This window comes from Streptomyces sp. NPDC031670, from assembly GCF_055580545.1.
Window position 1 is genome coordinate 1 of sequence record NZ_JBVILC010000005.1, and the last position, 57,671, is coordinate 57,671.

The window sequence follows — 57,671 nt, forward strand, 5'->3', positions numbered from 1 at the left end:
ATCACCGGAATCTGCGACTTCTTCGCGATCACCGCCAACGCGTCCGCGTCATCCTGCGTCGGACACGCCACCCGCACGATCTGACAGCCCGACGCAGTCAGCTCCGCGATCTGCTGCAACGTCGCCCCGACATCCGACGTCCGCGTCGTCGTCATCGACTGCACCGACACAGGAGCATCACCGCCGACCGCCACGGACCCGACCTGGATCTGACGGCTCTTGCGGCGCTCGGCCAGCCTGGTCGGAACGGACGGCATTCCCAGTGAAATCGCAGTCATCTGCTGTGCAACCCCAAGGTGTGGATCAAGGTCCCGAGATCGGCGGGCTCCAGCCTTCGAGGTTACGGCACCTGGGGGCGCACGAGCACACCGTGCCCCCGAGTTCACCGAAAGGGGCGTCCCGGGCACGTTACGCACCCGGGACGCCCCGCACTTCCGTACGGCCGCTAGGAGATCTTGACCGGGTTCACCACGTCCGCGACCAGCACGAGCAGGGTGAAGCAGATGAAGATCCCGGCTACCACATACGCGACCGGCATCAGCTTCGCCACGTCGAACGGGCCCGGGTCGGGGCGCTTGAAGACGCGCGCGACCTTGCGCCGCAGCGACTCCCACAGCGCGCCCGCGATGTGCCCGCCGTCCAGCGGCAGCAGCGGCAGCATGTTGAAGAGGAACAGCGAGAGGTTGAACCCCGCGACCAGGAACAGCATCATCGCGATCTGGTTCTCCGGCGGGATGTCGAGGGTGAACACCTCGCCGCCGACCCGGGCCGCGCCGACCACGCCCATCGGGGAGTCGGCCTTGCGCTCCTCGCCGTTGAAGGCCGCGTTCCACAGGTCCGGGACCTTGGAGGGGATCGCGACCAGTGACTTCACACCCGAGCGCATCATGTCGCCCATGCGGTCCACGGACTGGCCGAAGGACTGCTGGACGATGCCGGTGGCGGGGCTGAAGCCGAGGAAGCCCGCCGAGGTGGTGCCGGAGGTGTAGTTGCCGGAGCCGTCGATCCTGGCGACATCGTTCTTGATCAGGGTGGCGTGCAGATCCACCGGCCGGCCGTCGCGCTGGACGGTGATCGTGGCCGGGCCGATGGTGTCGCGGATGTGCTTCTGCAGCGCCGACCAGTCGCCGACCTTCTCGCCGTTGAACGCGACGATCTTGTCGCCCGCCTTCAGACCCGCCTGCTTGGCCGGGGCCACCGGGTCGGCGGCCCTGCAGGTGTCGCGCTGCTCCTTCTGCGAGATCACACAGTCGGAGACCTTGCCCACCTGGGTGGTCTGGGTGTTGACGCCGAAGGTCATCATCACGCCGAAGAAGATCGCCACGGCGAGGATCAGGTTCATGAACGGCCCGGCGAACATCACGATCACGCGCTTCCACGGCTTGCGCGTGTAGAACAGCCGCGTCTCGTCGCCCGGCTGGAGCTCCTCGAAGGCCGCCGAGCGGGCGTCCTCGATCATGCCGCGCCAGGGCGAGGTGGAGCGCGCGGTGATCCGCCCGTCCTCGCCGGGCGGGAACATGCCGATCATGCGGATGTACCCGCCGAGCGGGACCGCCTTGATGCCGTACTCGGTGTCGCCCTTCTTCCGCGACCAGATCGTCGGGCCGAAGCCGACCATGTACTGCGGCACCCGGATACCGAACATCTTGGCCGTGGACAGGTGGCCGAGCTCGTGCCACGCGATCGAGACGAGCAGGCCCACCACGAAGACGACTATGCCGAGGACCGTCATCAGAATCGTCATGCGCGCGCCTCCGCTGTCGCCTTCACCGCGAGTTCCCGGGCCCGGGCTCGTGCCCAGGTCTCCGCTTCCAGGACGTCCGAGACCGTGAGTGGGGTTCCCGCGGCGGGGATGCCGTGCTCGGCCACGACCTCTGTGACCGTATCCATGATTCCGTTGAAAGGCAGCCGTCCCGCGAGGAAAGCGTCCACGCACTCCTCGTTCGCGGCATTGAACACCGCCGGGGCCGTGCCCCCCAGCTCCCCGACCTGCCGGGCGAGTCCGACCGAGGGGAAGGCCTCGGTGTCCAGCGGGAAGAACTCCCAGCTCGACGCCGTGGTCCAGTCGAAAGCGGGGGCCGCGTCGGGCACCCGCTCGGGCCAGCCGATGCCGATGGCGATCGGGCCGCGCATATCGGGCGGGGTGGCTTGGGCGAGCGTGGAGCCGTCGGTGAACTCCACCATGGAGTGGACGTAGGACTGCGGGTGCACGACGACCTCGATACGGTCGAAGGGGATGTCGTACAGCAGATGCGCCTCGATGACCTCCAGGCCCTTGTTGACCAGGGTCGCCGAGTTCACGGTGATCACCGGGCCCATCGCCCAGGTGGGGTGCGCGAGGGCGTCCTCGGGGGTCACGTCCGCCAGCTGCGCGCGGGTACGGCCGCGGAAGGGACCGCCGGAGGCGGTGACCACCAGCTTGCGTACGTCGGCGCGGGTGCCGGCGGCGAGGGCCTGGAAGAGGGCCGCGTGCTCGGAGTCGACCGGGATGATCTGGCCCGGCTTGGCGAGCGCCTTCACCAGGGGGCCGCCGACGATCAGCGACTCCTTGTTGGCCAGCGCCAGGGTCCGGCCCGCCTCCAGGGCGGCCAGGGTCGGCGCGAGGCCGATGGAGCCGGTGATGCCGTTGAGGACGGTGTGGCACTCGGAGGCGGCGAGCTCGGTGGCCGCGTCGGGCCCGGCGAGGATCTCGGGCAGCGGCTCGGTGCCGTACCCCTCCTTCAGCGCCTCGCGCAGCGCCGGCACCGCGTCCGTCCGGGCGACCGCGACCGCGCGGACCCGCAGCCGGCGCGCCTGCTCGGCCAGGAGCGCGACCCGGCCGCCCGACGCGGCGAGCGCGGTGACGCGGAACCGGTCGGGGTTGCGCAGCACCAGGTCGATGGCCTGGGTGCCGATGGACCCGGTGGAGCCGAGGACGACGATGTCCCGGCGGCCTTCGGTGGGATCGAAGGCGATGTGCGGGTCGGCGAGGGGGGCTGGGCTGTCGCTCATCCCCCCATTCTTGCCGCATCCGCTGTGCGCCGGGACAGGCACTCCCCCGTGCGGGGGCCGCGCGGTGTGTTCCGGGGGCGCCGGGACACCGGGGAGCGGAGCCCTCCGGTGTCCCAACGGCCCGGTGGATTCAGCGGATCGGGCGGTGGACGTTGTCCCGCTTCGCGGGCCCCGGGGTCGCGTCCGCGATCCACGGGCCGTCGCCGGAGGGGTCGACGACGCCCTCCTCCAGCCAGGTGTACGACCCGGCCAGCACCCCGGCGACGACCTTGCGGTCGAGGTCGTCGGTGTTGGCCCACAGCCGGTCGAAGAGCTCGTCCACCCGGATACGGGCCTGCCGGCAGAAGGCGTCGGCCAGCTGGTGGGCCTCGCGGCCGTGGGTGCCGCCGGTCCGCAGCAGCTCCGCCCGTACGCAGGCGGCGCTCATCGCGAAGAGCTCGGCGCCGATGTCCACGATCCGGCCGAGGAAGCCCTGTTTGGTCTCCATCCGGCCCTGCCAGCGCGACATGGCGTAGAACGTGCAGCGGGCCAGCTTGCGGGAGGACCGCTCGACGTACCGCAGGTGCTGCGCCAGACCCTCGAACTCACTGTAGGAGTTGGGCAGTTGGCCGGGCCCGGAGAGCAGTTTGGGCAGCCAGCGGGCGTAGAAGGCGGCGGCGCCCGCACCCGCCTTGGCCTTGTCGGGCAGCTTCTTGTCGGGGTCGATCAGATCGCCCGCGACCGAGAGGTGGGCGTCGACGGCCTCGCGGGCGATCAGCAGATGCATGATCTCGGTGGAGCCCTCGAAGATCCGGTTGATGCGCAGATCGCGCAGGATCTGCTCGGCCGGTACGGCCCGCTCGCCCCGGGCGGCCAGCGAGTCGGCGGTCTCGAAGCCGCGCCCGCCGCGGATCTGGACCAGTTCGTCGGCCATCAGCCAGGCCATCTCGGAGCCGTAGAGCTTGGCGAGGGCGGCCTCGATACGGATGTCGTTGCGGTCCTCGTCGGCCATCTGCGAGGACAGGTCGAGCACCGCCTCCAGGGCGAAGGTGGTGGCCGCGATGAACGAGATCTTGGCTCCGACGGCCTCGTGCTGGGCGATCGGCTTGCCCCACTGCTCACGCGCCGCCGACCATTCACGGGCGATTTTCAGACACCATTTGCCCGCGCCGACGCACATCGCGGGCAGCGAGAGACGGCCGGTGTTCAGCGTGGTCAGGGCGATCTTCAGCCCGGCGCCCTCGGGGCCGATGCGGTGGGAGGCGGGGACGCGGACCTGATGGAAGCGGGTCACCCCGTTCTCGATGCCGCGCAGGCCCATGAAGGCGTTGCGGTTCTCCACGGTGACGCCGGGCGAGTCCGCCTCGACCACGAAGGCCGTGATGCCGCCCTTGTGCCCCTCGGACCTGGGCACCCGCGCCATGACGACCAGCAGGTCCGCGACGACGCCGTTGGTGGTCCACAGCTTCACGCCGTCCAGGACGTAGGCGTCGTCGCCGTCCGGGACCGCCGAGGTGGCCAGCCGTGCCGGGTCCGAGCCGACGTCCGGTTCGGTGAGCAGGAAGGCGGAGATGTCGGTACGGGCGCAGCGCGGCAGGAACGTGTCCTTCTGCTCCTGGGTGCCGAAGAGCTTCAGCGGCTGCGGTACGCCGATCGACTGATGCGCCGAGAGCAGCGCTCCGATCGCGGGGCTCGCGGAACCGGCCAGCGCGAGCGCCTTGTTGTAGTACACCTGGGTGAGGCCGAGGCCGCCGTACTTGGTGTCGATCTTCATCCCGAGGGCGCCGAGCTCCTTGAGCCCGTTGATCACCTCGTCGGGGATCCGCGACTCGCGCTCGATGAGGGCGCCGTCGATCTTCGTCTCGCAGAAGTCCCGCAGTTTGGCGAGGAACGCCTCGCCGCGCTCCGCGTCCTCGCCGGCGGGCAGCGGATGCGGGTGGATGAGGTCGAGCCGGAAACGCCCGAGGAAGAGTTCCTTCGCGAAGCTCGGCTTGCGCCAGTCCTGCTCGCGCGCGGCTTCGGCGACCCGGCGCGCCTCGCGCTCCGAGACCTTGGGTGTGCCGTGTGGTGCGGTCATTGAGGGGTACTCCTCGCCGCGACGTTGTGCGGGGCGCACGCACGCACCCCGTTACCGGACAGTGCTACTCGTCCGTATGTACCCGATTCCCGGCGGGGCAGCCACCCCTGTGACGCGAAACGGCCGGAGCCCCGTGGTGGGGGCTCCGGCCGTTCGCGTACGTACGTCCTAGAGGGCGAGACCGGTCAGGACCAGCACGCGCTCGTAGGTGTAGTCCTCCATCGCGTAGCGCACGCCCTCGCGGCCGACGCCGGAGGCCTTGGCGCCGCCGTACGGCATCTGGTCCGCGCGGTACGAGGGGACGTCGCCGATGATCACGCCGCCCACCTCCAGGGCGCGGTGGGCGCGGAAGGCGGTCTGCACGTTGTGCGTGAAGACGCCCGCCTGGAGGCCGTACTTGGAGGAGTTGACGGCCGCGAAGGCCTCCTCCTCGCCGTCCACCTTCTGCACGGTGAGGACCGGTCCGAAGACCTCCTCGCAGGCGAGGGTGGTGTCGGCCGGGACCTCGGTGAGGACGGTCGGGGCGTAGGAGGCGCCGTCGCGCTTGCCGCCGGCGAGCAGCTTCGCGCCGGCCGAGACGGCCTCGTCGACCCAGGACTCCACGCGCCGGGCCGCGTCCTCGCTGACCAGGGGGCCGACGTCGGTGGACGCGTCGGAGGGGTCACCGGTGACCTGGGCCTCGACGGCCGCGACGATCTTCGGCAGCAGCCGGTCGTAGACGGCCGCGTCGGCGATCACGCGCTGCACGGAGATGCAGGACTGGCCGCCCTGGTAGTTGGAGAAGGTGGCGATACGGGACGCCGCCCAGTCCAGGTCCGCGTCCGAGGCGAAGTCGGCGAGGACGACGGCCGCGCCGTTGCCGCCGAGCTCCAGGGTGCAGTGCTTGCGCGGCACCGAGTCCATGATCGCGTAGCCGACCTTGTCGGAGCCGGTGAAGGAGATGACCGGCAGGCGGTCGTCCTGCACCAGGGCCGGCATCTTGTCGTTGGCGACCGGCAGGACGCTCCACGAGCCGGCGGGCAGCTCGGTCTCGGCGAGCAGCTCACCGAGGACGAGGCCCGAGAGCGGGGTGGCGGGGGCGGGCTTGAGGATGATCGGCGCGCCGACGGCGATGGCCGGGGCCACCTTGTGGGCGCACAGGTTCAGCGGGAAGTTGAACGGCGCGATGCCGAGGACGACGCCCTTGGGGAAGCGGCGGGTCAGCGCGAAGCGGCCCTGGCCGCCGGCGTCGGTGTCGAGGCGCTGGGCCTCGCCGCCGTTGAAGCGCCGGGCCTCCTCCGCGGCGAACCGGAACACCGAGACGGCGCGGCCGACCTCGCCGCGGGCCCACTTGATGGGCTTGCCGTTCTCGGCGGAGATGAGCTGGGCGATCTCCTCGGTGCGCTCGGTGAGGCGCTTGGAGACGTGGTCGAGGGCGGCGGCGCGTACGTGCGCGGGGGTCGCGGCGAACTCGTCGACCACGGCGTGCGCGGCGGCGACGGCCTCCTCGACCTGGGCCTCGGTCGGAACGCTCACCGTGCCGACCAGCCGGCCGTCCCAGGGGGAGGTGACGTCGAAGGTGTCCTCACCGGTGGCCTGGCGGCCGGCGAGCCAGAAGGCGTGGGTGGAAGTCATTGCGAATCCCGGCCCTTCCGAGGTTGGTGGTGGGTGGTGTGGGTCTGTTGCCCTGTGCTTCCCACCGTAGGGGGGTGGGGGCGGGGGTGGGGTTGTCCGGGGTGGAGTGGTGGGGGTGGTGGGCGCGCCCTTTTGGAGGGCCGCTCCCCGGTGGGGGTGGGTGCCGGCTTTCTTCCCGGGGGCTACGGCCCCGGACCCCTCGGGCGGGCGGGACCCTTCGGCCCCTGCACCCCCCGGGTCTCCTTTTGTCCGCAGGTGGGTGGGGGCTGGTCGCGCAGTTCCCCGCGCCCCTTCAGGGCACCCGGGCCCGGCCATTTCAGCCCCTCCGGCCGCTTGAGGCGGGGCCGCGCAGCCACCAGGGCTGGGGGCCGGGGCTGAGCTCCGCAGCGGGTGCAGGACGCCGGGTCCCGACCCGCGGTCCCGGGACGTGGCCCGCCCGGGAGTCTGGGGGCAGAGCCCACGCAGCGGGGTGCAGGGGGCGCAGCCCCGGCTGGGGGGCCGGGGGCGCAGCCCCCGCCAGGGGTGCAGGGGACGCAGCCCCCCTGGGGGTGCAGGGGGCGTAGCCCCCGGGTAAATCCCTCCTCACGGCCCACCCACCCCCGGAGGGTTAAGGGAACGGGCGGGGTGGGGGACACTCACTCGCCGGGCGCCGTCGTCTTCAGCGCCAGCCACAGCTCCATCCGCACATCCGGGTCGTCCAGCGACCGCCCCAGGATCTCCTCCACCCGCCGCATCCGGTACCGCAGCGTGTGCCGGTGGACGCCGAGGTCCGCCGCCGCCGCGTCCCACTGGCCGTGCCGGGACAGCCAGGCGCGCAGCGAGGCCACCAGATCGCCGCGGCCGGTCGCGTCGTGCTCGTACAGCGCGCGCAGCATCCCGTCCGCGAACGCCCGTACCGCGTCGTCCGCCAGCAGCGGCACCAGTGAGCCCGCCACCATCTCCTCGTGCTCGACCAGCGGGCGGCCCCGGCGCCGGGCCACCGACAGGGCCTGCTCGGCCTGCTTGTACGCGGACGCCGCCGCTGTCGGCCCGGCGGGCGCGGACAGGCCGGTGACCAGTTCGGCGCCCTCCTCGGGGGTGAAGGAGACGCACGCGGCCACCGCGTCGCCGCCGTCGGCCGCGAGGACCACCAGGCGGTCGCCCTCGGGGACCACCAGGACGGCCTCCCCGGCGCGCGCCGCCGCCGACTCCATCGCCTCGGTGAGCGCCCCGAGGTCGGCCGACTCCCCCGCCCGCTCGGCGATGACCAGGCGGAAGGGCGCGTCGAGGAGCCCGCCGTACAGGTCGCCCGCCACGGCCCGCGCGTGGTCCTGCTGCCCGGACAGCAGCATCCGCAGCACCGCCGCGCCCAGGCGCTGCTCGGCCAGCTGAAGGGCCCGGGTGCGTTCCGTGGTGAGGGTCAGCAGCGCGACCGCCGAGTGCACGGCGTACCGCTCGGCGGTCCCCAGCGGCGCCCCCGTGCCGACCGCCAGCGCCCCGCGCACCCGGCGTCCCGTACCCAGCGACTGGAGCTCGACGCGGTCGTCCGAGCCGCCGACCACCGCGCTGGCGGGCGCGGCCCGGTCGCGCAGCCGGGCCACGTCCGCGGTGAGCCGGGCCGCCCGCCGCCCCGCCCACTCGGGCTGCACCGCCACCACCGCGCCGGCGGTGTCGTAGAGCGCGGCCCACCCGTCGACGTGCGCCGCGAGCCGGGCCAGCAGTTCGCCGGGGCCGGCCAGCGCCGCCCGGGTCAGTTCGCGCTGGGCCTCGAAGCCCGCGGTCACCGCCCGGTACTGGTCGGCCGCGATCGCCGCCGAGACCGCCTTGGAGATCGCCAGGAACGGGGTGCGGCGCGGCACCTCCAGCAGGGGGAAGTCCTCCGCCCGGGCCGCTTCGAGCAGCGCGTCCGGCACGCTCTCGTAGCTGACGCCCACCGCGAAGCCGAGGCCGACGACCCCGGCGCCCGCGAGCCTGCGCACATAGCGGCGCATGGTCTGCGGGTCCTCGGCGTCCAGCGTCATCGCGGTGATCAGGAGGAGTTCGCCGCCCTCCATGTACGGGACGGGGTCGGCGAGCTCGCTGACGTGCGCCCAGCGCACCGGTGTGTCCAGCCGGTCCTCGCCCGCGCGCACGGTGAGCTTGAGCGCCGAGTGCTGGACGAGGGAGGCGAGGGTGGGCGGCATGGGGGGCTTCGACGACCTTCGGGGAGGGACCGGGGGAATGCGCCGTCCCGTATGAACGGCGCACCCCGATTCTGCCAGGACGGCGGGGTCCCGGCGTCACCTCAGCCGCGCAGGTCCACCAGGAGCGGCGGCGCGTGCTCGCCCGCGACGTCGGTGAGCGAGAGCACCGCGTGCCCGGCGGGCACCTGGTGGGCGAGCTGGGAGGCCGACCAGCGCTCCCGCTCGACCTTGCGCACGGTGACCGCGTCCCGGGTCACCGGCTTGCCGGTGGCCAGTTTGCGCAGCGAGTGCAGCGCCCGGGTGAGCGGCTGGTCGGCGAAGACGGCGTGCTTGGCGACCTCCGTCGTCTCGACCCACTCGGTGCCCCACAGCTGCGACAGGAGCTGCCCGTCCCAGGTGGTGACGCCCCGGAAGGCCATATGGCAGCCGACCGAGGCGAGCAGCGAGGTGTGCAGCCGTTCGGGTACGTCGGCCAGGGCGCGCAGGGTGAGCACCACCCCGGCGTTGGCCTGCCGCAGCCGCTGGAGGGCCCGTACGGACCCGGCGGTGACGGCGTGCGTGGCGTCGTCCAGGACCAGGCAGGCGAAGAGCGAGCGGTCCTGGCGGGCCATGGCGCTGGTGGTGAACTGGACGAGCAGCAACCGGTTCAGCAGCCGGGCCGCCTCCGGGTGCGCCCGCTCGGGCAGGTCGACCCGGACCCGTACGGGGTGCTCCAGGGCGCGCAGCGAGAACGGGCGGCTGTGGCCGGTGGTGTCGAAGAACGCGGCGAAGGCGGGCCGGTCCAGCGGGGCGAGCCGGTCGGCGAGGACCAGGCCCGGGTCGCCGGGGACGCCGGCCTGCCGGGCGCGCGCGTCCAGTTCGCGGTGGAGCGCCGGGTGCGCCTCGCGGTCGAGGCCGGCGCGGAGCTCGTCGAGCGCGTCGCCCGAGCCGTCCAGGAGCTCGCGCAGCCGGGGCACCGAGGGGAAGCAGCCGTACGCCGCCCGGTAGGGGCCCAGGAGCTGGGCGAGCGCGGTCGCGGCGCGCCGGACGTCGGCGTCGGGCAGGTCCCCGGCGCAGGCCTCGGCGAGCAGGGCGGCGGCCTCGTCGGGGTCGAGGGTGCCGCCGTAGAGGTCGAGGTCGTACTCGGAGGCGGGGTCGCCGGGCCGGACGATCACGTCGTACGCCTCGTCCGCGCCGAGCGGGGTGCCCGCGGCGCCGACGGCGACGACGGCGGCCTGTCCGGCCAGGGCCTGCAGTGCCAGCGACTCCACCACGGGCCGCACCAGATGGCGGGTCTTGCCCGCGCCGGAGGGGCCGACGGCGAGCAGTGAGGTGCCGAGCGCCGCCGGGTCGACGGCCGCGCCGGCGCCCCGGCGGGCGGGCGGGTTGTTCTCCAGGTCCGCGTACCGGCCGATGCGCACCTGCGAGGTGAGCAGGTCGTGGGTGGCGGCGCGGGCGGGCAGGTCGCGGTCGCCGGAGGGGTGCAGACAGGCGCGCGCCCCGTCGCGCAGCACCGCGTCGGTGAACGCCGTCAGCCGGGCCGGGTCGGCGACGACCGAGGTCCAGGCGCGGCGGATACGGGCGCAGTCCACGTCGTTCATCCGGCCGCTCCCGGCGTCGGCGGCCAGCCGGTCGGCCGCGGCGTGCTGGCCCGCCTCGCGCAGCTGCGGCCAGTCGGCGGCGCCGGGGCCGGCGGGCGTCGTGGCCGGTGACGCGCTCGGGGCGCGGCCGGTGCGCTCGCGCAGGAGCCCGGCCCAGTCGCCGGCCCGGCCGCACACGAACAGGGCGACCGCGACCACCAGCAGGTGGTAGACGGTGGTCACCGTGTCGGTGGCGTCCTTGGTGGCCACCGGGTCGTCGCTGAAGATCCACGAGTGCGGCACGACGCCGAAGGCGAGGGAGTAGAAGGGGAGCCAGTCGTCGGCCCAGATCACGAACCAGGCCAGCGCGACGGCGACGAGCGCGGTGCGCACCGCGCGCGTGGGCTGCGGGTGGTCCACGGCGTACCGCCGGAAGACCTCGCGCCAGTTGCCGAAGTGTCCGAAGACGTAGATGAGCGCGACCGCGACCAGGCTGTTGTAGGCGGCGAGCGCGGTGAGCGCGGCCGGCGGCCTGCGGTGCAGCCCCCACCAGTCGGACGGTGTGAACAGCTCCAGCGGCACCCTGCGGTGCGGCACGTACCCGTTGCGCCACAGCGACCACGCCAGGACGGCGGCGAGCAGCGCGATCACGGCGCCGCCGAGCAGGGCCCGGTCCGGTACGCGGTGGACGGCCTCGGCGGGGCGCGGCCGGTACCCGTACCGCCACAGTCCCGGTTCGGCGGCGGCGCGCGGGGTGCGCAGCCACTCCCCCAGCGGCGGGCGCCCGGGCGGGGCGGCGGGCTGGGGCGGGAACGCGGGGGGCGGCGCCGGGACGGTCGGCGGCGCGGCAGGGCGCGGCACCGGCCGCGCCTCGGTGCCCCGTGCGTCGTGCGTGCCTTCGGTGTCCATCGACCGCTTGCCCCCTGACCAGCCGGGTCCGTAACCGCGTCCAGCGGCCAATCTAAACGGAACGGGGGGACTACGGGGGGTCAGCACGCGGCTGTCTGGGCCCGGTCTTCGTGACTGTGCCCCCAGGGGCACCCGCCGGATTGCCGCGTAGCGGCATTCGCAGGGGCGCGGGGAACTGCGCGACCAGCCCCCACCGGCCCGCGGACGAAGACCGGGCCCACACCAAAGCGCTCGCTATGTCCGCGAAGGACAACGACACGGCTCCACCACTCCCCAACGGAGCATGCCCGCACCCCGCGCCGGGCCCTAGCCTGCGAAGAAAGCCAAGGAAGCGTCCAAAAACACCCGCGTCCACCCCACCCGCGTCCGCAAAGACCGCCAGATCCTCCAGGAGCCCTCATGACCGCGATCCCGCAGGAGCGCCGCATCGTCACCGCGATCCCCGGCCCCAAGTCGCAGGAGCTGCAGGCCCGCCGCCTCGCCGCGGTCGCGGCCGGGGTGGGCTCCACCCTGCCCGTCTTCACCGCGCGCGCGGGTGGCGGCATCATCGAGGACGTCGACGGCAACCGTCTGATCGACTTCGGCTCCGGCATCGCCGTCACCAGCGTCGGCGCCTCCGCCGAGGCCGTCGTGCGCCGCGCCTCCGCGCAGCTCGCGGACTTCACCCACACCTGCTTCATGGTCACGCCGTACGAGGGGTACGTCGAGGTCGCCGAGGCGCTCGCCGAGCTGACCCCCGGCGACCACGCCAAGAAGTCCGCCCTGTTCAACAGTGGTGCGGAGGCCGTCGAGAACGCGGTGAAGATCGCCCGTGCGTACACCAGGCGCCAGGCCGTCGTCGTCTTCGACCACGGCTACCACGGCCGTACCAACCTGACGATGGCGCTGACCGCCAAGAACATGCCGTACAAGAACGGCTTCGGCCCGTTCGCGCCCGAGGTCTACCGCGTCCCGGTCGCCTACGGCTACCGCTGGCCGACCGGCGCCGAGAACTGCGGCCCCGAGGCCGCCGCACAGGCGATCGACAACATCACCAAGCAGATCGGCGCCGACAACGTCGCCGCGATCATCATCGAGCCGGTGCTCGGCGAGGGCGGCTTCATCGAGCCGGCCAAGGGCTTCCTGCCCGCCATCGCGCAGTTCGCCAAGGACAACGGCATCGTCTTCGTCGCCGACGAGATCCAGTCCGGCTTCTGCCGCACCGGCCAGTGGTTCGCCTGCGAGGACGAGGGCATCGTCCCGGACCTGATCACCACCGCCAAGGGCATCGCGGGCGGTCTGCCGCTCTCCGCCGTGACCGGCCGCGCCGAGATCATGGACGCCGCGCACGCGGGCGGCCTCGGCGGCACCTACGGCGGCAACCCGGTGGCCTGCGCCGGCGCGCTCGGTGCGATCGAGACCATGAAGGAGCTCGACCTCAACGGCAAGGCCCGGCGCATCGAGGAGGTCATGAAGGGCCGCCTGTCCGCCATGGCCGAGAAGTTCGACATCATCGGTGACATCCGTGGCCGCGGCGCCATGATCGCCATCGAGCTGGTCCGGACCCGCGACGGCAAGGAGCCGCACGCCGCCGCCGCGGCGGCGCTCGCCAAGGCCTGCCACGCGGAGGGCCTGCTGGTCCTGACCTGCGGCACCTACGGCAATGTGCTGCGCTTCCTGCCGCCGCTGGTCATCGGTGAGGACCTGCTGAACGAGGGTCTCGACATCATCGAGCAGGCCTTCGCCGCGCTCTGATCACAGGACGGGACCGCGGCCTGTGAAGAACGTGTGGGGGGCCGATGGCGGGATGGGGATCCGGCTGTCGGTCCCCCTCCCACTGCCGTACGGTTTCCGCAGATGAGAGAAACACCTCGCCCGCGGGGAACCGCGGGCGGCTCCAGGGCGGCGCATCCTCAGCCTCGTTCTGGTCGTGCCCTGGCGCACACCGCCGGTGCTTCTGGCTCCGGAACTCCTCACCGATCGGATGGCCGTCCGCCCCACACCCCCCGGGGCGTACGGCACACCGGTCAGACCGGCCGTCTCGGAACCTCCCCCCCCTGTTCCGGGGCGGCCGGCTTTCCTCCTTACCGCCTGCGCCGCTCTCGCGGTGCTCTTCTCGTTGCTGACCTGGCAGGTCGTCACCGACGGCCCGCTGCGCGGGTTGGACGAGCGTGTCGGCGGACGTCTCGCGGGCCGCGGCCCCCAGTCCCTGGCCGAGGTGCTGGCCGATCTGGGCTCCATGCCGGTCGCCCTGCCGGTGCTGGCCCTCGCCCTCGGATACGCGGTGTGGCGCGGTGCGTGGCGGGACGCGCTGGTGGCGGCGGTGACGATGGCGCTGGTCCCCGCCCTCGTCGTCCCGCTGAAGATCTGGACCGACCGGGCGGGCCCGCTCACCTCCGACACCGGCTACTACCCGTCCGGCCACACGGCCACCGCGATGGTGGCGTACGGCGGCGCGGCCCTGCTGCTCACCCGGTGCACCGCCCCGCGCCGCGCATGGGTGATGCCCGCCGGCGCGGGTGTGCTCACCGCGGCGACGGGCACCGGTTTGGTACTGCACGGCTACCACTGGCCCCTGGACGTGCTGGCGAGCGGCTGTCTGTGCGGGCTGCTCCTGCTGCTCAGCTCCATGGGTACGCGTCGAAGTTCCGGGAGAACTCCCCGCCGTTGAACCGGTCCCAGTTCACCGACCAGGTCATCAGCCCGCGCAGCCCCGGCCAGCTGCCATGGGGCTGGTACGTACCGCAGTTCGCCTTCTTTGTCAGGCAGTCCAGCGCCTTGGTGACCTCGGCGGGGGCGGTGTAGCCGTTGCCCGCGTTGGTGGACGCCGGCAGTCCGATCGCGACCTGGTCGGGGCGGAGCGCCGGGAACATCCGGCCACTGTCGGCCGCCACCGTGAAGCCGGTGAGCAGCATGTCGGTCATGGCGACGGGGAAGTCCGCGCCGCCCATCGAGTGGTACTGGTCGTCCAGGCCCATGACGGGGCCCGAGTTGTAGTCCTGGACGTGCAGCAGCGTCAGGTCGTCGCGCAGGGCGTGGATCACCGGCAGATAGGCGCCGCAGCGCGGGTCCTGCCCGCCCCAGGGACCGGCGCCGTAGTACTGGTGGCCGAGCTGCACGAAGAACGTCTCCGGGGCCATCGACAGCACGAACTTCGGCCCGTACTTGCCCTTGAGGGTCTTCAGCGCCGATATGAGGTTCACGACGACGGGTGTCGTGGGGTTGCGGAAGTCGGTGTCGCCGGTGGCGAGCGAGAGCGAGTGGCCCTCGAAGTCGATGTCCAGACCGTCGAGTCCGTACTCGTCGATGATCTTCGAGACGGAGGCGACGAAGGTGTCGCGGGCGGCCGTGGTGGTGAGCTGGACCTGCCCGTTCTGGCCGCCGATGGAGATCAGGACCTTCTTGCCCGCGGCCTGTCGGGCTCTGACGGCCGCCTTGAAGTCGGCCGCCGACTCCACGCCGGGGCACTCGCTCGCCGGACAGAGGGTGAAGCGGATGTCCCCGGAGGTGATGGAGGTCGGCTCGCCGAAGGCCAGGTCGATCACGTCCCAGGAGTCGGGGACGTCGGCCATCCGGGTGTAGCCGGAGCCGTTGGCGAAACTGGCGTGCAGATAGCCCACGAGCGCGTGCGCGGGCAGACCGCCGCCGGGGTCGCCGCCGCCGCTGGTGGTGGAGGCGGTGACGGGGGCGGACTTCGCCGACTCGCCGGCCGCGTTGGTGGCGGTGACCTGGAAGGTGTACGCGGTGGAGGCGGTCAGGCCCGTGACGGTGGCCGAGGTCCCGCCCGCCCTGAGGGCTTCGGCGCCGCCCCGGTAGACGGTGTAGCCGGTGGCGCCGGGGACGGCGGCCCAGCTCAGGGCGATGCTGGAGGAGGTCGCGGAGCCCGCGGTCAGCCCCGTGGGGGCGGCCGGGAGCTGGACGGGCCCGCCGCCGGGGCCCAGCAGGCTGATGTCGTCGGCGTAGTAGGGGCCGGTTCCGTACCAGCCGTGGGTGTGGATGGTCACCGAGGTGGTGTCGGCGCCCGTCTGGAAGGTGGTGCGCAACTGCTGCCAGGACGGGGCGGACTGGGTCCAGGTGCTGACGTCGGTGGTGCCGGTACCGGTGGCGCCCAGGTATACGTAGCTGCCCTGCACCCATGCGCTCAGGGTGTACGTGGAGCGGGGCTGGACCGCGACCGTCTGGGAGCACTGGGCGTTGTCGCTCCCGGCCGGGGTGGCTTGGAGGGCCCTGGCCCCGCCGTGCACGGGCGAGGTGACCGCGGCGCCGCTGCCCGCCGTACAGCTCCAGCCGTCGAGCGCGGCCTCGAAGCCGCCGTTGCGGGCCAGTTCGGTGTCGGCTGCGCGGGCGGCCGGCGCGGCGGCGACCAGGGCACCCGCGGCGAGGACGGCCGCCGTGAGGGCGGCGAGGAGTCGGGCGGGTCCGGCGGTTCTGGCAAGGCGTCCGGTGCGGTCCACAACGTCCTCCGGGCATGGGGGGACCGGATCCGGGGCGGGTGGGAGCGGATCCGGGGATGGCGGGGATCAGGCCGAGCCCGCCACAATGTGGTCCAGACCAATGGGGTTGTCAAGGCCTCCGGCAGGAGTCCGCCGCTTCTGGAGAGCACCCGTTCAGTCCCGCCCGTCCCGCGCGATGTACGCCGCCGCCTCGTGCATCGCGAGTTCCAGCAGGGCGGGATCGGTGAGGGTGCCCGAGCCGTCGGGCGGCACCAGCCAGCGCACCCCGCCGCCGACCCGGCCCGGGTAGGGCACCACGATCCACGTCCCCTGCCCGGCCCCGCGCACCCCCGTGCCGAGCCAGCGGGCGGCGGTGCCCGGCGGGACGAAGAACCCCAGGCGCGCGTCGCCGGAGTCGGCGAGGACGGGCCCGGGCCGGTCGACGAGCCGGAGCAGGACCTCCAGGGCGGCGTGCCCCAGCTCGCCCGGCAGGATCAGTACGTCCCAGCGCCTGCCGGCGGGGAGGAGCGCGACCCCCAGGGGGTTGCGCTCCCACTCCCACCGGCAGGCGTCGGGATCCGGCGCCACCGACGCCAGCCATTCCACCGCTGTCCTGGGCCCGGAGCCATTCATCACCCGTTCTTCCTTCCGTGAGCGCGAAGTTGCGGTCACGGGGAGAGAGCGGGGTGGGGTCCGGCTATGACGCGGGTTTCACTACCTGGCGGTAGTGAACCGGGGCGCTCCATGATCACGGGTTGTGCGCCCCCCGCGCGCGGGGGAGCGAAACGATCCGGCCGGGTAGGCGGTGCTCAGCTGTCGAAACCCAGCCCCGCCCGGTCCATCGCCTTCAGCCACAGGTTTCTGCGACCGCCGTTGGCGTCCGCGCGCGCCAGGGCCCACTTGGTGATGCCGATGCCCGCCCAGGCCACCGGCTCCGGCGGGAACGGGAGCGGCTTCTTGCGGACCATCTCCAGCTCCGTGCGCTCGGTGCGCTCCCCCGCCAGCAGATCGAGCATCACCTCCGCGCCGAAGCGGGTCGCGCCCACGCCGAGGCCGGTGTACCCGGCGGCGTACGCCACCTTCCCGCCGTGCGCCGTCCCGAAGAACGCCGAGAAGCGCGAGCAGGTGTCGATCGCCCCGCCCCAGGCATGGCTGAAACGCAGCCCCTCCAGCTGGGGGAAGCAGCGGAAGAAGTGCTCGGCCAGCTTGAGGTAGGTGGCGGGCCGGTCGTCGTACTCCGCCCGCACCTTCCCGCCGTACTTGTAGATCGCGTCGTAGCCGCCCCACAGGATGCGCTGGTCGGCGGTGATCCGGAAGTAGTGGAACTGGTTGGCCGAGTCGCCGAGCCCCTGGCGGTTCCGCCACCCCACCGAGGCCAGCTGTTCCGCGCTGAGCGGCTCGGTCATCAGCGCGTAGTCGTAGACCGGCACGGTGTACGCGCGCACCCGCTTGACCAGGGACGGGAACACATTGGTGCCGAGCGCGACCCGGCGGGCCCGGATCCGCCCGTACGGGGTGCGCACCGCCATGCCCGGTCCGGCCGCCACCAGATCGAGACCGGGGGTGTGCTCGTAGATACGTACGCCCAGATCCAGACAGGCCCGCTTGAGGCCCCAGGCCAGCTTGGCGGGGTGCAGCATCGCCACCCCGCGCCGGTCCCAGAGGCCGCCGAGGAAGGTCGGCGAGTGGACCTCGGCGCGCATCGCGTCCTGGTCGAGCAGGTCGAGCCCCTCGATGCCGAGCCCGAGGGCCGCCTCGTACATCTCGTGCAGCTCGTCGAGCTGGTGCGGCTCGGTGGCCACGTCGATCTCGCCGGTGCGCTCGAAGTCGCAGTCCAGGGAGTACCGGGCGACGGCCGCCTCGATGGCGTCGAGGTTGGCCGCGCCCAGCTTCTCCAGCCGGGGCAGCTCGTCCGGCCAGCGGGCCAGGCCGTTGCCCAGGCCGTGGGTGAGGGAGGCGGCGCAGAAGCCGCCGTTGCGGCCCGAGGCCGCCCAGCCGGTCTCCTTGCCCTCGATGAGCACCACCTCGCGGTCCGGGTCGCGCTCCTTGGCCAGGAGCGCGGTCCACAGTCCGCTGTAGCCGCCGCCGACGACGAGCAGATCGCACCGCTCGTCGCCCGCGAGGGCGGGGTGGGCGCCGGGCCTGCCCGGGTCCTCCAGCCAGAAGGGGACGGGCTGGGCGTCCGTCAGGGAAAGGGCTGCCGCACTGCGCATGGCTCGGGTGACGGCCATGACTTCCAACTCCCTCGAAGGGTTCGGTCGGTTACTGCCTAGGCTTTCGCACGGTTGCCGCGCCGGTTGGCCACGAGCTGGCCGGCGACGACCACCACGACGGCGATGACGAACATCGCCGTACCGATGACATTGATCTGAACGGGCGTGCCCCGCTGCGCAGATCCCCAGACGAACATGGGGAACGTCACGGTGGAGCCCGCGTTGAAGTTGGTGATGATGAAGTCGTCGAAGGAGAGCGCGAAGGCGAGCAGCGCGCCCGCGACGATTCCGGGGGCCGCGATCGGCAGGGTGACCCGTACGAACGTCTGGAACGGCCCCGCGTACAGATCGCGCGCCGCCTCCTCCAGGCGCGGGTCCATCGACATCACCCGCGCCTTGACCGCCGTGACCACGAAGCTCAGGCAGAACATGATGTGGGCGATGAGGATGGTCCAGAAGCCGAGCTGCGCGCCCAGGTTGAGGAAGAGCGTGAGCAGGGACGCGGCCATGACGACCTCGGGCATCGCCATCGGCAGGAAGATCAGCGAGTTGATCGCGCCGCGCGCCCGGAACCGATAGCGCACCAGCGCGAAGGCGATCATCGTGCCGAGCACGGTCGCGCCGACGGTGGCCCAGGTGGCGATCTGGAGCGAGAGCGAGAGCGAGCCGCACATGTCGGCGACCCCGCACGGGTCCTGCCAGGCGTCGGTGGAGAACCGCTGCCAGGAGTAGTTGAAGCGCCCGTTCGGCTTGTTGAACGAGAACACCATCACGACGACGTTCGGCAGGATCAGGTACGCGAGGGTGGCGAGCCCCGCGATGACGATCACATTGCGTCGGAGCCAGCGCATCAGACCAGGTCCTCCGTCCCGGCTCGGCGGATGTAGACGGAGACCATGACCAGCACGATCGCCATCAGGATGAAGGAGAGGGCGGCGGCCGTCGGATAGTCCAGGACCCGCAGGAACTGCGACTGGATGACGTTGCCGACCATCTTCTGGTCGGTGGAGCCCAGCAGTTCGGCGTTGACGTAGTCACCGCTCGCCGGGATGAAGGTGAGCAGCGTGCCCGAGACGACACCCGGCATGGAGAGCGGGAAGGTCACCTTGCGGAAGGTGGTCGCGGGGGTCGCGTACAGATCGCCGGCGGCCTCGTGCAGCCGGGAGTCGATCCGCTCCAGGGACGTGTAAAGCGGCAGGATCATGAACGGCAGGAAGTTGTACGTGAGGCCGCAGACCACCGCCATCGGCGTGGCCAGCACCCGGTCGCCCTCGGTGAAGCCCAGCCAGTTCGTCACGTCGAGCACGTGCAGCGAGTTGAGCGCGTGCACCACCGGTCCGCCGTCCGCGAGGATCGTCTTCCAGGCGAGGGTGCGGATCAGGAAGCTGGTGAAGAACGGGGCGATGACCAGCACCAGGATCACATTGCGCCAGCGGCCCGCCTTGAAGGCGATCAGATACGCCAGCGGATACCCGAGCAGCAGACACAGCACGGTCGCCGTACCCGCGTACAGCAGCGAGCGCACGAACTGCGGGTAGTACTCCTTGAAGGCGTCCCAGTAGGTCTGGAAGTGCCAGGTGACCTGGAAGCCCTTCTCCAGGGAGCCGGTCTGCACCGAGGTGGAGGCCTGGTAGACCATCGGCAGCGCGAAGAAGACGACCAGCCACAGCAGGCCGGGCACCAGCAGCCAGTAGGGCACCAGACGCCTGCGCACCGACACCTTGCGTACGGGGAGGTCGGCGGCCGGGGGCGCCTCGGTCAGGGCGCTCACGCGGCGTCCTCGACCTTCTCCACGCCCGCGTCGATCGCCTGGGCCGCGTCGAGGCCGAAGGTGTGCGCCGGGTTCCAGTGCAGGACGACCTCGGCGCCGGGAAGGAGTCCCGCGCGCCTCTCGACGTTCTGCTCGTACACCGCGAGACCCCGGCCCGCCGGGGAGTCGATGACGTACTGGGTGGAGACGCCGATGAAGGAGGAGTCGACGATGCGGCCGGGGATCCGGTTACGGCCCGCCGCTATCGAGCCCTCGTCCTCGCGGTGGGCGAGGGAGATCTTCTCCGGGCGCACGCCCACGAGGATCTTGCCGCCGCCGACGGTGGGGGCCTGACATCGGCCGCCGGGCAGCCGCAGCTTGGCGCCGCCCGCCGTCACGACGAGGTCCTCGCCGCTCACCTCGACGACCTCGGCCTCGATGAGGTTGGAGGTGCCGAGGAAGTTCGCCACGAAGGTGGTCTTCGGGTTCTCGTAGAGGTCGGCGGGGGCGCCGAGCTGCTCGACCCGGCCGCCGTTCATCACCGCGACCGTGTCGGCCATGGTCATGGCCTCCTCCTGGTCGTGGGTGACATGGACGAAGGTGATGCCGACCTCGGTCTGGATGCGCTTGAGCTCCAGCTGCATCTGGCGGCGCAGCTTCAGGTCGAGGGCGCCGAGCGGCTCGTCGAGGAGCAGGACCTGCGGATGGTTGATGAGCGCGCGGGCGACCGCCACGCGCTGCTGCTGGCCGCCGGAGAGCTGGTGCGGCTTGCGCCCCGCGAAGTCCCCGAGCTGGACGAGCTCCAGCATGTCGTCGACCTGCTTCTTCACCGACTTGATGCCCCGGCGGCGCAGCCCGAAGGACACGTTCTCGAAGACGTTGAGGTGCGGGAAGAGCGCGTACGACTGGAAGACGGTGTTCACCGGCCGCTTGTACGGCGGCAGACCGGTGACGTCCTTGTCGCCGAGGAAGACGGTCCCGGTGGTGGGCTCCTCCAGTCCGGCGATCATGCGCAGGGTGGTGGTCTTGCCGCACCCGGAGGCACCGAGCAGGGCGAAGAAGGAGCCCTGCGGAACGGTCAGTTCGAGCGGATGGACGGCGGTGAAGGAGCCGTACGTCTTGCTGATCCCGGTGAGGCGGACATCGCCGCCGTCGTTCTTTTCGTCAGTCATGGGTTGCGATCCCAGGGGTGGAGAGGGACGAGGGGAGGGGAACGGAGGGGAGGGCCGGGAAGGGCCCGCCGCCCTAGGCGCCGATGAGCTTGGCGAACTTCTGCTCGTACCTGGTCTCCTCCTCGCTGCTGAGCGAGCGGAAGGAGTGCGCCTTGGCGGCCATCGTCCTGTCGGGGAGGATCAGCGTGTTCTGGGCCAGCTCCGGGTCGATTTTGGTCAGCTCGTCGCGTACGCCGTCGACCGGGCACACGTAGTTGATGTACGCGGCGAGCCTGGCCGCGACCGCCGGCTCGTAGTAGTAGTCGATCAGCCGCTCGGCGTTGGCCCGGTGCCGGGCCTTGGCGGGAACCAGCAGGTTGTCGCTGGAGAGCATGTAGCCGGCCGCCGGGATCGCGTACTTGATGTCCGGGTTGTCGGTCCGCAGCTGGGTGACGTCGCCGCCCCAGGCGACACACGCGGCGAGGTCGCCCTTGTCGAGGTCGCCGGTGTAGTCGTTGCCGGTGAAGCGGCGGATCTGCTTCTTGTCGACGCCCTTCTGGAGCCGCCCGATCGCCGCGTCGTAGTCGGCGTCGGTGAAGTTCGCCGGGTCCTTGCCCATGTCGAGCAGGGTCATCCCGACGGTGTCGCGCATCTCGGTGAGGAAGCCCACCCGGCCCTTGAGGGTGGGGTCGTCGAGCAGCTGGGTGACCGAGTCGACGGTCCGCCCGCCGGTCGCCTTGGCGTTGTACGCGATGACCGTCGGGATGCCGGTCCACGGGTACGAGTAGGCCCGGCCCGGGTCCCAGTCGGGGGTACGGAAGGGCGCGGAGAGGTTGGCGAAGGCGTGCGGCAGCTTCGAGGCGTCGAGCTTCTGCGCCCACCCGAACCGGATGAGCCGCCCGGCCAGCCAGTCGGTGACGACGATGAGGTCGCGGCCGATGTCCTGCCCGGCCGCGAGCTGCGGCTTGATCTTCCCGAAGAACTCGACGTTGTCGTTGATGTCCTCGGTGTACTTGACCTGGATGCCGGTCCGCCTGGTGAAGCCGTCCAGGGTCGGCCGGTGCTTCTTGTCGTCGCTGACGTCCATGTACTCGGTCCAGTTGGAGAAGTTGATCACCTTCTCCGTGGCCGAGTGGTCGTCCGAGGCCGGGGCCTGGCCGCTGTCCTTCCTGGCGGCCGGGATGCCGCAGCCGGCGAGCCCGGCCAGGCCGCCGACGGCGAGCGCGCCGACGCCCGTGGCCCGTATCAGCGAGCGGCGGGTCAGGGCGCCCCGGCCGCTGGTCAGACTGCGCCGCACGGCGGCCAGTTGGGCCCCGGACAGGCGGTCCGGCTCGTAACTCTCCATGCGCTGTGTGCCCTTTCGGGTGGAGGTGGTGGCCGCTGGTCGGACGGCCGCCACGCGGCGGCGCCGCTGATCGGATGCTTTATCGGTCCCCGAAGATCGTGCGGTGCCAGTCCTTCGCGGCGACCGCCGTGTTGTCGTACATCACATGCTTGACCTGCGTGTACTCCTCGAACGAGTAGGCCGACATGTCCTTTCCGTAGCCGCTTGCCTTATAGCCGCCGTGCGGCATCTCGCTGATGATCGGAATGTGGTCGTTGACCCAGACGCAGCCGGCCTTGATCTCGCGGGTGGCGCGGTTCGCCCGGTAGACGTCCCGGCTCCAGGCGGAGGCGGCGAGGCCGTACGGGGTGTCGTTGGCGAGCCGGATGCCCTCGTCGTCGGAGTCGAAGGGCAGCACGGCCAGCACCGGCCCGAAGATCTCGGCCTGGACGACCTCGCTGTCCTGCGGGGCGTCCGCGACGAGGGTGGGCGGATAGAAGGCACCCTCGCTCTTCGGGACCACGCCGCCGGTGACGATCCGGGCGTAGGAGCGGGCGCGCTCGACGAAGCCGGCGACCCGGTCGCGGTGGACGTGGCTGATCAGCGGCCCGAGGTCGGTGGCAGGGTCGAACGGGTCGCCGACGCGGACGCTCGCCATGAGGTCGGCGACACCCGCGACGAACGCGTCGTGGAGGGGACGCTGTACGTACGCGCGCGTGGCGGCGGTGCAGTCCTGCCCGGAGTTGATGAGGGCGGCGGCGACCGCGCCGTGCACGGCGGCCTCCAGGTCGGCGTCGTCGAAGACGACGAAGGGCGCCTTGCCGCCGAGCTCCAGATGGGTGCGCTTGACGGTGGCGGTGGCGATCTCGGCGACGCGCCTGCCGACGGCGGTGGACCCGGTGAAGGAGGTCATGACGACGTCCGGGTGCCCGACGAGGTGCTCCCCGGCGTCCCGCCCGGCGCCGGAGACGATATTGACGACGCCGTCCGGAATCCCGGCAGCGGTGGCGGCCTGGGCGAAGAGCAGCGAGGTCAGGGGGGTGATCTCGGCGGGCTTGAGGACGATGGTGTTGCCGGCGGCGATCGCCGGGAGGATCTTCCAGGCGGCCATCTGGAGCGGATAGTTCCAGGGGGCGATGGAGCCGACGACACCGAGGGCCTCGCGGCGTACGTAGGAGGTGTGGTCACCCGAGTACTCCCCGGCGGACTGGCCCTGGAGGTGGCGGGCGGCCCCGGCGAAGAAGGCGGTGTTGTCGATCGTGCCGGGGACGTCGAACTCCCGGCTGAGCTTGATCGGCTTGCCGCACTGCAGGGACTCGGCCTGCGCGAACTCCTCCGCGCGGTCGGCGAGGACGGCGGCGAAGCGGTGCAGGGCGTCGGAGCGCTCGGCGGGGGTGGCGCCGGACCAGGCCGGGAACGCGTCCTTGGCCGCCGCGACGGCGGCGTCCACGTCGCCGGTCCCGGCCAGCTCGTACGTGTGGACGACCTGTCCCGTGGCGGGGTCGACGACGTCCTGCTTGCGCCCGGAGGTGCCGGGGGTGAGACGCCCGCCGATGTACTGGGCGCCGCCTTCGAAACGGTCCTGCGCCGGGAAGCGACTGCTGTTGCTGTTGCCCATCTCGCTCACGGTCTCCGTAGCTCCAGCTCGATTTGAGTGCCGATCCTGACAGAGCGGCATCTCGCCAACAAGTGATTCCGTTGTTGCCTTTTGGTTACGCGACGGAATCTGTCGACCATGTGTCGGGTCAGGCCGTAAATACCCGTACGGAGTGTCAGTGGCGGATGCCAGACTCGCGTGTATGGAGAAGATCGACAATTTGATCGCGCAGGTCAAGGATGGTGAACGGGTCAAGTTCCTGCACTTCTGGGGTCACACGCCGCGCCGCGACGGGACGCTCGGAGCGAGCTGTCTCAGCCAGTGGTGGCCGTCGCCGTTCACGGTGGACGGGGTCGTCTACGCGACGGCGGAGCACTGGATGATGGCCGCCAAGGCCCGCCTGTTCGCCGACGCGGAGGCGGAACGGGCGGCGCTCACGGCCCGGACCCCGGCGGAGGCGAAGAAGGCGGGCCGGCTGGTGCGGGGCTTCGATGAGGAGGTCTGGCGGCGGGAGCGGTACGGGATCGTGGTGGAGGGCTCGCTCCACAAGTTCGGCCAGTCCCCCGAGCTCCGGTCCTACCTGCTCTCCACGGGCGAACGCGTCCTGGTCGAGGCGAGCCCCCTGGACCGCATCTGGGGAATCGGCCTCCCGGCGGACGCCCCCGAGGCGTCGGATCCGGGGCGGTGGCGGGGGGAGAACTTGCTGGGGTTTGCGTTGATGGAGGTGCGGGGGGTGTTGGGGGGGTAGGGGGCGCTGACCGTGTTTTGGCTGCGGGCCGGTGGGGGCTGGGGGCGGTTTGGGGGGCGGTTTGGGGGGCCGGTGTTCGTCTGCGGGTGGGGGGTGGCTGGTCGCGCAGTTCCCCGCGCCCCTGGGGGGGGATGGGGTGCGGGGCGGTGGGTCCTCGGCGGGGTGCGGGGCCCCGCTGCTCGGGGGGCGCAGGGGGCTGGCTCCCGGCCAGGGGTACATGGGGGCGCAGCCCCCGCCCGGGGTCCGGGGGCGGAGCCCCCGGGGGGCCGGGTTCAGCCTGCCACCCACCCCCGGAGGGTTCAGGGAAGGGGCGGGGTGGGGGACACCACCAGCGACGTCGCGAACGGGTCGTCATACCTCGTCGAGTCCCCCGAATCGTCGTCCTTCGTCACCGCCCAGATCATCAGCCCCAGGAACACCGCGCTCACCACGACCCCCACCGCCCCGAGAATGATCCCGGCCAGCGCCTGCCCCCCGTTCGTGGCCTCGCCCCGCTTCGCCCGTCCCCTTCCCAGGAACCCGAAGATCAGCGCCAGGATGCCGAGCACGATCCCGAGGCCCCAGAGGCAGAACAGCACCACCGACACGATGCCCAGCACCAGCGCGGTCGTGCCGAAGCCGTTGAGAGGCGCGCCCATGCCGGTCCAGCCGGGGTGGCCGTAGCCCGGGTAGCCGGGGTAACCGGGATACGCCGGGTAGCCGTAGCCTCCCGGAACCCCCGGGCCCCCCGGCCCGCCGGGCCCGCCCGGCGCCGTGGGAGGCGGCGGCACCGGCCCGGCGGCGGGCCCCACCGCCGGCCCTTCCCCCGCCGCCGGCATGGACGTCACCGTCGGCTGGTCGTGCACCGGCTTCTCCAGCGGAACCTTCCGCTCCGGCGGCGCCCACGGGTCCACGGGCTCCGCGCCCTGGGACGGCTGATCGCGGTTGTCTGACATGGGCCTCCCCCATCGTGGTTCCGACATGCTAAGGCTCGCGCCCGCTCCCGCCCGCGCCGCGATCCCCCCGGATCCGCGTGACCCCTGGGATCCGGGCGACACCCCCGGCCTAACATGATCCCCGACGAGCGAAGCCGACAGCCGCGGAGGAAGAACCATGACCGATCTGCACCCGTTCATCGCGGGGCTGCCCAAGGCGGAGCTCCATGTGCACCACGTCGGCTCGGCCTCCCCCCGTATCGTCGCCGAACTCGCCGCCCACCACCCGGACTCCAAGGTCCCCACCGACCCCGAGGCGCTCGCGGACTACTTCACGTTCACCGACTTCGCGCACTTCATCGAGGTCTACCTCTCGGTCGTCGACCTGATCCGCACCCCCGAGGATGTGCGGCTTCTCACGTACGAGGTCGCCCGCGACATGGCCCGGCAGAACATCCGGTACGCAGAGCTGACCATCACCCCCTTCTCCTCCACCCGCCGCGGCATCGACGAGCGCGCCTTCATGGACGCGATCGAGGACGCCCGCAAGGCGGCCGAGAAGGAGCTCGGCACGGTCCTGCGCTGGTGCTTCGACATCCCGGGCGAGGCCGGTCTGGAGGCGGCGGCCGAGACGGCCCGGCTCGCCACCGCCGACTCCATCCGTCCCGAGGGCCTGGTCTCCTTCGGCCTCGGCGGCCCCGAGATCGGCGTACCGCGCCCGCAGTTCAAGCCCTACTTCGACCGGGCCATCGCCGCCGGGCTGCACTCGGTACCGCACTCGGGCGAGTCCACCGGCCCCCAGTCCATCTGGGACGCCCTGCGCGACCTGCGCGCCGAGCGCATCGGCCACGGCACCAGCGCCACCCAGGACCGCGACCTCCTCCAGCACCTCGCCGACCACCGGATCGCCCTGGAGGTCTGCCCGACCTCCAACCTGGCGACCCGGGTCGTCACGGACATCGAGCGGCACCCGATAAGGGAGATGGTCCAGGCGGGCGTGCTGGTCACGGTCAACAGCGACGACCCGCCGATGTTCGGCAGCGACCTCAACAACGAGTACGCGGTCGCCGCCCGTCTGCTGGAGCTGGACGAGCGCGGCGTGGCCGGCCTGGCCAGGAACGCCGTCGAGGCGTCCTTCCTGGACGAGGCGGGCAAGGCGCGGCTCACGGCCGAGATCGACGACTACACCACTCGGTGGCTCGCGCGGTAGCGCCCGACCACAATGGGCCCATGCGCACCGTGACTGCCGTGGCCCACCGCGGCGACCCCTACCGCGTCCGCGAGAACACGCTCCCGTCGATCCACTCGGCGCTGGAACGGGGCGCGGACGTGGTCGAGATCGATGTACGGCTCACCCGCGACGGCGTCCCCGTACTGCTCCACGACGCCACCCTGGAGCGGCTGTGGGGCCATGACCGTCCGCTGTCCTCCCTGGTGTACGAGGACGTGCGCGAGCTGACCCACTCCGGTGTGCCCACGCTGCGCGCCGCGCTGGCGGCGGCGGGCGCGCACCGGCTGATGATCGATCTGCCGGGTGCGACCGAGGCGGCGGTGCGCGCGGTGGTCGCGACGGTGCGGGAGTGCGGCGCGGCCGACCGCGTCGCCTACTGCGCGGGCGCGGCCACCATGCTGAAGGTCCGCGCCGCCGACCCGTCCGCCGAGATCTCCCTCACCTGGACGACACTGGCCCCGCCGCGCCCCGAGCTGATCGGCGCGGTCGGACCGCGGTCGCTCAACTACCGCTTCGGGCTGATGAGTGCGGAGCTGGCGGCGCGGATCCACCGGGACGGGATGCTGGTGTCGGTGTGGACGGCGGACACCCGGCGGACGATGCGGCGGCTGATCGGGCAGGGCGTGGACACGATCACCACCAACCGGCTGGACGCGCTGCGCGCGGTCCTGGCCGAGGACGGCTGACGGCACGGCGGCACGGGCGCGGGGGCGCGGGTCACGCCGGTGCCGGCGCCCCCGGGACGGCCGGTGCCATGAGCGCCTCCAGCTCCTTGATCCGGCGGCGTACGACGTAGAGCGGGATCACCCCGAACACCCCGAACGACATGTCGATCACCGACCACCAGAAGGGGATCCCGCGCACGGGTCCGCAGATCAGTGCCAGCGGGATGATCCCGGCGCAGGCGATCATCCCGAACTCGATCACCCAGATGTTGCGCACCGGATCGCGGTAGGGCCCGTAGAAGGCGACGGCGATGACGAGGTGGGCGAAGGCCAGCCAGTCCGTTCCGTAGAGGACGAAGGGGTAGTTCGCGTCGGTCGCGTCGAGCCCTTCGCGCACCCGGTCGATCCAGCCCGCGAGGCCCGGGAACCAGTCCCCGAGCGGTGTGGACCGCAGCAGGTCCTGCGTCCAGCGCAATTCGTGCACCAGCGGGAACGCGGTGAGTCCGCTCAGTACGAGGCCGACGATGAAGACCGCCAGCCACAGGCGTATGCGCCGCACGAGGACAGCTCTTGGCTCGCTCATGATCGCAGCCTACGCCTCGGTTTGAACGCGTTCAAACCTGCCCCGGCCCGCCGGGAGAGGGCCGTCTACAGCCCCACGATCGCGTTCCACCGCTTCGCGAACTCCACCCGCTCCTCCGATGCGATGTCCCGGGCGATCGCCAGCCGTGCGCGCATGCGGGCGTCCGGGAAGACCAGCGGGTCCTCGGCGAGTTCGGCGCGCTCCTTGTCCTTGGAGGCCGCCAGTACCTCGCGGGCGGCCGGGACCGGGCAGACGTAGTTGACCCAGACCGCGAGCTCCGCGGCCACCTCGGGGTCGTAGTAGTGGTCGATCAGCGCTTCGGCGTTGGCCTTGTGGCGGGCCAGGTTGGGGATCATCATCGACTCGGCCCACAGCTCGGCACCCTCCTCGGGCACCACGAACTCGATGTCGGGGTTGTCCGCCTGGAGCTGGATCACGTCGCCCGAGTACGCCTGGCAGGCCAGCACATCGCCGGTGGAGAGGTCCTTGATGTAGTCGTTGCCGGTGAAGCGGCGTATCTGCTTGTTGTGCACCTGCTTCTCGACCCGGTCGCACATCCGGTGGAAGTCGTCCGCCGTCCACCGCGTCACATCGACGCCGTCGCCCTGCATCAGCAGCGCGAACGACTCGTCGAGCCCGGACAGCAACGTCACCCGGCCCGCCAGGCGCGGGTCCCACAGGTCGCCGGTGTGCTTGATCTCGCGGCCGAGCTTCTTCCTGTTGTACGCGATGCCGGTGATCCCGGACTGCCAGGGCACGCTGTGCAGCCGCCCCTTGTCGAAGCCGGGCGCGGTCAGCTGCGGGTCCAGGTACCGGGCGACGTTCGGCTGGCGGGAGCGGTCCATCTGCTGCACCCAGCCGAGCCGGACGAAGCGCGCGGCCATCCAGTCGCTGACGACGACGATGTCCCGGCCGGTCGTCTGATGGTTCATCAGGGCCGGGCTGATCTTCCCGAAGAACTCGTCGTTGTCGTTGATCTCCTCGGTGTACGCGACGGAGATCCCGGTGCGCCGGGTGAAGGCGTCGAGGGTGGGCCGCCTCGCCTTGTCGTGCTCGTCGGTGTCGATGTACAGCGGCCAGTTGGCGAAGGTGAGCCGGTGTTCGGCGGCCGAGCGGTCCGGCGCTCCGCGCTCACCGGGGGCGACGTACGCCGCGGGCACTCCGCAGCCCGCGAGCGCGGTCGCCGCGGCGCCGCCGCCGAGCGCGCGCAGCAGCCGGCGGCGGGACAGGGAGTTCAAGGGGGTCGCTCGCACCCCGGAAGGATGCCGGGGCGCCGGCGCACGGGGCAATGGACGGTGCGTACAGCCGTGCGGGGCGGGGCCGACAACCTGTCGACCGGTAAACGGCCCCCTACGCACCTGTGGTGCGGCGCCCGGTCCGGCGCCGCACCACAAGTGGCTTGTCCACGGGGGGAGATCAGCCCTCGTACGACGTCATCACGTGCTTGATACGGGTGTAGTCCTCGAAGCCGTAGGCCGAGAGGTCCTTGCCGTAGCCGGACTTCTTGAAGCCGCCGTGCGGCATCTCCGCGACCAGCGGGATGTGCGTGTTGATCCAGACGCAGCCGAAGTCGAGGTACTTCGACATGCGCATCGCGCGGCCGTGGTCCTTCGTCCAGACCGAGGAAGCCAGGGCGTACTCGACGCCGTTGGCGTACTCCAGGGCCTGCTTCTCGTCCGTGAAGGACTGGACGGTGATGACCGGGCCGAAGACCTCGTTCTGGATGATCTCGTCGTCCTGCTGAAGGCCGGAGACGACGGTCGGGGCGTAGAAGTAGCCCTTGTCGCCCACGCGGTGGCCGCCCGCCTCCACCTTGGCGTGCGCCGGGAGGCGGTCGATGAAGCCGGTGACCTGCTTCAGCTGGTTGGCGTTGTTGAGCGGGCCGTACAGCACGTCCTCGTCGTCCGGCTGACCGGTCTTCGTGTCGGCGGCGGCCTTGGCGAGGGCGGTCACGAACTCGTCGTGGATGGACTCGTGGACCAGGACGCGGGTGGCGGCGGTGCAGTCCTGGCCGGCGTTGAAGTAGCCCGCGACCGCGATGTCCTCGACGGCCTTGGCGATGTCGGCGTCCTCGAAGACGACGACCGGGGCCTTGCCGCCGAGCTCCAGGTGGACGCGCTTGACGTCCTTGGCCGCCGACTCCGCGACCTGCATGCCGGCCCGTACCGAACCGGTGATGGAGGCCATCGCCGGGGTGGGGTGCTCGACCATCGCGCGGCCGGTGTCGCGGTCGCCGCAGATGACGTTGAAGACGCCCTTGGGGACGATCGCACCGATGATCTCGGCGATCAGGACGGTGGAGGCGGGGGTGGTGTCCGAGGGCTTGAGGACGACCGTGTTGCCCGCGGCGAGCGCCGGGGCGAACTTCCACACGGCCATCATCATCGGGTAGTTCCACGGCGCTACCTGGGCGCAGACGCCCACCGGCTCGCGCCGGACGATCGAGGTCATGCCCTCCATGTACTCGCCGGCCGAGCGGCCCTCCAGCAGCCGCGCGGCGCCCGCGAAGAAGCGGATCTGGTCCACCATCGGCGGGACCTCCTCGCTGGCGGTGAGCGCGAGCGGCTTGCCGGTGTTCTCCGACTCGGCCGCGACGAGCTCATCGGCGCGCTCCTCGAAGGCGTCCGCGATCTTCAGCAGGACCTTCTGGCGCTCGGCCGGGGTGGTGTCGCGCCAGGCCGGGAAGGCCGCGGCGGCGGCGGCCATGGCGGCGTCGACGTCCGCCTGGCCGGAGAGCGGCGAGGTGGCGTACGCCTCGCCCGTGGCCGGGTTGACCACCTCGATGGTCCGCCCGTCGGCGGCGTCCCGGAACTCTCCGTCGATGTAGTTGCGCAGACGACGCAGTTCGGTGGTGGTCACGTAGGTCCTGCCTCCCGGTCCGATGTCCGATGGGTGAGACAACCCACCTTAGTCGGTGAAGTGTCGCTTTCGACAGACCCGCCGCCCGGCAACTTCGGATTCAGTGCTTCCACGGTCACGGAACAACGAATTTCATCGCTTTGGGGTTGCGGGACAGACGAGTCGCGTGCACAGTGGCTTCGTGGCCAGTCGAAGCGCAGACCCCAGGACGGGAAACGGATCGTCCCCGTCGATCGATGCCGTGTCCCTGGCGATCATCGAGCAGCTCCAGGAGGACGGGCGCCGCCCGTACGCCGCGATCGGCAAGGCCGTGGGCCTGTCCGAGGCGGCCGTGCGCCAGCGCGTGCAGAAACTCCTGGACCAGGGCGTGATGCAGATCGTCGCCGTCACCGACCCCCTCACCGTGGGGTTCCGGCGCCAGGCGATGGTCGGCATCAACGTCGAGGGCGACCTCGACCCCGTCGCGGAGGCCCTGACGGCCATGGCCGAGTGCGAGTACGTGGTGATGACCGCGGGCTCCTTCGACCTCATGGTGGAGGTCGTCTGCGAGGACGACGACCACCTGCTGGACGTCATCAACAAGCGGATCCGCGCCCTCCCCGGCGTGCGCTCCACCGAGAGCTTCGTCTACCTCAAGTTGAAGAAGCAGACCTATATGTGGGGAACCCGATAGCCGTGAGCAAGGACCTGAGCCAGACCGCCTACGACCACCTGTGGATGCACTTCACCCGCATGTCGTCGTACGAGAACGCGCCCGTTCCCACCATCGTGCGGGGCGAGGGCACCTACATCTTCGACGACAAGGGCAAGAAGTACCTCGACGGTCTCTCCGGCCTGTTCGTCGTCAACGCCGGCCACGGCCGCCACGAGCTCGCCGAGACCGCCTACAAGCAGGCGCAGGAGCTGGCCTTCTTCCCGGTGTGGTCCTACGCCCACCCCAAGGCCGTCGAGCTCGCCGAGCGCCTGGCGAACTACGCCCCGGGCGACCTCAACAAGGTCTTCTTCACCACCGGCGGCGGCGAGGCCGTCGAGACCGCGTGGAAGCTGGCCAAGCAGTACCACAAGCTCACCGGCAACCACACGAAGTACAAGGTCATCTCGCGTGCGGTCGCCTACCACGGCACCCCGCAGGGCGCGCTGTCCATCACCGGTCTGCCCGCGCTGAAGGCTCCCTTCGAGCCGCTGGTCCCCGGCGCGCACAAGGTGCCGAACACCAACATCTACCGCGCCTCGATACATCAGGACGACCCGGAGGCCTTCGGCCGCTGGGCCGCCGACCAGATCGAGCAGGAGATCCTCTTCGAGGGCCCCGACACGGTCGCCGCGGTCTTCCTGGAGCCCGTGCAGAACGCGGGCGGCTGCTTCCCGCCGCCGCCCGGCTACTTCCAGCGGGTCCGCGAGATCTGCGACAAGTACGACGTGCTGCTCGTCTCCGACGAGGTCATCTGCGCCTTCGGCCGCCTGGGCACGATGTTCGCCTGCGACAAGTTCGACTACGTACCGGACATGATCACCTGCGCCAAGGGCATGACCTCGGGCTACTCCCCGATCGGCGCCTGCATCATCTCCGACAAGCTCGCGGAGCCCTTCTACAAGGGCGACAACACCTTCCTGCACGGCTACACCTTCGGCGGCCACCCGGTCTCCGCGGCCGTGGGCCTGGCCAACCTCGACATCTTCGAGCGCGAGGGCCTCAACCAGCACGTGCTGGACAACGAGGGCGCCTTCTTCGACACCCTCAAGAAGCTCCACGACCTGCCGATAGTCGGCGACGTCCGCGGCAACGGCTTCTTCTACGGCATCGAGCTGGTGAAGGACAAGCACACCAAGGAGTCCTTCAACGACGAGGAGACCGAGCGCGTCCTGTACGGCTTCCTCTCCAAGGCGCTCTTCGAGAACGGCCTGTACTGCCGCGCCGACGACCGGGGCGACCCGGTGGTCCAGCTGGCCCCGCCGCTCATCTCCGACCAGGGGACCTTCGACGAGATCGAGGGCGTCCTGCGGCAGGTCCTCACCGAGGCCTGGACGAAGCTGTAGCCGTCCCCGGAGCGGTCGTGCCCGGACCGCCCCGGCGATTCGTCTGAACGCACCGGCCCGGTGGCCCCCATCCGAGTGAGATGGGCGCCACGGGGCCGCGTGCTGTCGGGACCGGCGCGCCCGAGTCCCTAGCGTGCCCAGTGACCGATCGGCCCTGCCTTCGTTCCCCCGTACGGGGGAGCAGGCAATCTGATCTGAACCGAGGTGTACGCCATGGTGGCCCCGCCGGACAACGATGTGCTCTGGGGACGTTCCCTGCACCACTCCCACGGTGGCTCGCCCGCCCTGACCGGGGTCTCCCTCGGGATCCGCGAGGGAGAGATCCTGGCCGTCCAGGGCCCGCGCGGCAGCGGCAAGACGACCCTGCTGCGCGCCCTGTCCGGCCAGCTCGTGCCCGACCAGGGCGAGGTGTGGTTCAACAGCGCCCCCGTCCACACCATGGGAGCGCTCTCGCGCGAACGGCTGCGGCGGGACCGCTTCGGCTGGATCGACCCGGAACCGACCCTGGTGCCCGAGCTGAACGCCTGGGAGAACGCGGCGCTGCCGCTGCTGCTGCGCGGCATCTCGCACCGCACCGCCAAGAAGGCCGCCATGGAGTGGCTGGAGCGGCTCGACATCGGCGCCTGCGCGCGGCGCCGCCCGCACGCCCTGCCCACCACCCAGCGCCAGCGCGTGGCGATCGCCCGCGCCCTGGTCACCTCCCCCGCCGTGCTCTTCGCGGACGAGCCGACCGCCACCCTGCACCGCGCCGAGGGCGCCCAGGTGCTGCGGACCCTGACGGCCGCGGCCCGCTCGCACGGCATCACCACGGTCCTGGCCACGCACGACGCGGAGATCGCCGCCCACGCCGACCGCGCGGTGTGGCTGCTCGACGGCCGCCGGGTGACCGCGGCCGGGCCCGCCGGCGCCCCCGACCCGGAGGGCCGCGCCGCGTGCTCGCTCTCCGCCTAGCCCGGGGCACCCACCCGCTGGTCCTGCTGCGCCGCCTGCTGGTGGCCGCGGCCTCCGCGGGCGTCGGTTTCCTGCTCCTGTGCACCCTGGGGTACGCGGCGGCCCACCCCGGCGGCTCGGTGCTGCGGCTGCTGTGGTGCGCGGTGCCGCTCGCCGCCACCGTCCACTTCGCGGTCGCCGTGGCCCGTACGGACCCCAGCACCCGCCCCCGCCCCGGGCTCTCCGCGGTGGGCCTGGGCCCCGGACGGCTCACCGCCATCGCGGCGGCCTCGACGGCCGTGTCCTGCACCCTCGGCTCCACGGTCGCGCTCCTGGTCTGTCTGCACCTGCGCGGCGACATCACCGGGCTGCCCTTCGACGGCGCCGCGGCCGGACTGCTCGGCGCGGACCGGCCGCTGCCCCTGGCCGCCGCCCTCACCCTGCTCAGCGTGCTGCCGCTCACTGCGTCGGCGGCGGCCGGGCTCGCCCTGCGCCCGCGCAGAGAGGCGCCGGGCCCGCGCGGCACGGAGCGGCCCCCCGCCTCCGTCCCGGCGGGGCTGCCCTGGGGCATCACCCTGATCACGGCGGGCCTGGCGGCCGAGACGTTTCTGAGCCGGGGCACCCCCGGCGGCGCGATCCCCATGCCCGGCCATCCCGACAGCAGTCCCGCCGGAGTGCTGGCCGGCTGGGTCCTGACGGCCCTGGGCCTCGCCGTCGCGGGCCCGGCCCTGACCCATCTGTGCGGCCGGCTGCTCCAGACCGCGCGCCCCGGGGCGGCCCGGCTGCTCGCGGGACGGGTCCTGATGGAGGAGGCCCGCCGCATCGGGCGCCCGCTGGGCGTGGTGTGCGCGGTGGTCTCGGCCACGATCGCCGCCGCCTCGCTGTACGGCGACGAGGCGGGCCCGCACCCCTTCGGCCCGCTCACGGGCCTGGGCGCCGCGCTGGTGACGAGCTGCACGGTGGCGACGCTGCTGACGGCGGCCCTGGAGTCCAGGCACGTCCACGGCGACACCACCGAGGCGCTGCTGCGCCTGGGCGCCCCGGCCCGGCTGCTGCGCACCGCGGCGGCTCTGCGCGCGGCGGGCATCGTGGCCCTGTTCGGCCCGGTGACCTGGGGCATCGCGGAGCTCGCGGCGCTGCCCCTGGCCGGCTGAGCCGGACCGGCCGGACACCCGGCCGGTCCGCCGCTCCCCGTACGTTCTAGGGTGGCCCGATGGCCAGTGAAGACTTTCAGCGGGTGCCGGACGCGCGGGACCGGGAAATCGAGTCCGTCGCCGAGTTCGACGAGGTGGTCGCGCGCGGCACCCTGGCCGGATACCGCCTGCAGTCCCTCGATCTGACGGGCCGTACGTCCGCGCTGCTGTCGGCCGACACCGCGGGCGCCGTCTTCCTCGGCTGCCGGATGGCGCCGGACGCCACCACCAAGGTCCGGGCCGACGGGGCGCTGGTCTTCCCGCCCGTACCGGATCTGCCGTTCGACCCGTACCGGGGTCTGCTCTACACCCCCGACGAACTGTTCGAGGACCTCGACAGCGGTTACGAGCACACGCCGGACGCCCGCTCGTACGCCTGGTTCCAGCGCACCAAGTCGGACGGCGATGTCTTCGCGTCCATGCTCCGCTCCATCCACGACGACTCCGTCTCGGACGCGCTCGACGAAGTCCTGGCCGGGACGCGGGTGGTGGGCGTGATGGGCGGGCACGCGATGGGCCGGGGCGGCGACGCGTACGCCGGGGCGGCCCGGCTGGGGCGCACCCTGGCCCGGGCCGGGTTCACCGTGGCGACCGGGGGCGGGCCGGGCGCGATGGAGGCGGCCAACCTGGGCGCGTACCTGGCGCCGTTCGCGGACGCCGTGCTCGGCGAGGCGCTGGAACTGCTCGCCAAGGCACCCTCGTTCACACCGTCCGTCTCGGACTGGGCGCGGGCCGCCTTCGAGGTGCGCGGGCGCCACCCCCGGGGCGGGCTGTCGGTCGGCATCCCCACCTGGTTCTACGGCCATGAACCGCCCAACGCGTTCGCCGGCCACATCGCCAAGTACTTCGCCAACGCCACCCGCGAGGACGGTCTCCTGGCCCGCTCCAACGCGGGCGTGGTGTTCCTGCCGGGCGCCGCCGGGACCGTACAGGAGATCTTCGACAACGCGACCCCCAACTACTACGGGTCGCGGGGCGGGCCGACGCCGATGGTGCTGGTGGACCGGGAGCACTGGACGCGGCACCTGCCGGCCTGGCCGCTGCTCCAGGCGCTCGCCGAGGGCCGCCCGATGGCCGCGCGGATCGCGCTGGTGGACTCGGTGGACGAGGCGGCGGGGGAACTGGCCCGGCTGTCGGCCTGAGCGGCCCCGCCGCGGATACGGCATAGATCACACCAGGCAACGCGGGGCGGCTCCGGCACGTCTGCCGCTGGGAAGCACGGGGAGCGGACCACGTCCCGCTCCCCCCACATCGGTGAACGGAGCTCCGGGTGCTGCTCGGCCTACTGACCGCGATCGCGGCCTCGATCTGTTACGGCACGGGCTCGGTCCTGCAAGCTGTGGGATCCGTCAAGTCCGCGCGCCGCGAGGCGGCGGAGACGGCCCGTACCCAGCACGGGGGCCCCAGTCTGTCCTCGACCGCCAAGGCAGCGATGACCTGGGAGTTCATGGTCGGCACTGTGCTGGACTTCGTGGGCTTCGCCCTGGGCGCGCTGGCGGCCCGCCTCCTGCCGCTCTTCCTCTCGCAGACGGTCATCAGCGCGAACCTGGTGATCACGGCGGTCCTGAGCGTGCGGCTGCTGGGCCTGCGGCTGAACCGGGCGGAGTGGGGCTCCATAGCGGTGGTCTGCTCGGCCCTGGTGCTGCTGGCCACGGCGGCGGGCGCGGAGGGCGGCGGCCACACGTCCCTGGCCACGCACTGGTGGCTGCTGGTGGTGTCGGTGCTGCTGATGGCGGGCGGGGCGGTGGCGGTACGTCTGCTGGGCGCCCGGGCGGCGATCGTGGCGGGTCTGCTGTCGGGGCTGGGCTTCGGCGCGCTCGGCGTCGGCGTCCGCGTCCTGAACGGCGTCGACCCCTTCGACCTCGGCCGCCTCCTCTCGGACCCCGCGCTCTACGCGATCGCGGTGGCCGGGGCGGGCGGGATGTATCTGCACACGGTGGCGCTCCAGATCGGCTCGGTCAACGGGGCGACGGCGGCGCTGGTGGTCGGCGAGACGGTCCTGCCCGGCGCGATCGGCGTGCTGTGGCTCGGCGACGCGTCACGGGCGGGGCTGGGGTGGCTGGCGGTGGCGGGGTTTGTGCTGGCGGTCGGGGGGGCGGTGGGGGTGGCGTGGTTCGGGGCGGAGAGCGAGGCGGGGTCCCGGGGGGAGGACTCCCCCACCCCGCCCCTTCCCGAAACCCTCCGGGGGTGAGGGGGCTCTCGGGGCGCGGTTTCGTCTGCGGGCGGGTGGGGGCTGGTCGCGCGGTTCCCCGCGCCCCTGGGGGGTAACTCCGGGAGGTGAGCGGGTTCTCCGGGCGCCGTTTCGTCCGCGCGCCGGTGGGGGCTGGTCGCGCAGTTCCCCGCGCCCCTGGGGCAACTCCGGGAGGTGAGCGGGTTCTCCGGGCGCCGTTTCGTCCGCAGGCCGGTGGGGGCTGGTCGCGCAGTTCCCCGCGCCCCTGGGGCAACTCCGGGGGCGGCAAAATCAGCCTCTCCGGCGTTTGAGGAGCGGGGTCCGGGGCGGAGCCCCGCAGCCCAACCCACCCGTGACCCGGGTCCGGGGCGGAGCCCCGCGGCGGGGTGCAGGGGCCGCAGGCCCCGCCAGGGGGGCCGGGGCCTAGCCCCCGGGAGAAACCCCCCACCCACCCCCGGAGGGTTTAGGGAAGGGGCGGGGAGGGGCTATTCACCCCCCAGTACCACCGTCTCCGCCCCCACGAACCCCACCCCCACCAACTCCCCCACCCCCGGCGCCCCCCGCACCCCGCACTCCGCCTCCAGCGGCGGCCCGGACCGTGGCCGCAGCCGCAGCGCCACATGGCCGCCCCGGAACGTACGCGACTCCACCTCGCAGCTCAGGCCCTGCTCCGCCGGGAGCAGCAGAACACCCGCGGGCCGCACCAGCAGCCGTACCGCACCCTGCGCCGACCCGGCCGGCACCGCCACCTTCCCCCACTCCGTGGACGCCACCTCGCCCGACACCGTCGCCCCCACCACGTTCTCGAAGCCGAGGAAGCGCGCCACGAACTCCGAGGCGGGCCGCTGCCAGACCTCCAGCGGCGTACCGCTCTGCGCGATGCGCCCGTCGCGCATCACCACCACCCGGTCCGCGAGCGCGAACGCCTCCCCCTGGTCGTGCGTGACGGCCAGCACGGTCGTCCCCAACCGCCCGAACAGCGACCGCAGTTCGACGACGAGCCGTTCCCGCAGCGTACGGTCGAGCTGGCCGAGCGGCTCGTCGAGCATCAGCAGGCGGGGCTCGGGGGCCAGCGCCCGGGCGAGGGCGACGCGCTGCTGCTCGCCGCCGGAGAGCGATCCGACCGCCCGCCGCCCCGCGCCCGGCAGCCCCACGAGCTCCAGCAGCTCCGCCACCCGCTCGGCCCGCCGCCCGCGCGGCACCCCGCGCATACGCAGCCCGAAGGCCACGTTCCCGGCCACGTCCCGCTGCGGGAACAGCTGGTGGTCCTGGAACATCAGGCCCAGCCCCCGCCGGTGCACCGGCACCCCGGCCTGGTCCGCGCCGCCGAGCAGTACCCGCCCCGCGTCGGCGGGCTGCAGACCCGCCACCACCCGCAGCAGCGTGGACTTGCCGCTGCCGCTGGGCCCGAGCACGCACACCGTCTCGTGGTCGGCGACCTCCAGGTCGACCGCGTCGAGCGCGGCCCGCTCGCCGAACCGGACCGTCACCCCGTCGAGCTTCAGCATCAGAATTCTCCGGTCCGGTCCGTACGGACACGTTCGAGGAGCAGCAGGGACACCGCGCACACCACCATCAGGATCGTGCTGAGCGCCATCGCCTGGCCGTAGTTGAGGTCCCCGGCCCGGCCCAGCAACCGGGCCACCGCGACCGGGAGGGTGGGCCGGTCGGGGCGGGCGATGAAGACGGTCGCGCCGAACTCGCCGAGGGAGACCGCGAAGGCGAATCCGGCCGCGATCAGCAGCGCCCGCCGCACCAGCGGCAGGTCCACCTCCCGCCACACCCGCCACGGGGACGCGCCGAGCACGGCCGCCGCCTCGCGCAGCCGTCCGTCGACCGCGCGCAGTACGGGAAGCATGGTCCGTACGACGAACGGCACGCCGACCAGTGCCTGGGCCAGCGGTACCAGGATCCAGGAGGTGCGCAGATCCAGCGGCGGCCGGTCCAGGGTGATCAGGAAGCCGAAGCCGACGGTGACGGCGGAGACGCCGAGCGGCAGCATCAGCAGCGCGTCGAAGCCGCGGACCAGACGGCCGCCGCGCCGGGTGAGGGCCGCGGCGGCCAGGCCTCCGACCACCACGGCGATACCGGTCGCGGCCAGTGCGTACTGCACCGAGTTCCCCACCGCCTCCAGCGGCGGCACGAGGAACGTTCCGCCTTCTCCGACGGATTGCAGGGAGCGGAAGTAGCCGAAGCCGTAGCCGTCGGGGGTGTCCAGGGAGCGGGCGACGAGCACGCCGAGCGGGAGCAGGATCAGCAGGGCCACCACGGCGAGCACCGCCGCGAGCAGCGTCCACTGTCCCGCGCCGCGCGGGCGGCGGGCGGTGTGCGCGGGGTCGACGAGCTTCAGTGCGCTCTCGCGCCGCCGTACGGTCCAGGCGTGCACGGCGAGCACCGCGCCGACCGCGGCGAACTGGACGAGGGTGAGGACGGCGGCGGTGGGCAGGTCGAGGAGGTCGGCGGTCTGGCGGTAGATCTCCACTTCGAGGGTGGAGAAGGTGGGGCCGCCGAGGATCTGGACGACGCCGAAGGACGTGAAGGTGAAGAGGAAGACCATGAGGGCGGCGGCGGCGACGGCGGGTCCGAGGGCGGGCAGGGTCACCGTGCGCCACGCCGCGAGCCGGGAGGCGCCGAGGACCCGGGCGGCTTCCTCCTGGCGCGGGTCGAGCTGGGCCCAGAGGCCGCCGACGGTGCGGACGACGACGGCGTAGTTGAAGAAGACGTGGGCGAGCAGGATCGCCCACACCGTGGTGTCCAGCCGTACGCCCCACAGTTCGTCGAGGAGTCCGCCGCGGCCGAGCAGGGCGAGGAAGGCGGTGCCGACGACGACGGTGGGCAGCACGAAGGGGACGGTGACGACGGCCCGCAGCAGGTGCCGGCCGGGGAAGTCCAGGCGCGCGAAGACGTACGCGCCGGGCAGCGCGATCAGCAGGGTGAGCGCGGTGGAGGCGAGCGCCTGCCAGGTGGTGAACCACAGCACGTGCCCGATGTCCGGCTCGGTGATCACCTCGGTGATCCGGCCGAGCTGCCAGACGCCGTCGACGCGCAGCCCGCGGCCGACGATCGCGGCCACGGGCCAGGCGAAGAAGAGCCCGAAGAACGCGAGCGGCAGGGCCATCAGGCCGAGCCGCACCGCGTTCGCGCGCACCTTCGCCGCCCGGGGCGTGCGGCTTACTTCAGCACGAGCGAGGACCACGTCTTGACCCACTGCTCACGGTTCTTGGCGATCTTCTCCGGAGCGACGTCGTGCGTCTCGGTGACCTTGGCGCCGAACCTGGTGAACAGCTCGGGCAGCTTGGCGTCCGGGAGGACCGGGTTCACGAACATGGTGAGCGGCATGTCCTCCTGGAACTTCTTGGAGATCAGGAAGTCGAGGAGGGCCTTGCCGCCCGCCTCGTTCCGGGCGCCCTTGAGCAGTCCGGCGAACTCGGTCTGGCGGAAGCAGGTGCCGGTGGCGACGCCCGTGGGGGCGTCGGTGGGCTGCGGCTTGGCGTAGAGGACCTCGACGGGCGGGCTGGAGGCGTAGGAGACGACCAGCGGGCGGTCGCCCTTGGCCTTCCTGCCGCCGGCCGAGCCGGAGAAGTCCTGGTTGTAGGCCTGCTCCCAGCCGTCGACGACCTTGACGCCGTTGGCCTTGAGCTTCTTCCAGTAGTCCTGCCAGCCCTCATCGCCGTACTGCGCGGCGCTGCCGAGCAGGAAGCCGAGGCCGGGCGAGGAGGTCGCGGCGTTCTCGGTGACCAGCAGGTCCTTGTACTCGGGCTTGATCAGGTCGGCGAACGAGCTCGGCGGGGTGAGCTTCTTGTCCGCGAAGTACTTCTTGTCGTAGTTGACGCAGATGTCGCCGGTGTCGATCGGCGTGACCCGGTGCCGTTCCTTGTCGAGCTGGACGGCCGCGGGGACGGCGGCCAGGCCCTTCGCCTCGTACGGGGTGAAGATCCCGTGGTCGAGGGCGCGGGAGAGCAGGGTGTTGTCGACGCCGAAGAACACGTCGCCGCGCGGGGAGCCCTTGGTGAGGATCTCCTGGTTGAGGGCCGCGCCCGCGTCGCCGCTCTTGAGGACCTTGACCGTGTAGCCGGTCCGGGCGGTGAACTCCTTGAGCACCGCGTCGGAGGCGGCGAACGAGTCGTGGCTGACCAGCGTGACGGTCTTGGACTTGGTGGCACCGTCGGCCTTGGGGCTGTCGTCGTCCTTGCCGCCGCACGCGGCGAGCGCGCTGACCCCGAGGGCCGCGGCGAGCGCGGTGGCCGCCATCTTCTTCGTACTGCGCATGGTGGTGATTCCTCCTGGAGTGACCAGGAAGAGACGCGGCCCTGCCCGCCGGGCGGCGGCGAGCAGGGCGCAACAGCTTGAGTGATGACCGAACTTCCTACCCAGAATGACCTGGGCGAGGTTCAGAGGGTCTGCGACCTGACGGCGTCGCACTCTCAGCGCTGTGGCGCTCCCCTGTCGGAATACAGATGTCGAGCTATGCGGATGTCGAATTATGCGGATGTCGCGCTCAGACTACCGCTCGGACGCCGCGAGCTGTCCGCACGCTCCGTCGATCTCCTGGCCACGGGTGTCCCGGACGGTGACGGGCACCCCGTGGGCCGCGATGGCCTCGACGAACGCCTTCTCGTCCTCGGGGCGCGAGGCGGTCCACTTCGAGCCCGGCGTCGGGTTGAGCGGGATCAGGTTGACGTGGACCCGCTTGCCCTTGAGGAGGCGTCCCAGCAGGTCACCGCGCCACGCCTGGTCGTTGATGTCGCGGATCAGTGCGTACTCGATCGAGATGCGGCGGCCGGACTTCTCCGCGTACTCCCACGCCGCGTCCAGGACCTCGCGGACCTTCCAGCGGGTGTTGACGGGCACCAGCGTGTCGCGCAGCTCGTCGTCCGGGGCGTGCAGCGAGACGGCGAGACGGCACTTGAAGCCCTCGTCGGCGAAGCGCAGCATCGCGGGGACGAGGCCGACGGTGGAGACGGTGATGCCGCGCTGGGACAGGCCCAGGCCGTCGGGCTCGGGGTCGGTGAGCCGGCGGATGGCCCCGACGACCCGCTTGTAGTTGGCGAGCGGCTCGCCCATGCCCATGAAGACGATGTTCGACAGCCGGGCGGGGCCGCCGGGGACCTCGCCGTCGCGAAGCGCGCGCATGCCGTCGACGATCTGGTGCACGATCTCCGCGGTCGACAGATTGCGGTCCAGGCCCGCCTGGCCGGTCGCGCAGAACGGGCAGTTCATACCGCAGCCGGCCTGCGAGGAGATGCACATGGTCACCCGGTCGGGGTAGCGCATCAGGACCGACTCCACCAGCGTCCCGTCGTGCAGGCGCCACAGCGTCTTGCGGGTGGTGTCGTCGTCGCACGAGATGTGCCGCACGACCGACATCAGGTCCGGCAGCAGCTCCTCCTGGAGGCGGGTGCGCGCCGCGGCGGGGATGTCCGTCCACTGGGCCGGGTCGTGCGCGTACCGCGCGAAGTAGTGCTGCGAGAGCTGCTTGGCGCGGAACGGCTTCTCGCCGATCGCGGCGACAGCCTCTTTCCGCTCGGCGGGCGAGAGGTCGGCGAGGTGCCGCGGCGGCTTCTTGGCTCCGCGGGGGGCGACGAAAGTGAGTTCTCCGGGCTTCGGCATGGTTCCTCAAGTGTCTCAGACATACGGAAAGGGGCCCGCCGTCCTGTGGACAACGAGCCCCCGACCGAGGAAAGCGCAGGTCAGAGCCTACCCTGCGGACCTTTCAGCTGCCGACGAAGGCGACGAGCAGCAGCCACACCACCGGCGCCGTCGGCAGCAGCGAGTCCAGCCGGTCCATGATTCCGCCGTGGCCCGGCAGCAGCGTGCCCATGTCCTTGATGCCGAGATCCCGCTTGATCATCGACTCGCCGAGGTCGCCGAGCGTGGCGCTCGCCGCGACCGCGAGACCCAGCAGCAGGCCCTGCCACCACTGGCCGTCGTCGATGAGGAACTGCATGCACACCGCGCCCGCCGCCATCGCGAACGTCACCGCGCCCACCAGACCCTCACGGGTCTTTCCGGGGCTGATGCGCGGCGCCAGCTTCGTCTTGCCGAAGCGCCAGCCGATCGCGTACGCCCCGGTGTCGCTGACCACGGTCAGCAGCAGGAAGACGAAGACCCGCCACGGCCCGTCGTCGGCGCTCAGCATCATCGCCACGAACGTCGCCAGGAACGGCACGTAGAACGCGGCGAAGACACCGGCGGTGACGTCCCTGAGGTAGCCCTCGGGCTTCTCCGTCATCCGCCAGACCAGCACCGCGAGCGAGGTGAGTGCCATCGCCACCCAGGCGCCCTCGGCACCGCGCGCGTAGCCGGCGACGACCATCGCCGCGCCGCCCACCGCGAGCGGCACCAGCGGCACCTTGATGTCCTTGCGCTCGTCCAGCCGGGAGGCGAGCTCCCACAGGCCGACGACGACCGCCACCGCGATCACTCCGACGAAGACTGCCTTGACGACGAACAGCGACGCCAGGATCACCGCGCCGAGCCCGACGCCGACCCCTATCGCGGCCCGCAGATCGCGCCCCGCCCGCTTCTTCTCCGGCTGCGCGGGCCGCTGCGGCTGCGGCGGAGTCGAAGGTGGTACCGAGCTGGGCATGGGCTCCTGCGGCGTCTCTTCGCGGAACAGGGGGCCGCTCACCCGAGCGGTCCCCCGGTCACGTTCTTCGCTGACCACGGCGTCTGTGCCCACGCCGTCGGTCACTACGGGCATGGGCTGTGTCCGGGACGGGGCGTCATACGCATCGTAGGCAGCCCCCGCCGAAGGCACCTCCTGGGAAGGCCCCTGGACGGGTGGCCCCCAGTGCTCGGGTCGCGGCGGAGCCCCCCAGGAAGAGTCGTTCATCAGACCTCTAGCAGCTCTGCTTCCTTGTGCTTGAGCAGCTCGTCCACCTGCGAGACGTACTTCGCGGTGGTGTCGTCGAGCTCCTTCTCCGCACGGCGGACCTCGTCCTCGCCGGACTCCTTGTCCTTGACCAGCTTGTCGAGGGCGTCCTTGGCCTTGCGGCGCACGGAACGGATCGACACCTTGGAGTCCTCGGCCTTGGTCCGGGCGACCTTGATGTAGTCCCGGCGGCGCTCCTCCGTCAGCTCCGGGAACGTCACCCGGATGATGGAGCCGTCATTGCTCGGGTTGACGCCCAGATCGGAGTCGCGGATCGCCTGCTCGATGTTGCGCAGCGCGCTCTTGTCGAACGGGGTCACCACGGCCATACGCGGCTCGGGCACCGAGAACGAGGCCAGCTGGTTGATCGGCGTCAGCGCACCGTAGTAGTCCGCCACGATCTTGTTGAACATCGCCGGGTGCGCACGGCCGGTGCGAATCGCGGCGAAGTCCTCCTTGGCGACCACGACGGCCTTCTCCATCTTCTCCTCGGCTTCGAGGAGGATTTCTTCGATCACCACTTGCTCCTGCATGTCTTGAGTGGGCCGGGAGTCGTGTCGGGTGCTCGACGGCCCTGCGTAACCCGCGTCTTTCCCTGCACGGTGTCCGACCGTCAGGGGATTGTCCATCCCCCGGTCAGGCCCGGGTGCCCTGGTCGCTCACGAGCGTGCCGATCTTCTCACCCTTGACCGCGCGCGCGATATTGCCCGCGGTGAGCAGTTCGAAGACCAGGATGGGGAGGTTGTTGTCGCGGCAGAGGGTGATGGCCGTCATGTCCGCCACCTTCAGGTCGCGGGTGATGACCTCGCCGTACTCCAGCGCGTCGAACTTCACGGCGTCCGGGTTGACGCGGGGGTCGGAGTCGTAGACCCCGTCCACCCCGTTCTTGCCCATCAGCATGGCCTCGGCGTCGATCTCCAGGGCACGCTGGGCGGCCGTCGTGTCGGTGGAGAAGTACGGCATGCCCATGCCCGCGCCGAAGATCACGACGCGGCCCTTCTCCAGGTGGCGCACGGCACGCAGCGGGATGTACGGCTCCGCGACCTGGCCCATCGTGATGGCGGTCTGGACCCGGGAGTCGATGCCCTCCTTCTCCAGGAAGTCCTGGAGCGCGAGGCAGTTCATGACCGTGCCGAGCATGCCCATGTAGTCGGAACGGGCCCGGTCCATGCCGCGCTGCTGGAGCTCGGCCCCGCGGAAGAAGTTGCCGCCGCCGATGACGACGGCGATCTGCGCCCCGTCCCGTACGACGTTGGCGATCTCACGGGCGATGGCGTGCACGACGTCGGGGTCCACGCCGAGACCCCCTCCGCCCGCGAACGCCTCACCGGAGAGCTTCAGCATGAAGCGCCCGGTCACCTTGCCGTCGTCGCGCTTGTGGTCAGCCTGAGTGGCGGCGTCCGCGCCCTGATTCATGGGGATCTCCTCGTACACATACGAAGAAGGCCATTGCCGGTGGGTGCTGTGTCCCTGAGCGGCAATGGCCTCCTCGTCAGATCTGCGGTCGTCCGTCGCGAGCGCGGCCGACGACTGCCTCAGACCCTAGCGGGGTCTTCCGTCGATCGCTGGACGGACTCAGATGCCGACCTTGATACGCGTGAAGCGCTTCAGGGTGACACCGGCCTCGTCCAGAACCTTCTGGACCGACTTCTTGTTGTCGAGCGCGTACGGCTGGCCAAGGAGCGTGGCGTCCTTGAAGAAGCCGTTGACGCGACCCTCGACGATCTTCGGGAGCGCGGCCTCGGGCTTGCCCTCGGCGCGCGTGGTCTCCTCGGCGACACGACGCTCGGTCTCGACGACCTCGGCCGGGACGTCCTCGCGCGACAGCCACTTCGGGGCGAACGCGGCGATGTGCTGCGCGATGCCCTTGGCGACGTCGGCGTCGGCCTTGTCCAGCTCGACCAGGACACCGATCTGCGGCGGCAGGTCGGGCATGGTGCGGTGCATGTACGCGAAGACGAAACCGTCCGCGTACTGCGCGAAGCGGTCCAGGACGATCTTCTCGCCGAGGTTGGCGTTGGCCTCGTCGACGTACGCCTGGACGGTCTTGCCGGCCTCGATCTCGGAGGCGAGCAGCGCGTCCAGGTCGGCCGGGGAGGTCTTGGCGACGTGCGCGGCCAGCGCGGCGGCGGTGGCCTGGAACTTCTCGCCCTTGGCGACGAAGTCCGTCTCGCACTTCAGCTCGAGGAGCACACCGGAGGTGTTGTCCTCGGCGATGAGGGAGACGACCGCGCCGTTCTCGGCGGAACGGCCCTCGCGCTTGGCGACGCCCTTCTGGCCCTTGATACGCAGCGCCTCGACGGCCTTGTCGACGTTGCCGTCGGCCTCGTCCAGCGCCTTCTTGCAGTCCATCATGCCGGCGCCGGTGAGCTCGCGGAGCTTCTTGACGTCAGCGGCGGTGTAGTTCGCCATGAGTCTGGGTTTCTCTCTCGAAGTCTGACTCGAAGTCTGAAAGATCTACGGGGCTACGGGGTGACGGCGGGGGCACAGCCTGTGCCCCCGCCGTCACCGCCGAAGCGAGGACCCGAAGGTCAGGCCTGCTCGGCGTCCGCGGCCGGCGCCTCGGCGGCCGGAGCCTCCGCAGCGGCCTCGGCCGGCTTCTCGGCCTCGGCGGCCGACGCCTCGGCGGCAGCGGCCTCGGGGGCGGCAGCCTCGGCGGACTCCTCGGAGTCAGCCTTCTTGTCACCCTCGAGCAGGTCGCGCTCCCACTCGGCGAGGGGCTCGCCGGCGGCCTTCTCGCCCGGCTTGGAGTCGCCGGTGGCGGCGCCGGAACGGGCGATGAGGCCCTCGGCGACGGCGTCGGCGATCACGCGGGTGAGCAGGGTGACGGAGCGGATCGCGTCGTCGTTGCCCGGAATCTTGTAGTCGACCTCGTCGGGGTCGCAGTTCGTGTCGAGGATCGCGACGACCGGGATGTGGAGCTTGCGCGCCTCACCGACGGCGATGTGCTCCTTCTTGGTGTCGACGATCCAGACGGCGCTGGGAACCTTCGACATCTCACGGATACCACCGAGGGTCTTCTCCAGCTTGGCCTTCTCACGCGAGAGGACCAGGAGCTCCTTCTTGGTGAGACCCGAGGCCGCGACGTCCTCGAAGTCGATCTGCTCGAGCTCCTTGAGGCGCTGCAGACGCTTGTAGACGGTGGAGAAGTTGGTCAGCATGCCGCCGAGCCAGCGCTGGTTGACGTAGGGCATGCCCACGCGCGTCGCCTGCTCGGCGATCGCCTCCTGCGCCTGCTTCTTGGTGCCGACGAACATGATGGAGCCGCCGTGCGCGACGGTCTCCTTGACGAACTCGTAGGCGCGGTCGATGTACGACAGCGACTGGAGCAGGTCGATGATGTAGATGCCGTTGCGCTCAGTGAAGATGAAGCGCTTCATCTTCGGGTTCCAGCGACGGGTCTGGTGACCGAAGTGGACGCCGCTCTCCAGCAGCTCCCGCATCGTGACGACGGCCATGGCCGTACTCCTTGAGGTACTCGGTTATCGCGACCGCCGGGCGGCTGCCGCGCCTGACGCCCCGGTGCGCCGTGCCCCGCACCGGACTGAACAGGTGAGGGACCGAGAGGCGCGGCCGATGGTCTGGACCACCGGCGGGGCGTGCGAAGTCGACCCGGTCACCCGGATCGCCACAAGAAGTGTACGGGACCCTCACCGTGCCGGGTGACGCCGCTGTCCACAACGGACCGGTTGTCCACAGCCCAGGCCCATGATCACCGCGAATCGCCCGGCTTCGCCATGCTCTCCCCATGGAACTGAAGCGGCTGGAACTCGCCCGGAGGGGAATCGCGCGGAGGGGATTGATGCGGAGGGGGCTGGTGCGGAGGGGGCTGGTGCGGAGGGGCCTGATGCGAACGGAACCCGTGCCGGCGGCATTCGTGCCGTCGGAACTCGTGCCACGGGAACTCGTGCGGCGCGCGTTACGGCTGGAGGCGGGGCTGGGGCGCGGCCTGGCCGGGTTGGGAGCGGCAGGGGTGATGGGAGTGGTGGGGGTGGTTGGGGTGGTTGGGGTGGTGCCGTTGGTGACGGCTGGGCCGATATCGGTACGGGTACGGGCAGCGCCCGTGGGGATGACGAACGGGCGGCCGACAGCGGCGATCGGAGGAGTGTGGCCGGTCCCGGGGCAGCCGGTGGTCGTACGGGGCTGGGCCCCGCCGACCACGCCGTACGGCCCCGGCCACCGCGGCGTGGACCTGGCCGCGCCCCCCGGGACGGAGATCCGGGCGGTCACGGAAGGCCGGGTGACGTTCGCGGGCCCGGTCGCGGACAAGGGCGTCCTGACGATCACCCTGAACGGCTCGGGCAGCCCCCCGCTGCGCACCACGTACGAGCCGGTCCACCCCCTGGTCCGCACCGGCGAGCACGTCCTCCCCGGCCAGCCCGTCGCCACCGTGGAGGCGGGACCGCGCCACTGCGGGGAGGTGGGGTGCGTGCACTGGGGGCTGAAACGGGGGGATGAGTATGTGAACCCGCTCGCGCTGGTGCGTGGGGGGCATTCGCGGCTGCTGCCGGTGGTCGGGGTGGCCGTGGACGGGGATGTTGTGGAGGTGGGGACGGATTTGGGGGTGGAGACGGGCTGAGGGGTGGGGTGGGGTGGGGTGGGGGGAGGGGGGGAGAGGGGAGGCCCCCAGGATCAGCCGGCCACGCCTCGTAGCGCCATCGCCACCGCCGCCTCCGTGACCGCTGTCGGGTCTTCCGCCGCGCCCAGCTCGATGCGGCGGACCGCGGCGTCGACCACGCCCTGGAGGAGGGTCGCGGCCAGGCGGGGCTGGGTGTGGCCGAGGTCGCCCAGGGCTTCGACGATCATGGCGATGAGGCCGCCGTGGGCGGCGCGGATCTTCTCGCGGGCGCCGGCGTCCAGCTCGCTGGCGGAGATGGCGACGACGGCACGGTGGCGCTGGTCCCCGACGAGTTCCAGTTGGCGGCGTACGTACGCCTCGACCTTCTCCCCGGGGCTGCCCGCCCGCCGCATCGCGGCCTCGATGTCGGCGGCCCACTGCGGGAAGTCGACGGAGCAGAGTTCTTCGACGACGGCGGCCCGGGAGCGGAAGTACTCGTACACGGAGGACCGGGCGAGACCGGTGCGCTCGGCCAGGGCGGGGAAGGTCAGGGCTTCGGTGCCGCCCTGGGACAGGAGGGAGCGTGCGGCGTCCAGCAGGGCGGCGCGCTGCATGGCGCGGTGCTCGGCCACTGAGGCCGCTCGAATCCTTGGCACCGCTCCACTGTAAGGCTGGGCCGGTGATCCGCGGAGGGTCGATTCGCCGGGGTGGTGCTCAGCGGCCGACGTCGGCCAGCTTGGCCCGCAGCTGGAGGACGGACTTGGTGTGGATCTGGCTGACGCGGCTCTCGGTGACCCCGAGGACGTTGCCGATCTCGGCGAGGGTGAGGCCCTCGTAGTAGTAGAGGGTGACGACCGTCTTCTCGCGCTCCGGCAGGGTGTTGATGGCGCGGGCGAGCAGTCGGCGCAGCTCGCGGTCCTCGGCGACCTCGACGGGGTCGTCGGCGGCGGTGTCCTCCAGGGTGTCCATGAGGCTGAGCCGGTCGCCGCCCTCGCCTCCGGCGTGCAGCAGTTCTTCGAGGGCGACCACGTTGGCGAGCGACAACTGGCTGAAGACGGAGTGGAGTTCCTCGACGGCGATGCCCATCTCGGCCGCGACTTCGTTCTCGGAGGGGGTACGGCGCAGCTGTGCTTCGAGGGTCGCGTAGGCGCGCTCGACGGCGCGGGCCTTCTGTCGTACGGAGCGCGGGATCCAGTCGAGTGCGCGGAGTTCGTCGATCATCGCGCCGCGGATGCGTGTGATGGCGTAGGTCTCGAACTTGATGGCGCGTTCGATGTCGAACTTCTCGATGGCGTCGATGAGTCCGAAGACTCCGGAGGAGACGAAGTCGGCTTGTTCGACGTTGGGCGGCAGACCTACGCTCACGCGGCCCGCGACGTACTTGACCAGCGGCGAGTAGTGCAGGATCAGCTGTTCGCGCAGGCGCTCGTCGCCGCTGTTCTTGTACGAGCGCCACAGTTCGTCGACGGACGAGGGCGCCGGTGGTCGCACGGTGCCGCCGGCGCGGGCAGCGGGGGGAGCTGCCGTGCGATCAGACCCGGAGGTGTGCTGGGGCATTCGTTGCCTTGAGCCGTTCTGGTGTGACGTGAGCGGGGGGATTCTCTCTGCTGCGGGGTTCTCGTGAGCGTAGCGTGACCGGCTCGTTGCGGTGCGCGAACGTCGGGGGATCGGGGCGGTCCGGCACGGGCGGACGGGCGCGCGCGGGGGTGGGGGCCGTCGCCGGTCGCGTCGGTCCCGAAAGCGGTGGCGTGCGGCCCTCGGTGGTCATTGGCCTTACCTTTTCACCCGAATGCCCCAGGTCAAGCACCGCCTCGCCGGGTGCCCGGGGTGGGGAGCGGGGTTGTGGTCAACCGCCAGTCGTCTCCTTCGCGTTCCACGAACCCGAGGGAGTGGAGTTCGTACAGCCTGCCGAGGGCTTCCTCCGGAGTCGTTGCAGCCTCACGGGCGATGTCGCGTACGGCGAGGTTGCCGTGGGCGGGCAGGGCGTCGAGTACGCGTGCGGTGCCGGGGGCGAGGAGGTCCCGGGGCAGGACGGGGCCTCGGCGGGCCGGGGCGAGGTCGCCCATGTCCCCCACGAGTTCGATGATTTCGGCGGCGTCGGTGACGAGTGCGGCTTCGCCGCGCAGCAGTTCGTGGACTCCGGCGGAGAGTCCGCTGGTGGCGGGGCCGGGTACCCCTATGGTGTGGCGGCCGAGTCGTTGGGCGTTGCGTGCGGTGACGAGGGAGCCGCTGCGGTATTCGGCCTCGACCACGACGGTCCCCCGGGTGAGGGCGGCGATGACGCGGTTACGGAGGACGAACCGGCTGGGTGTGGGGTGGTCGCCGGGCGGCAACTCGGCTACGAGGACGCCCTGTTCGGCGATGCGGCCGATCAACTCGGTGTGGGCGCGGGGGTAGACGACGTCGACTCCGCTGGCGAGGACGGCGATGGTGGCGCCGCCTGCGGCGAGGGCGCCGCGGTGGGCGGCGCCGTCCACCCCGGCGGCGGCGCCGGAGACCACTACCCAGCCTTTTTCGGCGAGTCCGGCGCCGAGGGTGGCGCCCATGTGGGCGCCGTAGGGGGTACAGGCTCGTGCGCCGACCACGGCGACGGATTTCAGTGCCCAGAGCCGTAGGTCGGCGGGGCCGCGGAGCCAGAGGCCGATGGGGCGGCCGTCGCCGAGGTCGTCGAGCTGGGCGGGCCATTCGTGGTCGCCGGGGCAGATGAACCGGCCGCCGAGAGCGGCAAGCGTGGCCAGATCCCGCTGGGGGTCGGCGTCCGCCGCTCGTCTGCGGTATCCGGCGAGCCGTGCGGCGCTCACTCCGGTGAGTGGGTAGTCGGGGTTCTCGGGGGCGGTGAGCCGCTGTAGCAGTTCCACCGCCCCGTAAGTGCGCAGCCAGCGGCCGGCTCGCTCGTCCCCCGGCTCGATGACCCTGGCCAGCGCCGCCCGCGCCAGCCGTTCGGGGTCACCGGTTGGGCCGCCCGACACCCGACCGCTGGACGCCGGGTAACCCGGCGCATGACCGCCCTCGGCCGCGTGGAGCGCATCTCCGGAGCCGGCCGTCTCGCCGCCGGGGCCCGGTGCTCCCCCGCTCACCCGGCACCTCCTACGGGCAGTGGCGCGCCCCGGGAGATGCCTGTTCTGAGTTCCAGGGCGAGGCCGATGTGGGTTTCGTCGGGGCGGTCGTGGCCGCAGAGGTCGGCGAGGGTCCAGGCGACGCGCAGGACGCGGTCGAGGCCTCGGGCGGTCAGCAGGCCGCGTTCCATGTCCCGTTCGGCCGCGGCGAGGGCGCCGGGGGCTGTGACCCAGCGGGTGCGCAGTTCGTGGCCCGGGACTTCGCTGTTGGTGGTCCAGGGGGTGCCTTGGAGGCGGGCGGCGGCACGTTCCCGGGCGGTCAGGACGCGTTCGGCGACCTGTGCGCTGGATTCGCCGCGTCCGCCTTGGGTGAGGAGGTCCTCGCGCCGGACGGGTTCGGCTTCGACGCGCAGGTCGACGCGGTCGAGGAGGGGGCCGGAGAGCCTGGCCTGGTAGCGGCGGATGACGGATGGGGGGCATTCGCAGCCGGCGCCGTGGAGGGTGTGCCGGCCGCAGGGGCAGGGGTTGGCGGCGAGGACCATGAGGAAGCGGGCGGGGAGGCGGACGACGCCGGCGCTGCGGGCCACGACGACGTGTCCGGCTTCCAGGGGCTGGCGCAGTGAGTCCAGGGCCTTGCCGGTGAACTCGGGGGCTTCGTCGAGGAACAGGACGCCCCGGTGGGCGAGGGAGACGGCGCCGGGTCGTGGCAGGCCGTTGCCTCCGCCGACGAGGGACTGCATGGTCGCCGAGTGGTGGGGTGCGCAGTAGGGGGCTTTGTGGACGAGGGGTTTGCCGGGGGGCAGGATTCCGGCGACCGAGTGGATCGCGGTGACTTCGAGGGACTCCTGTCGGGTGAGCGGCGGCAGGATGCCGGGGAGCCGTTCGGCCAGCATGGTCTTGCCGGCGCCCGGCGGTCCGTACAGCAGCAGGTGGTGGCCGCCGGCGGCGGCTACTTCCAGGGCGGTGCGGGCGGTGCGCTGGCCGGCGACGTCGGCGAGGTCGGGCGGGCTGGTGTCGGCGTCGATGGACAGGCCGGTGCCGACTCCGGCGCCGGGGACGACCAGTCCGGCGAGCATGGCGTCGGGGCGGCCTTCCTGGTCGGGTTCCTCCTGGGGGACGGGTTCGTCGGTGAGGACGGCGATGAGCTGGCGCAGGCTGCGGACGCCGAGGACGGAGATGCCGGGGACGAGGGATGCTTCGGTGGCGGTCTGTTCGGGGACGACCACCTGCTCGTATCCGGCTTCCGCGGCGGCGAGGACGGCGGGCAGGATGCCGCGGACGGGGCGGACCCGGCCGTCGAGTCCGAGTTCGCCGATCATGACGAGGTCGGCGAGTTCTCTGGGGTCGATGCGTTCGGCGGCGCCGAGGACGGCGCAGGCGACGGCGAGGTCGAATCCGCTGCCGCTCTTGGGGACGGAGGCGGGGCTGAGGCCGACGGTGAGTTTCTTCTGGGGCCAGTCGCCGCCGGAGTTGACGACGGCGGCCCGGACGCGGTCGCGGCTTTCGCTGAGGCTCTTGTCGGGCAGGCCTACGAGGGTGAAGGCGGCGACGCCGGGTTCCAGGTCGGCCTGGACTTCGACGACGACGCCCTCGACGCCGACGAGCGCCACGGAGCAGGTTCGGGCGAATCCCATCTATGCCACCCCCCGGACGTGCTCGGCGCGGGGCGCGCCGCGGCGGGGCAGGACGACACCGACGAGGTCGATGCGGACGCCGCCGTGGGGTGGTCCTCCGTGGTCGGCGAGCCATCGCTCGGCGAGGTGCCTGAGCCGCTCGGCCTTGGCGGGGGTGACGGCCGCCATGGGGTGTTCGAACGGGCCGCCCGCTCTGCGGGTCTTGACCTCGCAGACCACCAGTACGTCGCCGTCGCGGGCGACGATGTCGATCTCTCCGGTCCGGCCGCTCCGCCAGTTGCGGGCGACCACGGTCATTCCGGCGTCGGCCAGCAGTCGGGCCGCAACGTCTTCGCCGTACTGTCCGAGCGCTCCTCGTGCGTTCATCTCGGCACCACCTCCGGCACCGACTGTCACGCACCCGCCGCCACCTTGTGGATCTTGGTGGACAGCCGGGCCATTGTGGATAACCCGGTCATCCGGAAGGTGGATCCTCCGCGATCCGTTGACGCCGACGGCACAGCGGGACCGTCGGATCGGCGTACCGGCCAGACCGGTGGACCGCCCGAGCCGACAGACGCCCCGACCCCGCGGACCGCCTGGGCCGACGGACAGGCAGTGGCCCCCGGACCAGCGGCGGGCAGGCGAGCATCATGGACACGCCGGAATCAGGCTGCCCGCGCGAGCACACCCGCTCAAGGGGCGAGTAGAGCCCGAGCCAAGCAGCGCGTCCGGGCCGTGCGGACCGTGGGGACCGGCCGAGCCAAGCAGCACCTCCGGGCCGCGCAGGAGCGCCCAGGCCGTACAAGACCGACCCACCCCCGCTCAGCCCCCCGGAAGCTCCAAATCGCTCTTATTGAGCTCCTCGATGTTCACGTCCTTGAACGTCAGAACACGCACCTGCTTCACGAAGCGAGCCGGCCTGTACATGTCCCACACCCAGGCATCGGCCATCGACACCTCGAAGAACACCTCGCCCTGGACCGAGTGCACCTGCATCTCGTAGTCGTTGGTGAGGTAGAAGCGCCGCTCGGTCTCGATCACATATTTGAACAGACCGACGACGTCGCGGTACTCCCGGTAGAGCTTCAGCTCCATCTCGGTCTCGTACTTTTCGAGGTCCTCGGCGCTCATGGCATGTTCCCCTTCAGCCGTGCGGTCCCCCTATTGTGCGTCAGCCCCCCGGACCCCTAGACGATTTCCGGAGCCAGGACCACCGGCACAGGCGGAGGACCCTCGTCGAGCAGCGTGCGCAGCAGCTCGGCGAGTCTGGTCGGGTACACCGTCTCACGGGCCGCCGACAGTTCGGCGGAGGTCCACCACCTCAGCCCCGTGGTACTGCGTCGTTCCAGCTCGGTGAGGTTGGTCGGCGCGGCCTCGGCCGAGGTGGTACGGGTGATACGGGTGGTACGGGCGAGGAAGTACCACTCGTCCTGGTTCCAGCGGCGGCCGTCGAAGGGGAACGAGCACTTCCGTTGCCACAGCACGGGGCCGAGCCGCACATCGGTGATCCCGGTCTCCTCGGCGAGTTCGCGCAGTGCGGCCTCTTCCCGGGTCTCGTCGCCCTCCAGGCCGCCGCCCGGGGTGAACCACCAGGTGTCGGCGGGGTCGTCCGGTTCGTGTCCGTGGATCAGCAGGATGCGGTCCTGCGGATCGAGCAGGACGACCCGGGCGACCCTGCGGAACTCCTCCGGCGCCTCGCCCCGCCCCCGCGGCCGGCTGGGGCCGGGGCCGCCGGTCTCAGCGGGCACCGGCCGCCGCCCTGCGCCGCCCGAACCGCCGTGCCAGGGGCCCGTACGCGGCGCCCACCACGATCAGTACGGCTCCGGCGACCACCGCGCCCACGACCAGCGTCAGCGGGCCGGGCTGGGAGATGCCGCCCGGGAGGGCCCTGAAGCCCGCCGGGCGCTCCAGCATGCCGTCCAGCGGCCAGGCCACGGCGTCCACGCGCGCGCTGACGGCCGAGCGCGGCACGGAGCCGTTCGCCGCGTCCTCCAGGTGCATCCGGGAGTCCAGGGAGACGTCGCGTTCGTCGCCGAGGAGGAAGAGCTGGCCCTTGGGGACGGTGGCGCTGAACCTGGTCGTGGAGGGAGCCGTGTTGTGCAGATACGGTTCGTCGATCTCACGGCCGTTGACGGTGAGCTTGCCGCCCCGGTCGCAGCACTTGACGGTGTCGCCGCCTATGCCGACGACCCGCTTGACCATGGGGACGTTGCCCCAGGCCTTGTCCTTGAAGATCACCACGTCGCCACGCTTCACGTCGGCGCCGTCGATGCGCTGGGCGAGGACCCGGTCGCCCGCCTTGACCGTCGGATTCATGGACTGGGTCGGCACCGTGTACGGCTTGTACTCGACGGCGCCCCAGGCGAACCCGCCGAGGAAGAGCACACAGCCGACGGCCACGGCCAGTCCCGACAGCAGATTGCCGAGACCACGGCCGCGGCCGTCGTCATTGCGTCCCGTTCCGCTCATCCCAGTGCTCCTCCCCCGGGCGCCCGCGTCCTGCGCGTGCTCCGGAGATCGACGATCTGGGACGGCACCCTACCCGGCGGTATCCCGCGCGGTCAGCCCTCTCGGGTGAGGCCGGCGTCCTCGATCGCGTCACTCGGGCGGGTGAGCCGGCGTCGGCGCCACAGCACGAGCGGCACCGCGCCCGCGAGCCCCGCGGCCACCGGGGCCGTCGAGGCCATGCCGTTGAGGCCCTTCTGGTCGAAGGTGCCCGGGATGCCGAGCCAGTCGATGCGGTTGAGCGGCCAGGCGATGGTGAAGGCGCGGCCGACTACCTCGTTGTCGGAGACCGTGCCGCCGCCGGGCAGCTCCTGGTGGTAGCGGGAGTCGAGCGAGTTCTGCCGGTGGTCGCCCATCACCCAGATCCGGCCCTTGGGGACCTTGATCGGGCCGAACGGCATGTCGTCGCAGGCACTGTCGCCGGGGTAGATGTACGGCTCGTTCAGGGCCTTGCCGTTGACCTTGACCGGGCCGCCCTTCTTGCACTCCACGGTGTCGCCGCCGGTCGCGATGACCCGCTTGATCAGGTCCTTCTCCTCGGCGGACGGCATCAGGCCGATGAAGCTGAGGAACTTCTGCACCACGTTGGGCTCGGCCGGCTTCTGGTCCTCCAGCCAGCCGCCCGGGTCGTGGAAGACGACGACCTCGCCGCGCTCGGGCGTGGAGCCGAACCACGGCGTCAGCTTGTCCACCAGGACCCGGTCACCGCGCTGGAGGGTGTCCTGCATCGAGTCCGAGGGGATCGAGAAGGCCTGCACCAGGAACGTCTTGATCAGCAGCGCGAGGATCAGCGCGATGCCGATGAGCAGCGGCAGCTCCTTCCAGAAGGAGCGCTGCTTCCTGGGGGCCGGGCCGCCGCCCGGCTCGCCGTCACCTCCCGAGCCGCCGTCGGCGGTGCCGCCACCGCCATCGCCCGCCCGGGCCTGTGCGGGAGAGTCGGCGGGCCCGTCCGGCCGCTCCTCGGGCTCGTCGTGTCCGGATCGTGCGCCGACCGCCAAATCCCCCACATCCACTCCTCACTCCGTGCCACCGCCCGCGCCGTGCCAGACGCAGGCCCACCACTCCCATAACGAGCGGGAGTTCCGCAGGGCTCGGGAGCCGGATCGCATCGTTCGATTTCGGGTCATCCGATATCGAGGTATGTACTGCCACTTCATATGATCTGCCGGGATCCGTGGCCGGATCCCGGGAGGACACCCTATGCGACGTGCCGAGTGCGGTGTCCGACCTGCCGGGCGCGTCCGGCACCGAGCCGAATGTCCCGGGTTCCTCCAGCCAGCGCCAGTGGTCGAAGGGCCAGCCGATCAGGACTGCCCGCCCGATGACCCCGTCCTCGGAGACGGTGCCGTGGTACGGCTCGTCGAGGTGGAAGCGGGAATCGGCCGAATTCGAGCGGTGGTCGCCCATCATGAAGAGCCGCCCCTCGGGCACCTTCACCTCGAAGGTGATCTCCGAGGGCGGGTTGCCGGGATGCACATACGGCTCGTCCAGGGGTCTGCCGTTGACCATGACCCTGCCGCTGCCGTCGCAGCACTTCACGGTGTCTCCGCCGACCGCGACGACCCGTTTGATCAGGTCCTGCTCGTTGTCGGAGGGCAGCAGGCCGATGAAGGTGAGGGCCTGTTTGACCTGTTTGACGACGACCGGGTCGCCGCCGCCGGTGGTCTTCTTCTCGTCCTTAAGCCAGCCGCCGGGGTCCTTGAACACCACCACGTCGCCGCGCTGGGGCCTGGAGCCGAACCAGGGCGTGAGCTTGTCGACGAGCACCCGGTCGCCGATGGTGATCGTCTCCTGCATGGACCCGGACGGGATCACGAAGGCCTGGACGAGGAACGTCTTCAGTACGAGGGCGATGAGCACCGCCACCCCGACCAGCAGCGGTATCTCCTTGACCGCGGATCTGCGCCTGCGCCGCTTCACCTTGCGGGCGAGCCTGCGCCGGTCGGCCCGGCCCTGCTGGGCGCGGCGGCCCGGCGGACGCGCGGGCGCGGGCG

The 57,671-nt window shown here is 71.7% G+C and carries 49 protein-coding genes and 1 pseudogene (1 of these 50 running past the window's edge); 12 read left to right on the plus strand and 38 right to left on the minus strand.

Annotated elements, in window-relative coordinates:
- The 7 genes from ACZ5ID_RS11555 to ACZ5ID_RS11585 all read right to left on the minus strand — a co-directional run.
- A partial coding sequence (locus ACZ5ID_RS11555) for a flavodoxin-dependent (E)-4-hydroxy-3-methylbut-2-enyl-diphosphate synthase (protein ID WP_468896213.1) occupies nt 1-278 on the minus strand: 278 nt, incomplete at its 3' end.
- 167 nt (nt 279-445) lie between these two features.
- Nucleotides 446-1,744, minus strand: coding sequence for a M50 family metallopeptidase (locus tag ACZ5ID_RS11560; RefSeq protein WP_468896216.1), 1,299 nt, complete (start codon nt 1,742-1,744; stop codon nt 446-448).
- A complete protein-coding gene (gene dxr, locus ACZ5ID_RS11565) occupies nt 1,741-2,991 on the minus strand; it encodes a 1-deoxy-D-xylulose-5-phosphate reductoisomerase (RefSeq protein ID WP_468896219.1) in 1,251 nt (416 codons plus the stop codon). The genes ACZ5ID_RS11560 and dxr overlap by 4 nt, the downstream gene beginning before the upstream one ends.
- Nucleotides 2,992-3,121: 130 nt before the next feature.
- Nucleotides 3,122-5,047 carry an acyl-CoA dehydrogenase family protein gene (locus tag ACZ5ID_RS11570; protein WP_468896222.1) on the minus strand — a complete coding sequence of 642 codons (1,926 nt, stop codon included), beginning with the start codon at nt 5,045-5,047 and terminating at the stop codon, nt 3,122-3,124.
- Nucleotides 5,048-5,215: 168 nt separating this feature from the next.
- Nucleotides 5,216-6,661, minus strand: coding sequence for an aldehyde dehydrogenase family protein (locus ACZ5ID_RS11575; RefSeq protein ID WP_468896225.1), 1,446 nt, complete (start codon nt 6,659-6,661; stop codon nt 5,216-5,218).
- 635 nt (nt 6,662-7,296) lie between these two features.
- Nucleotides 7,297-8,823 carry a PucR family transcriptional regulator gene (locus ACZ5ID_RS11580; RefSeq protein ID WP_468896228.1) on the minus strand — a complete coding sequence of 509 codons (1,527 nt, stop codon included), beginning with the start codon at nt 8,821-8,823 and terminating at the stop codon, nt 7,297-7,299.
- A 101-nt stretch (nt 8,824-8,924) separates the two neighbouring features.
- Nucleotides 8,925-11,291: an ATP/GTP-binding protein gene (locus ACZ5ID_RS11585; protein ID WP_468896231.1), complete on the minus strand. Its 2,367-nt coding sequence runs from the start codon at nt 11,289-11,291 to the stop codon at nt 8,925-8,927.
- 399 nt (nt 11,292-11,690) lie between these two features.
- Between ACZ5ID_RS11585 and gabT the strand changes: the two genes are divergently transcribed.
- Nucleotides 11,691-13,025, plus strand: coding sequence for a 4-aminobutyrate--2-oxoglutarate transaminase (gene gabT / locus ACZ5ID_RS11590; RefSeq protein ID WP_406556369.1), 1,335 nt, complete (start codon nt 11,691-11,693; stop codon nt 13,023-13,025).
- A 352-nt stretch (nt 13,026-13,377) separates the two neighbouring features.
- On the plus strand, nt 13,378-13,941 hold the full coding sequence (locus ACZ5ID_RS11595; protein ID WP_468896235.1) for a phosphatase PAP2 family protein: 564 nt from the start codon (nt 13,378-13,380) through the stop codon (nt 13,939-13,941).
- Here the strand turns inward: ACZ5ID_RS11595 and ACZ5ID_RS11600 are convergent.
- The 8 genes from ACZ5ID_RS11600 to ACZ5ID_RS11635 form a co-directional block, all read right to left on the minus strand.
- On the minus strand, nt 13,892-15,724 hold the full coding sequence (locus ACZ5ID_RS11600; protein WP_468896238.1) for a chitinase: 1,833 nt from the start codon (nt 15,722-15,724) through the stop codon (nt 13,892-13,894). The two genes, ACZ5ID_RS11595 and ACZ5ID_RS11600, sit on opposite strands and share 50 nt — an antisense overlap.
- A 153-nt stretch (nt 15,725-15,877) precedes the next feature.
- Complete coding sequence (locus tag ACZ5ID_RS11605; RefSeq protein ID WP_468896241.1) at nt 15,878-16,336, minus strand: hypothetical protein; 459 nt, start codon at nt 16,334-16,336, stop codon at nt 15,878-15,880.
- Nucleotides 16,337-16,512: 176 nt separating this feature from the next.
- Entirely contained in the window at nt 16,513-17,934 is a 1,422-nt protein-coding gene (locus tag ACZ5ID_RS11610) for an NAD(P)/FAD-dependent oxidoreductase (protein ID WP_468896244.1), read from the minus strand.
- Nucleotides 17,935-17,972: 38 nt separating this feature from the next.
- Complete coding sequence (locus ACZ5ID_RS11615; protein WP_468896247.1) at nt 17,973-18,767, minus strand: ABC transporter permease; 795 nt, start codon at nt 18,765-18,767, stop codon at nt 17,973-17,975.
- Complete coding sequence (locus ACZ5ID_RS11620) at nt 18,767-19,687, minus strand: ABC transporter permease (RefSeq protein ID WP_468896250.1); 921 nt, start codon at nt 19,685-19,687, stop codon at nt 18,767-18,769. Before ACZ5ID_RS11620 ends, ACZ5ID_RS11615 begins: the two co-directional genes overlap by 1 nt.
- The gene (locus tag ACZ5ID_RS11625; RefSeq protein ID WP_468896253.1) at nt 19,684-20,838 is read right to left on the minus strand and encodes an ABC transporter ATP-binding protein; all 1,155 of its coding nucleotides are present in this window, start codon (nt 20,836-20,838) and stop codon (nt 19,684-19,686) included. Before ACZ5ID_RS11625 ends, ACZ5ID_RS11620 begins: the two co-directional genes overlap by 4 nt.
- A 73-nt stretch (nt 20,839-20,911) precedes the next feature.
- A complete protein-coding gene (locus ACZ5ID_RS11630) occupies nt 20,912-22,162 on the minus strand; it encodes a polyamine ABC transporter substrate-binding protein (RefSeq protein ID WP_468896256.1) in 1,251 nt (416 codons plus the stop codon).
- Between the two features lie 79 nt (nt 22,163-22,241).
- The gene (locus tag ACZ5ID_RS11635) at nt 22,242-23,759 is read right to left on the minus strand and encodes a gamma-aminobutyraldehyde dehydrogenase (protein ID WP_468896916.1); all 1,518 of its coding nucleotides are present in this window, start codon (nt 23,757-23,759) and stop codon (nt 22,242-22,244) included.
- 181 nt (nt 23,760-23,940) lie between these two features.
- Between ACZ5ID_RS11635 and ACZ5ID_RS11640 the strand changes: the two genes are divergently transcribed.
- Complete coding sequence (locus ACZ5ID_RS11640) at nt 23,941-24,486, plus strand: NADAR family protein (RefSeq protein ID WP_468896259.1); 546 nt, start codon at nt 23,941-23,943, stop codon at nt 24,484-24,486.
- Nucleotides 24,487-24,785: 299 nt separating this feature from the next.
- Here the strand turns inward: ACZ5ID_RS11640 and ACZ5ID_RS11645 are convergent, their stop codons facing one another.
- Nucleotides 24,786-25,421, minus strand: coding sequence for a DUF4190 domain-containing protein (locus ACZ5ID_RS11645; protein ID WP_468896262.1), 636 nt, complete (start codon nt 25,419-25,421; stop codon nt 24,786-24,788).
- Nucleotides 25,422-25,578: 157 nt separating this feature from the next.
- Between ACZ5ID_RS11645 and ACZ5ID_RS11650 the strand changes: the two genes are divergently transcribed.
- Entirely contained in the window at nt 25,579-26,610 is a 1,032-nt protein-coding gene (locus ACZ5ID_RS11650; RefSeq protein ID WP_468896265.1) for an adenosine deaminase, read from the plus strand.
- Between the two features lie 20 nt (nt 26,611-26,630).
- Nucleotides 26,631-27,317 (plus strand): glycerophosphodiester phosphodiesterase, encoded by a 687-nt coding sequence (locus ACZ5ID_RS11655; protein ID WP_468896268.1) that lies wholly within the window; start codon nt 26,631-26,633, stop codon nt 27,315-27,317.
- A 31-nt stretch (nt 27,318-27,348) separates the two neighbouring features.
- Here ACZ5ID_RS11655 and ACZ5ID_RS11660 read toward each other — a convergent pair whose 3' ends face one another.
- The 3 genes from ACZ5ID_RS11660 to ACZ5ID_RS11670 all read right to left on the minus strand — a co-directional run bounded on the left by ACZ5ID_RS11660 (nt 27,349) and on the right by ACZ5ID_RS11670 (nt 30,738).
- A complete protein-coding gene (locus ACZ5ID_RS11660) occupies nt 27,349-27,879 on the minus strand; it encodes a hypothetical protein (RefSeq protein ID WP_468896271.1) in 531 nt (176 codons plus the stop codon).
- 65 nt (nt 27,880-27,944) lie between these two features.
- Nucleotides 27,945-29,108 (minus strand): polyamine ABC transporter substrate-binding protein, encoded by a 1,164-nt coding sequence (locus ACZ5ID_RS11665; protein WP_468896918.1) that lies wholly within the window; start codon nt 29,106-29,108, stop codon nt 27,945-27,947.
- A gap of 187 nt (nt 29,109-29,295) precedes the next feature.
- Nucleotides 29,296-30,738 carry a gamma-aminobutyraldehyde dehydrogenase gene (locus ACZ5ID_RS11670; RefSeq protein ID WP_468896274.1) on the minus strand — a complete coding sequence of 481 codons (1,443 nt, stop codon included), beginning with the start codon at nt 30,736-30,738 and terminating at the stop codon, nt 29,296-29,298.
- 181 nt (nt 30,739-30,919) lie between these two features.
- Between ACZ5ID_RS11670 and ACZ5ID_RS11675 the strand changes: the two genes are divergently transcribed.
- From ACZ5ID_RS11675 to ACZ5ID_RS11700, 6 genes are all read left to right on the plus strand, one after another.
- Nucleotides 30,920-31,411 (plus strand): Lrp/AsnC family transcriptional regulator, encoded by a 492-nt coding sequence (locus ACZ5ID_RS11675; protein ID WP_190091075.1) that lies wholly within the window; start codon nt 30,920-30,922, stop codon nt 31,409-31,411.
- A complete protein-coding gene (locus ACZ5ID_RS11680; RefSeq protein WP_468896277.1) occupies nt 31,396-32,775 on the plus strand; it encodes an aspartate aminotransferase family protein in 1,380 nt (459 codons plus the stop codon). The genes ACZ5ID_RS11675 and ACZ5ID_RS11680 overlap by 16 nt, the downstream gene beginning before the upstream one ends.
- A gap of 213 nt (nt 32,776-32,988) precedes the next feature.
- Nucleotides 32,989-33,726 (plus strand): ABC transporter ATP-binding protein, encoded by a 738-nt coding sequence (locus ACZ5ID_RS11685; protein ID WP_468896280.1) that lies wholly within the window; start codon nt 32,989-32,991, stop codon nt 33,724-33,726.
- Entirely contained in the window at nt 33,708-34,859 is a 1,152-nt protein-coding gene (locus ACZ5ID_RS11690; protein WP_468896283.1) for a hypothetical protein, read from the plus strand. Before ACZ5ID_RS11685 ends, ACZ5ID_RS11690 begins: the two co-directional genes overlap by 19 nt.
- Before the next feature lie 59 nt (nt 34,860-34,918).
- Nucleotides 34,919-36,040, plus strand: coding sequence for an LOG family protein (locus ACZ5ID_RS11695; protein ID WP_468896284.1), 1,122 nt, complete (start codon nt 34,919-34,921; stop codon nt 36,038-36,040).
- Nucleotides 36,041-36,168: 128 nt separating this feature from the next.
- A complete protein-coding gene (locus tag ACZ5ID_RS11700; RefSeq protein ID WP_468896287.1) occupies nt 36,169-37,089 on the plus strand; it encodes a DMT family protein in 921 nt (306 codons plus the stop codon).
- A gap of 464 nt (nt 37,090-37,553) precedes the next feature.
- On the opposite strand, the gene ACZ5ID_RS11705 is transcribed toward ACZ5ID_RS11700, so the two are convergent.
- The 9 genes from ACZ5ID_RS11705 to rpsB form a co-directional block, all read right to left on the minus strand.
- Nucleotides 37,554-38,576, minus strand: a complete 1,023-nt coding sequence (locus tag ACZ5ID_RS11705; RefSeq protein ID WP_468896289.1) for an ABC transporter ATP-binding protein — start codon at nt 38,574-38,576, stop codon at nt 37,554-37,556.
- The gene (locus tag ACZ5ID_RS11710; protein ID WP_468896920.1) at nt 38,576-40,186 is read right to left on the minus strand and encodes an ABC transporter permease; all 1,611 of its coding nucleotides are present in this window, start codon (nt 40,184-40,186) and stop codon (nt 38,576-38,578) included. Before ACZ5ID_RS11710 ends, ACZ5ID_RS11705 begins: the two co-directional genes overlap by 1 nt.
- A 53-nt stretch (nt 40,187-40,239) precedes the next feature.
- Nucleotides 40,240-41,337 carry a thiamine ABC transporter substrate-binding protein gene (locus ACZ5ID_RS11715; protein ID WP_468896292.1) on the minus strand — a complete coding sequence of 366 codons (1,098 nt, stop codon included), beginning with the start codon at nt 41,335-41,337 and terminating at the stop codon, nt 40,240-40,242.
- Between the two features lie 234 nt (nt 41,338-41,571).
- Nucleotides 41,572-42,678: a dual-specificity RNA methyltransferase RlmN gene (rlmN, locus tag ACZ5ID_RS11720; protein WP_344074899.1), complete on the minus strand. Its 1,107-nt coding sequence runs from the start codon at nt 42,676-42,678 to the stop codon at nt 41,572-41,574.
- Nucleotides 42,679-42,781: 103 nt separating this feature from the next.
- Nucleotides 42,782-43,903, minus strand: a complete 1,122-nt coding sequence (locus ACZ5ID_RS11725) for a phosphatidate cytidylyltransferase (protein WP_468896294.1) — start codon at nt 43,901-43,903, stop codon at nt 42,782-42,784.
- The gene (gene frr / locus ACZ5ID_RS11730; RefSeq protein WP_365107124.1) at nt 43,903-44,460 is read right to left on the minus strand and encodes a ribosome recycling factor; all 558 of its coding nucleotides are present in this window, start codon (nt 44,458-44,460) and stop codon (nt 43,903-43,905) included. Before frr ends, ACZ5ID_RS11725 begins: the two co-directional genes overlap by 1 nt.
- Before the next feature lie 118 nt (nt 44,461-44,578).
- The gene (gene pyrH, locus ACZ5ID_RS11735) at nt 44,579-45,358 is read right to left on the minus strand and encodes a UMP kinase (RefSeq protein WP_358836273.1); all 780 of its coding nucleotides are present in this window, start codon (nt 45,356-45,358) and stop codon (nt 44,579-44,581) included.
- Between the two features lie 159 nt (nt 45,359-45,517).
- Complete coding sequence (gene tsf / locus ACZ5ID_RS11740; protein ID WP_358836274.1) at nt 45,518-46,354, minus strand: translation elongation factor Ts; 837 nt, start codon at nt 46,352-46,354, stop codon at nt 45,518-45,520.
- 119 nt (nt 46,355-46,473) lie between these two features.
- Nucleotides 46,474-47,400, minus strand: a complete 927-nt coding sequence (gene rpsB, locus ACZ5ID_RS11745; RefSeq protein WP_468896297.1) for a 30S ribosomal protein S2 — start codon at nt 47,398-47,400, stop codon at nt 46,474-46,476.
- Between the two features lie 611 nt (nt 47,401-48,011).
- On the opposite strand from rpsB, the gene ACZ5ID_RS11750 reads away from it, so the two are divergent.
- Nucleotides 48,012-48,521: a murein hydrolase activator EnvC family protein gene (locus ACZ5ID_RS11750; protein ID WP_468896923.1), complete on the plus strand. Its 510-nt coding sequence runs from the start codon at nt 48,012-48,014 to the stop codon at nt 48,519-48,521.
- Between the two features lie 53 nt (nt 48,522-48,574).
- Here ACZ5ID_RS11750 and ACZ5ID_RS11755 read toward each other — a convergent pair whose 3' ends face one another.
- The 10 genes and pseudogenes from ACZ5ID_RS11755 to lepB (ACZ5ID_RS11800) all read right to left on the minus strand — a co-directional run.
- Entirely contained in the window at nt 48,575-49,132 is a 558-nt protein-coding gene (locus ACZ5ID_RS11755; protein ID WP_468896925.1) for a TetR/AcrR family transcriptional regulator, read from the minus strand.
- An 82-nt stretch (nt 49,133-49,214) separates the two neighbouring features.
- The gene (gene whiG / locus ACZ5ID_RS11760) at nt 49,215-50,057 is read right to left on the minus strand and encodes an RNA polymerase sigma factor WhiG (protein WP_468896300.1); all 843 of its coding nucleotides are present in this window, start codon (nt 50,055-50,057) and stop codon (nt 49,215-49,217) included.
- A gap of 242 nt (nt 50,058-50,299) precedes the next feature.
- Nucleotides 50,300-51,577 (minus strand): DNA-processing protein DprA, encoded by a 1,278-nt coding sequence (dprA, locus tag ACZ5ID_RS11765; protein WP_468896303.1) that lies wholly within the window; start codon nt 51,575-51,577, stop codon nt 50,300-50,302.
- Complete coding sequence (locus ACZ5ID_RS11770; RefSeq protein WP_468896306.1) at nt 51,574-53,190, minus strand: YifB family Mg chelatase-like AAA ATPase; 1,617 nt, start codon at nt 53,188-53,190, stop codon at nt 51,574-51,576. The genes dprA and ACZ5ID_RS11770 overlap by 4 nt, the downstream gene beginning before the upstream one ends.
- Entirely contained in the window at nt 53,191-53,586 is a 396-nt protein-coding gene (locus ACZ5ID_RS11775; protein WP_406552572.1) for a YraN family protein, read from the minus strand.
- Between the two features lie 408 nt (nt 53,587-53,994).
- Entirely contained in the window at nt 53,995-54,303 is a 309-nt protein-coding gene (locus ACZ5ID_RS11780) for a DUF2469 domain-containing protein (RefSeq protein ID WP_003965949.1), read from the minus strand.
- Nucleotides 54,304-54,359: 56 nt separating this feature from the next.
- Nucleotides 54,360-54,920 (minus strand): NUDIX hydrolase, encoded by a 561-nt coding sequence (locus ACZ5ID_RS11785; protein WP_468896310.1) that lies wholly within the window; start codon nt 54,918-54,920, stop codon nt 54,360-54,362.
- Entirely contained in the window at nt 54,910-55,641 is a 732-nt protein-coding gene (gene lepB, locus ACZ5ID_RS11790) for a signal peptidase I (protein WP_468896313.1), read from the minus strand. Before lepB (ACZ5ID_RS11790) ends, ACZ5ID_RS11785 begins: the two co-directional genes overlap by 11 nt.
- Nucleotides 55,642-55,733: 92 nt before the next feature.
- Entirely contained in the window at nt 55,734-56,675 is a 942-nt protein-coding gene (gene lepB / locus ACZ5ID_RS11795) for a signal peptidase I (RefSeq protein ID WP_468896927.1), read from the minus strand.
- Nucleotides 56,676-57,024: 349 nt separating this feature from the next.
- Nucleotides 57,025-57,671 (minus strand): annotated as a pseudogene (lepB, locus tag ACZ5ID_RS11800) (signal peptidase I) (its annotated part continues 331 nt past the right edge of the window); the annotation flags it as partial.

Coding starts and splice junctions, on each gene's coding strand:
- ACZ5ID_RS11560 (WP_468896216.1), bottom strand. CDS start 1,744: ATGACGATTCTGATGACGGTCCTCGGCATAGTCGTCTTCGTGGTGGGC.
- dxr (WP_468896219.1), bottom strand. CDS start 2,991: ATGAGCGACAGCCCAGCCCCCCTCGCCGACCCGCACATCGCCTTCGAT.
- ACZ5ID_RS11570 (WP_468896222.1), bottom strand. CDS start 5,047: ATGACCGCACCACACGGCACACCCAAGGTCTCGGAGCGCGAGGCGCGC.
- ACZ5ID_RS11575 (WP_468896225.1), bottom strand. CDS start 6,661: ATGACTTCCACCCACGCCTTCTGGCTCGCCGGCCGCCAGGCCACCGGT.
- ACZ5ID_RS11580 (WP_468896228.1), bottom strand. CDS start 8,823: ATGCCGCCCACCCTCGCCTCCCTCGTCCAGCACTCGGCGCTCAAGCTC.
- ACZ5ID_RS11585 (WP_468896231.1), bottom strand. CDS start 11,291: ATGGACACCGAAGGCACGCACGACGCACGGGGCACCGAGGCGCGGCCG.
- gabT (WP_406556369.1), top strand. CDS start 11,691: ATGACCGCGATCCCGCAGGAGCGCCGCATCGTCACCGCGATCCCCGGC.
- ACZ5ID_RS11605 (WP_468896241.1), bottom strand. CDS start 16,336: ATGAATGGCTCCGGGCCCAGGACAGCGGTGGAATGGCTGGCGTCGGTG.
- ACZ5ID_RS11610 (WP_468896244.1), bottom strand. CDS start 17,934: ATGGCCGTCACCCGAGCCATGCGCAGTGCGGCAGCCCTTTCCCTGACG.
- ACZ5ID_RS11615 (WP_468896247.1), bottom strand. CDS start 18,767: ATGCGCTGGCTCCGACGCAATGTGATCGTCATCGCGGGGCTCGCCACC.
- ACZ5ID_RS11625 (WP_468896253.1), bottom strand. CDS start 20,838: ATGACTGACGAAAAGAACGACGGCGGCGATGTCCGCCTCACCGGGATC.
- ACZ5ID_RS11630 (WP_468896256.1), bottom strand. CDS start 22,162: ATGGAGAGTTACGAGCCGGACCGCCTGTCCGGGGCCCAACTGGCCGCC.
- ACZ5ID_RS11635 (WP_468896916.1), bottom strand. CDS start 23,759: ATGGGCAACAGCAACAGCAGTCGCTTCCCGGCGCAGGACCGTTTCGAA.
- ACZ5ID_RS11640 (WP_468896259.1), top strand. CDS start 23,941: ATGGAGAAGATCGACAATTTGATCGCGCAGGTCAAGGATGGTGAACGG.
- ACZ5ID_RS11645 (WP_468896262.1), bottom strand. CDS start 25,421: ATGTCAGACAACCGCGATCAGCCGTCCCAGGGCGCGGAGCCCGTGGAC.
- ACZ5ID_RS11650 (WP_468896265.1), top strand. CDS start 25,579: ATGACCGATCTGCACCCGTTCATCGCGGGGCTGCCCAAGGCGGAGCTC.
- ACZ5ID_RS11655 (WP_468896268.1), top strand. CDS start 26,631: ATGCGCACCGTGACTGCCGTGGCCCACCGCGGCGACCCCTACCGCGTC.
- ACZ5ID_RS11660 (WP_468896271.1), bottom strand. CDS start 27,879: ATGAGCGAGCCAAGAGCTGTCCTCGTGCGGCGCATACGCCTGTGGCTG.
- ACZ5ID_RS11685 (WP_468896280.1), top strand. CDS start 32,989: ATGGTGGCCCCGCCGGACAACGATGTGCTCTGGGGACGTTCCCTGCAC.
- ACZ5ID_RS11695 (WP_468896284.1), top strand. CDS start 34,919: ATGGCCAGTGAAGACTTTCAGCGGGTGCCGGACGCGCGGGACCGGGAA.
- ACZ5ID_RS11705 (WP_468896289.1), bottom strand. CDS start 38,576: ATGCTGAAGCTCGACGGGGTGACGGTCCGGTTCGGCGAGCGGGCCGCG.
- ACZ5ID_RS11710 (WP_468896920.1), bottom strand. CDS start 40,186: ATGGCCCTGCCGCTCGCGTTCTTCGGGCTCTTCTTCGCCTGGCCCGTG.
- ACZ5ID_RS11715 (WP_468896292.1), bottom strand. CDS start 41,337: ATGCGCAGTACGAAGAAGATGGCGGCCACCGCGCTCGCCGCGGCCCTC.
- rlmN (WP_344074899.1), bottom strand. CDS start 42,678: ATGCCGAAGCCCGGAGAACTCACTTTCGTCGCCCCCCGCGGAGCCAAG.
- ACZ5ID_RS11725 (WP_468896294.1), bottom strand. CDS start 43,903: ATGAACGACTCTTCCTGGGGGGCTCCGCCGCGACCCGAGCACTGGGGG.
- pyrH (WP_358836273.1), bottom strand. CDS start 45,358: ATGAATCAGGGCGCGGACGCCGCCACTCAGGCTGACCACAAGCGCGAC.
- tsf (WP_358836274.1), bottom strand. CDS start 46,354: ATGGCGAACTACACCGCCGCTGACGTCAAGAAGCTCCGCGAGCTCACC.
- rpsB (WP_468896297.1), bottom strand. CDS start 47,400: ATGGCCGTCGTCACGATGCGGGAGCTGCTGGAGAGCGGCGTCCACTTC.
- ACZ5ID_RS11750 (WP_468896923.1), top strand. CDS start 48,012: ATGACGAACGGGCGGCCGACAGCGGCGATCGGAGGAGTGTGGCCGGTC.
- whiG (WP_468896300.1), bottom strand. CDS start 50,057: ATGCCCCAGCACACCTCCGGGTCTGATCGCACGGCAGCTCCCCCCGCT.
- ACZ5ID_RS11770 (WP_468896306.1), bottom strand. CDS start 53,190: ATGGGATTCGCCCGAACCTGCTCCGTGGCGCTCGTCGGCGTCGAGGGC.
- ACZ5ID_RS11780 (WP_003965949.1), bottom strand. CDS start 54,303: ATGAGCGCCGAGGACCTCGAAAAGTACGAGACCGAGATGGAGCTGAAG.
- lepB (WP_468896313.1), bottom strand. CDS start 55,641: ATGAGCGGAACGGGACGCAATGACGACGGCCGCGGCCGTGGTCTCGGC.